The 56,783-nt window shown below is 72.1% G+C and carries 52 protein-coding genes and 1 riboswitch (2 of these 53 only partly in view); of the genes, 27 read left to right on the top strand and 25 right to left on the bottom strand.

The features are described 5' to 3' along the window. On the bottom strand, positions 1-13 hold the start of the coding sequence (locus tag DCW30_RS37500; RefSeq protein ID WP_237283479.1) for a hypothetical protein. Its footprint begins 215 nt before the window's first position; 13 of the gene's 228 nt are visible here — the first part of the coding sequence; the start codon lies at positions 11-13; its stop codon lies off the left edge, out of view. A 1,036-nt stretch (positions 14-1,049) separates the two neighbouring features. On the opposite strand from DCW30_RS37500, the gene DCW30_RS17735 reads away from it, so the two are divergent. After that, entirely contained in the window at positions 1,050-1,745 is a 696-nt protein-coding gene (locus tag DCW30_RS17735; protein WP_207230928.1) for a DUF2637 domain-containing protein, read from the top strand. Between the two features lie 807 nt (positions 1,746-2,552). Here the strand turns inward: DCW30_RS17735 and DCW30_RS17730 are convergent. Further along, positions 2,553-3,707: an alpha/beta hydrolase gene (locus DCW30_RS17730; protein WP_079250260.1), complete on the bottom strand. Its 1,155-nt coding sequence runs from the start codon at positions 3,705-3,707 to the stop codon at positions 2,553-2,555. Between the two features lie 178 nt (positions 3,708-3,885). Between DCW30_RS17730 and DCW30_RS17725 the strand changes: the two genes are divergently transcribed. Then, positions 3,886-4,365, top strand: a complete 480-nt coding sequence (locus tag DCW30_RS17725) for a diadenosine tetraphosphate hydrolase (RefSeq protein ID WP_076687748.1) — start codon at positions 3,886-3,888, stop codon at positions 4,363-4,365. Positions 4,366-4,386: 21 nt separating this feature from the next. Here DCW30_RS17725 and DCW30_RS17720 read toward each other — a convergent pair whose 3' ends face one another. Continuing rightward, positions 4,387-5,172: an SAM-dependent methyltransferase gene (locus tag DCW30_RS17720; protein ID WP_076687747.1), complete on the bottom strand. Its 786-nt coding sequence runs from the start codon at positions 5,170-5,172 to the stop codon at positions 4,387-4,389. A gap of 176 nt (positions 5,173-5,348) precedes the next feature. After that, a complete protein-coding gene (locus tag DCW30_RS17715; RefSeq protein ID WP_076687746.1) occupies positions 5,349-7,160 on the bottom strand; it encodes a flavin-containing monooxygenase in 1,812 nt (603 codons plus the stop codon). 177 nt (positions 7,161-7,337) lie between these two features. Between DCW30_RS17715 and DCW30_RS17710 the strand changes: the two genes are divergently transcribed. Together DCW30_RS17710 and DCW30_RS17705 are read left to right on the top strand one after the other, a co-directional pair. After that, positions 7,338-8,183, top strand: a complete 846-nt coding sequence (locus DCW30_RS17710; RefSeq protein ID WP_103557557.1) for an SDR family NAD(P)-dependent oxidoreductase — start codon at positions 7,338-7,340, stop codon at positions 8,181-8,183. 71 nt (positions 8,184-8,254) lie between these two features. Beyond that, entirely contained in the window at positions 8,255-9,319 is a 1,065-nt protein-coding gene (locus tag DCW30_RS17705) for an SMP-30/gluconolactonase/LRE family protein (protein WP_076687745.1), read from the top strand. Between the two features lie 3 nt (positions 9,320-9,322). Here the strand turns inward: DCW30_RS17705 and DCW30_RS17700 are convergent, their stop codons facing one another. Next, entirely contained in the window at positions 9,323-9,904 is a 582-nt protein-coding gene (locus tag DCW30_RS17700) for a helix-turn-helix domain-containing protein (protein ID WP_076689730.1), read from the bottom strand. Between the two features lie 251 nt (positions 9,905-10,155). Here DCW30_RS17700 and DCW30_RS37920 point away from each other — a divergent pair, with 251 nt between their 5' ends. After that, positions 10,156-11,484: a fibronectin type III domain-containing protein gene (locus DCW30_RS37920; RefSeq protein WP_076687744.1), complete on the top strand. Its 1,329-nt coding sequence runs from the start codon at positions 10,156-10,158 to the stop codon at positions 11,482-11,484. Between the two features lie 16 nt (positions 11,485-11,500). Here the strand turns inward: DCW30_RS37920 and DCW30_RS17690 are convergent, their stop codons facing one another. After that, a complete protein-coding gene (locus DCW30_RS17690) occupies positions 11,501-12,193 on the bottom strand; it encodes a TetR/AcrR family transcriptional regulator (RefSeq protein WP_076687743.1) in 693 nt (230 codons plus the stop codon). 153 nt (positions 12,194-12,346) lie between these two features. Here DCW30_RS17690 and abc-f point away from each other — a divergent pair, with 153 nt between their 5' ends. The 5 genes from abc-f to DCW30_RS17665 all read left to right on the top strand — a co-directional run bounded on the left by abc-f (position 12,347) and on the right by DCW30_RS17665 (position 19,804). Beyond that, complete coding sequence (gene abc-f / locus DCW30_RS17685; protein ID WP_198501668.1) at positions 12,347-13,939, top strand: ribosomal protection-like ABC-F family protein; 1,593 nt, start codon at positions 12,347-12,349, stop codon at positions 13,937-13,939. 35 nt (positions 13,940-13,974) lie between these two features. Beyond that, entirely contained in the window at positions 13,975-14,628 is a 654-nt protein-coding gene (locus DCW30_RS17680; RefSeq protein ID WP_076687741.1) for a CatB-related O-acetyltransferase, read from the top strand. Positions 14,629-14,767: 139 nt separating this feature from the next. Beyond that, a complete protein-coding gene (locus tag DCW30_RS17675; RefSeq protein ID WP_076687740.1) occupies positions 14,768-14,962 on the top strand; it encodes a hypothetical protein in 195 nt (64 codons plus the stop codon). A 128-nt stretch (positions 14,963-15,090) separates the two neighbouring features. Beyond that, a complete protein-coding gene (locus DCW30_RS17670; RefSeq protein WP_076687739.1) occupies positions 15,091-16,692 on the top strand; it encodes a hypothetical protein in 1,602 nt (533 codons plus the stop codon). Between the two features lie 277 nt (positions 16,693-16,969). Further along, positions 16,970-19,804, top strand: coding sequence for an AfsR/SARP family transcriptional regulator (locus DCW30_RS17665; protein ID WP_076687738.1), 2,835 nt, complete (start codon positions 16,970-16,972; stop codon positions 19,802-19,804). 27 nt (positions 19,805-19,831) lie between these two features. On the opposite strand, the gene rph is transcribed toward DCW30_RS17665, so the two are convergent. From rph to DCW30_RS17640, 5 genes are all read right to left on the bottom strand, one after another. Then, positions 19,832-22,453 (bottom strand): rifamycin-inactivating phosphotransferase, encoded by a 2,622-nt coding sequence (rph, locus tag DCW30_RS17660; protein WP_205576635.1) that lies wholly within the window; start codon positions 22,451-22,453, stop codon positions 19,832-19,834. 245 nt (positions 22,454-22,698) lie between these two features. Beyond that, the gene (locus DCW30_RS17655; RefSeq protein WP_237283478.1) at positions 22,699-23,319 is read right to left on the bottom strand and encodes a cysteine hydrolase family protein; all 621 of its coding nucleotides are present in this window, start codon (positions 23,317-23,319) and stop codon (positions 22,699-22,701) included. Positions 23,320-23,370: 51 nt separating this feature from the next. Beyond that, complete coding sequence (locus DCW30_RS17650; RefSeq protein WP_079250258.1) at positions 23,371-24,165, bottom strand: ABC transporter ATP-binding protein; 795 nt, start codon at positions 24,163-24,165, stop codon at positions 23,371-23,373. Then, positions 24,162-25,340 (bottom strand): FecCD family ABC transporter permease, encoded by a 1,179-nt coding sequence (locus tag DCW30_RS17645; RefSeq protein WP_079250257.1) that lies wholly within the window; start codon positions 25,338-25,340, stop codon positions 24,162-24,164. Before DCW30_RS17645 ends, DCW30_RS17650 begins: the two co-directional genes overlap by 4 nt. Continuing rightward, positions 25,337-26,368 (bottom strand): ABC transporter substrate-binding protein, encoded by a 1,032-nt coding sequence (locus DCW30_RS17640; RefSeq protein ID WP_162933604.1) that lies wholly within the window; start codon positions 26,366-26,368, stop codon positions 25,337-25,339. The genes DCW30_RS17645 and DCW30_RS17640 overlap by 4 nt, the downstream gene beginning before the upstream one ends. A gap of 221 nt (positions 26,369-26,589) precedes the next feature. Here DCW30_RS17640 and DCW30_RS17635 point away from each other — a divergent pair, with 221 nt between their 5' ends. The 3 genes from DCW30_RS17635 (at position 26,590) to DCW30_RS17625 (ending at position 29,342) form a co-directional block, all read left to right on the top strand. After that, positions 26,590-27,165: a GNAT family N-acetyltransferase gene (locus DCW30_RS17635; protein WP_076687737.1), complete on the top strand. Its 576-nt coding sequence runs from the start codon at positions 26,590-26,592 to the stop codon at positions 27,163-27,165. Between the two features lie 119 nt (positions 27,166-27,284). Next, positions 27,285-27,668 (top strand): hypothetical protein, encoded by a 384-nt coding sequence (locus DCW30_RS17630; protein ID WP_076687736.1) that lies wholly within the window; start codon positions 27,285-27,287, stop codon positions 27,666-27,668. Positions 27,669-28,442: 774 nt separating this feature from the next. After that, positions 28,443-28,597, top strand: a riboswitch (cyclic di-AMP (ydaO/yuaA leader). Positions 28,598-28,601: 4 nt separating this feature from the next. Further along, the gene (locus DCW30_RS17625; RefSeq protein WP_076687735.1) at positions 28,602-29,342 is read left to right on the top strand and encodes a LysM peptidoglycan-binding domain-containing protein; all 741 of its coding nucleotides are present in this window, start codon (positions 28,602-28,604) and stop codon (positions 29,340-29,342) included. 99 nt (positions 29,343-29,441) lie between these two features. Here DCW30_RS17625 and DCW30_RS17620 read toward each other — a convergent pair whose 3' ends face one another. Then, positions 29,442-30,635 (bottom strand): GDSL-type esterase/lipase family protein, encoded by a 1,194-nt coding sequence (locus DCW30_RS17620; protein ID WP_076687734.1) that lies wholly within the window; start codon positions 30,633-30,635, stop codon positions 29,442-29,444. Between the two features lie 107 nt (positions 30,636-30,742). Further along, positions 30,743-31,312, bottom strand: coding sequence for a TetR/AcrR family transcriptional regulator (locus tag DCW30_RS17615; protein WP_076687733.1), 570 nt, complete (start codon positions 31,310-31,312; stop codon positions 30,743-30,745). Positions 31,313-31,382: 70 nt separating this feature from the next. Here DCW30_RS17615 and DCW30_RS17610 point away from each other — a divergent pair, with 70 nt between their 5' ends. Beyond that, positions 31,383-31,874, top strand: coding sequence for an FBP domain-containing protein (locus tag DCW30_RS17610; protein WP_062768541.1), 492 nt, complete (start codon positions 31,383-31,385; stop codon positions 31,872-31,874). Positions 31,875-31,990: 116 nt separating this feature from the next. Here DCW30_RS17610 and DCW30_RS17605 read toward each other — a convergent pair whose 3' ends face one another. From DCW30_RS17605 to DCW30_RS17595, 3 genes are all read right to left on the bottom strand, one after another. Beyond that, on the bottom strand, positions 31,991-32,497 hold the full coding sequence (locus DCW30_RS17605; RefSeq protein ID WP_076687732.1) for a carboxymuconolactone decarboxylase family protein: 507 nt from the start codon (positions 32,495-32,497) through the stop codon (positions 31,991-31,993). A gap of 82 nt (positions 32,498-32,579) precedes the next feature. Further along, positions 32,580-33,395, bottom strand: coding sequence for an endonuclease/exonuclease/phosphatase family protein (locus tag DCW30_RS17600; RefSeq protein WP_079250439.1), 816 nt, complete (start codon positions 33,393-33,395; stop codon positions 32,580-32,582). Positions 33,396-33,612: 217 nt separating this feature from the next. Beyond that, on the bottom strand, positions 33,613-33,909 hold the full coding sequence (locus tag DCW30_RS17595; protein ID WP_062768552.1) for a zinc finger domain-containing protein: 297 nt from the start codon (positions 33,907-33,909) through the stop codon (positions 33,613-33,615). A gap of 460 nt (positions 33,910-34,369) precedes the next feature. Between DCW30_RS17595 and DCW30_RS17590 the strand changes: the two genes are divergently transcribed. From DCW30_RS17590 to DCW30_RS17580, 3 genes are all read left to right on the top strand, one after another. After that, positions 34,370-35,665 (top strand): phosphatase PAP2 family protein, encoded by a 1,296-nt coding sequence (locus tag DCW30_RS17590; RefSeq protein WP_076689718.1) that lies wholly within the window; start codon positions 34,370-34,372, stop codon positions 35,663-35,665. Positions 35,666-35,830: 165 nt separating this feature from the next. Continuing rightward, positions 35,831-36,181, top strand: coding sequence for an SH3 domain-containing protein (locus DCW30_RS17585; protein ID WP_076687730.1), 351 nt, complete (start codon positions 35,831-35,833; stop codon positions 36,179-36,181). Positions 36,182-36,516: 335 nt separating this feature from the next. Beyond that, positions 36,517-37,575 (top strand): vWA domain-containing protein, encoded by a 1,059-nt coding sequence (locus DCW30_RS17580; RefSeq protein ID WP_076687729.1) that lies wholly within the window; start codon positions 36,517-36,519, stop codon positions 37,573-37,575. Here DCW30_RS17580 and DCW30_RS17575 read toward each other — a convergent pair. Then, positions 37,565-37,756 (bottom strand): hypothetical protein, encoded by a 192-nt coding sequence (locus DCW30_RS17575; protein ID WP_373568983.1) that lies wholly within the window; start codon positions 37,754-37,756, stop codon positions 37,565-37,567. The two genes, DCW30_RS17580 and DCW30_RS17575, sit on opposite strands and share 11 nt — an antisense overlap. A gap of 34 nt (positions 37,757-37,790) precedes the next feature. On the opposite strand from DCW30_RS17575, the gene DCW30_RS17570 reads away from it, so the two are divergent. Continuing rightward, a complete protein-coding gene (locus tag DCW30_RS17570; RefSeq protein ID WP_076687728.1) occupies positions 37,791-38,624 on the top strand; it encodes an alpha/beta fold hydrolase in 834 nt (277 codons plus the stop codon). After that, the gene (locus DCW30_RS17565) at positions 38,593-39,459 is read left to right on the top strand and encodes an alpha/beta fold hydrolase (RefSeq protein ID WP_232626576.1); all 867 of its coding nucleotides are present in this window, start codon (positions 38,593-38,595) and stop codon (positions 39,457-39,459) included. Before DCW30_RS17570 ends, DCW30_RS17565 begins: the two co-directional genes overlap by 32 nt. Positions 39,460-39,593: 134 nt before the next feature. On the opposite strand, the gene DCW30_RS17560 is transcribed toward DCW30_RS17565, so the two are convergent. The 3 genes from DCW30_RS17560 to DCW30_RS17550 all read right to left on the bottom strand — a co-directional run bounded on the left by DCW30_RS17560 (position 39,594) and on the right by DCW30_RS17550 (position 41,683). Beyond that, positions 39,594-39,818, bottom strand: a complete 225-nt coding sequence (locus DCW30_RS17560; protein ID WP_237283476.1) for a hypothetical protein — start codon at positions 39,816-39,818, stop codon at positions 39,594-39,596. An 81-nt stretch (positions 39,819-39,899) separates the two neighbouring features. After that, positions 39,900-40,814 (bottom strand): serine hydrolase, encoded by a 915-nt coding sequence (locus DCW30_RS17555; protein ID WP_076687726.1) that lies wholly within the window; start codon positions 40,812-40,814, stop codon positions 39,900-39,902. Beyond that, the gene (locus DCW30_RS17550) at positions 40,811-41,683 is read right to left on the bottom strand and encodes a LysR family transcriptional regulator (protein WP_076687725.1); all 873 of its coding nucleotides are present in this window, start codon (positions 41,681-41,683) and stop codon (positions 40,811-40,813) included. The genes DCW30_RS17555 and DCW30_RS17550 overlap by 4 nt, the downstream gene beginning before the upstream one ends. Before the next feature lie 193 nt (positions 41,684-41,876). Here DCW30_RS17550 and bla point away from each other — a divergent pair, with 193 nt between their 5' ends. Next, a complete protein-coding gene (bla, locus tag DCW30_RS17545; protein ID WP_198501679.1) occupies positions 41,877-42,806 on the top strand; it encodes a class A beta-lactamase in 930 nt (309 codons plus the stop codon). Between the two features lie 98 nt (positions 42,807-42,904). On the opposite strand, the gene DCW30_RS17540 is transcribed toward bla, so the two are convergent. Next, positions 42,905-43,627: a FadR/GntR family transcriptional regulator gene (locus DCW30_RS17540; RefSeq protein WP_076687724.1), complete on the bottom strand. Its 723-nt coding sequence runs from the start codon at positions 43,625-43,627 to the stop codon at positions 42,905-42,907. Positions 43,628-43,823: 196 nt separating this feature from the next. On the opposite strand from DCW30_RS17540, the gene DCW30_RS17535 reads away from it, so the two are divergent. From DCW30_RS17535 to DCW30_RS17520, 4 genes are all read left to right on the top strand, one after another. Beyond that, complete coding sequence (locus tag DCW30_RS17535) at positions 43,824-45,077, top strand: SLC13 family permease (RefSeq protein WP_076687723.1); 1,254 nt, start codon at positions 43,824-43,826, stop codon at positions 45,075-45,077. 82 nt (positions 45,078-45,159) lie between these two features. Then, complete coding sequence (locus DCW30_RS17530; protein WP_103557555.1) at positions 45,160-46,644, top strand: acyl-CoA synthetase; 1,485 nt, start codon at positions 45,160-45,162, stop codon at positions 46,642-46,644. Between the two features lie 61 nt (positions 46,645-46,705). After that, on the top strand, positions 46,706-48,043 hold the full coding sequence (locus DCW30_RS17525; protein ID WP_241743533.1) for a carboxyl transferase domain-containing protein: 1,338 nt from the start codon (positions 46,706-46,708) through the stop codon (positions 48,041-48,043). Positions 48,044-48,126: 83 nt separating this feature from the next. Continuing rightward, positions 48,127-48,984, top strand: a complete 858-nt coding sequence (locus DCW30_RS17520) for a glycoside hydrolase family 16 protein (protein ID WP_076687721.1) — start codon at positions 48,127-48,129, stop codon at positions 48,982-48,984. A gap of 21 nt (positions 48,985-49,005) precedes the next feature. On the opposite strand, the gene DCW30_RS17515 is transcribed toward DCW30_RS17520, so the two are convergent. Further along, positions 49,006-49,782 carry a thioesterase II family protein gene (locus tag DCW30_RS17515; RefSeq protein WP_076687720.1) on the bottom strand — a complete coding sequence of 259 codons (777 nt, stop codon included), beginning with the start codon at positions 49,780-49,782 and terminating at the stop codon, positions 49,006-49,008. Further along, positions 49,779-50,774 carry an LLM class flavin-dependent oxidoreductase gene (locus tag DCW30_RS17510; RefSeq protein WP_062768598.1) on the bottom strand — a complete coding sequence of 332 codons (996 nt, stop codon included), beginning with the start codon at positions 50,772-50,774 and terminating at the stop codon, positions 49,779-49,781. Before DCW30_RS17510 ends, DCW30_RS17515 begins: the two co-directional genes overlap by 4 nt. 359 nt (positions 50,775-51,133) lie before the next feature. On the opposite strand from DCW30_RS17510, the gene DCW30_RS17505 reads away from it, so the two are divergent. From DCW30_RS17505 to DCW30_RS17495, 3 genes are all read left to right on the top strand, one after another. Next, the gene (locus DCW30_RS17505; protein WP_079250254.1) at positions 51,134-52,000 is read left to right on the top strand and encodes an AfsR/SARP family transcriptional regulator; all 867 of its coding nucleotides are present in this window, start codon (positions 51,134-51,136) and stop codon (positions 51,998-52,000) included. Between the two features lie 333 nt (positions 52,001-52,333). Next, the gene (locus DCW30_RS17500; protein WP_076687719.1) at positions 52,334-53,269 is read left to right on the top strand and encodes a helix-turn-helix domain-containing protein; all 936 of its coding nucleotides are present in this window, start codon (positions 52,334-52,336) and stop codon (positions 53,267-53,269) included. A gap of 1 nt (position 53,270) precedes the next feature. Then, positions 53,271-54,725, top strand: coding sequence for a flavin-containing monooxygenase (locus DCW30_RS17495; protein ID WP_076687718.1), 1,455 nt, complete (start codon positions 53,271-53,273; stop codon positions 54,723-54,725). Between the two features lie 85 nt (positions 54,726-54,810). Here DCW30_RS17495 and DCW30_RS17490 read toward each other — a convergent pair whose 3' ends face one another. Then, positions 54,811-56,388, bottom strand: coding sequence for a long-chain-fatty-acid--CoA ligase (locus DCW30_RS17490; RefSeq protein WP_076687717.1), 1,578 nt, complete (start codon positions 56,386-56,388; stop codon positions 54,811-54,813). Next, a protein-coding gene (locus tag DCW30_RS17485; RefSeq protein ID WP_076687716.1) for a type I polyketide synthase crosses the window boundary here: on the bottom strand, positions 56,385-56,783 show its 3' end. Its footprint extends 4,194 nt past the window's final position; only the last 399 of its 4,593 coding nucleotides appear in the window; its start codon lies off the right edge, out of view; the stop codon is at positions 56,385-56,387. Before DCW30_RS17485 ends, DCW30_RS17490 begins: the two co-directional genes overlap by 4 nt.

The raw sequence follows: 56,783 nt of genomic DNA, 5'->3' as shown, positions 1-56,783 counted from the left end.
AGCTGTGGGCCATGGACACCCGGCAGTCTCCTGCCGAGAACGACCAGCCGCCCGTGGCCAGTTCCTCGGGGCAGTGGGCGTCCAGAATGCGTGGACCGCCCTCATAGCCCTCATAGAACGGGGCCGGCGGCGGGGCGAGTCCGCCCCCAACGGTCCTGGAAGACGGTGGCCCGTTCGATCTCCGCAGCGGGGATCCCTTTCTCGATCCACGCGTCGCGGTGTCGCCGGATGTCCTGTCGACGAACACGAATTCCCTCCGTGTCGATGAACTCGTATCGATGCACCCTGGGCCCTGCGGTTCAAGCCGGCAGGCACGACCGGAACGGGTGATACGGCTGTTCCGCCATTGCCGCTCCCTCCTCTCCGGCGTAAAGCACGGCCGAGACGATCTCTCGCACACGCCCCAGGCTGATTCCGGTGTGCTGTGACGACAAGCCCGCCCATAAGACAACTCCGGCGCATCGGCTCAGCACAGCGGGCGAGCAGGGACCGCCCCGAGTCCGCCGTAGGAACCAATAATCATTAGACCGACAGACGCAATATGCGACCTGTCGGCCACCCATTTGCCACGCATCTTCCCTCACGCGGGTCCGTTGGACGGGATATGACCACAGCAAGGCCAACGTATGTTTCAGGGCACCTCTTGGCCGGCACGATGAGCGGTGCGACATCCGCGGTTCGCATGGGCACCTGGGTCTTCACCCCGGCCCCCGCCGACAATTCGAGCGCGACCTTGCAGGACGACTGCCGAAGAGTCGATCTGAGGTACTCCGCCGGGCCCTTGGCAGACCTTAATGACGAACTCGGTCTTATCGAGGCCCACTTCACCACTCTGGCACACACCCCGCCGGCGAGCGCTCCTCTGACGAACACCCCTCTGGCCGGCACCCCCAAAGGGTGCGGCGTCCACTCCCGCGACTCCCGGCCGCAGGTCGCCCATGTATGAGACGCGGGGCCGTCACAGCCGTCCTGGGCCCGCCCAGGGGCCGGCCAACGGACACCAGGCGGCGGCCGGCCACTCCCCTGCCTGGGAGCAACACCCGGGCCGGTTGGACCCGTTGGAGGTGCACTGGGACCCGGCGGAGGAACTCGCGCACCTGTTGCACGAGGCCATCAAGGACGAGCGGAACAACGCCTTTTCGGCTGCCCATGAACCCGAAGTACCCGTCGGCGAGGAATTCGACGAGGACCGGCTCGCCGGTCTCACCAAAATCACGAGTGAGCTGCCCCCGCTACGCCCCTCTCCGGCCCGCCGCCGTCGCCGCTCGCGTTCCCGCTCTCGTTCGCGCGCTCGAAAGCTCGGCGCGCTGCGCACCACCAGCTTCTTCCTCGCGGCGCTCGCCGCTGTCGTCGTGTCCATGGTGTGCGTCTTCGGCGGCATCGTCAGTTACGACCCGCTGCGCCATCTCGCCCAGTACCGCACCTCCGCCACCGCGGTCGGCTGGTGGCCCCTGCTGGTGTACGGCCCCTGGATGGTCGCTTCCCTGTCGATCCTCCGGGCCGCGCTCCACCGGCGCCGGGCGGTCCACTCCTGGGCGGTCGTGCTGCTGTTCTCCACCGTCTCCATGCTTCTGTGCGTCGCGCAGGCACCGCGTGCCCCGGTCGAGGCGGCAGCGGCCGCCCTCCCCGCCCTGGCCGCTCTCGCCTGCTTCCAGCAGCTCGTCCGGCAGATCACCCTCACCCGTCCACCACGTCAGAACAAGCCTCGCCACCGCACCCGGAGAACGCCCTCGAAGTCGGGATAGCCCCCGGCCGTGCTCCCGCCCGGGGACGGTCGCAGGCTCCGTCAGCATGGACAGGAGCGCCTTCGAACTGCACTGATGACCGATTGTCAGTGGCTGGTGACAGCATGCAGGCATGGGATTCTTTGATGATTTGGTACTGCCCGAGGAACCAGCCGAGCCGCATGACGTGGCGGTCCGGCTGGGCCCTCCGCACGAGGACGCCGCCCGTCACCGGCCACCGGTCGACTGGTTCGCCCCCGCCCCCGCCCTCGTGCCGCAGCTCGCCGTGGCCGGTGAGGGCCCTGCCGCGCGGGTGATGGTGGTCGGCTGGTCCGTGTGGCCGGGTTCGGTCACCCTGCATCTCGCGGTGCACAGGCCGGTCTGCCTGCTGGGCGAGCCGGGAGGACGGCGGTCCGGGCTGCACGTGGGTCTCTCGCTGGAGGACGGCCGGCGGGTGACCTCGCTCGACCCCCCGGAGAAGCGGGTGCTCGGGCCCGCCCGGACCGGGGCCGCCGGAAGAGCGACGGCAGGGCTGATCGCACTGGATCCCGGGTTGAGCGACGCCCGACACTCGCTGTTCAAGACCGACGTCGACCTGTGCTTGCCGGAGTTGCCGCCGCCCGGCGAGACGCGGCTGGTGGTGGAGGGCACACGGCGCGTGTTCTCGCCTACGCCTGTGCGGCGGCCGGACTCCGTGTCACCGATGCCCGCGCGGCGCTCGCTCCCGAAGTGCCACGCCGCCGGGTGGAGCTACCCGCGCGCCTTCGGCGCTGACGCACCACGTCTCCGACGCCGACAAGCCACGCCTCCGGAGCCGGCCGCCGTGGCTCAGGGCTCCTGCCGCCAACCGGTGCCGTCGGGGCAGGTGGTGGCCCCGGGAGCGAAGGCGTGGCGCAGGAAGTGTTCGAGCGCGGGCGTCCAGGTGGTGAAGTCGTGCCCGCCGGGCCCCGAGCAGTAGCGGTGGGGGACGTTCTGCTGCTTCAGGGTCGTGTGGAGGGCGTTGTTCCACGCGTAGGGGTCCTCGGCCCGGCCGGCGTAGAGCGCCATCTTCCCCTGGTAGGACCGGTAGGCGTCGGGGCGGCTCTCGGCGACCTGTACGGGGTTATACGACGGCCAGTCGGACCGCGGGCCGAAGACCAGCTCGGTGCGGCGCAGGGCGTCGGGGTTGCCCGGCAGCAGGTACTTCCCGTAGTCCCCGATGTCGCCGCCCGTGCCGTGCCGCCAGAAGCGGGCCCCGTAGAGGGTGGTGCCGTCGTCGACGATCTGCTGGTGATCGGGGCGCCTAATGTCGGTGCCTCCGGAGAAGGCGCCGACGGCGCTGAACACGTCGGGGTGCTGGGCGGCGTACTTCAGCGCGCCGTAGCCACCCATGGACATGCCGGCGACGGCTCGTTTCCCGGAGGTGGCGAAGTGCGTGTCGATCCAGGGCACCAGTTGTTCGACGTGGAACGTCTCCCAGAGAGGGGCGAAGTTGCCGTAGGTGGAGCCGTGCCAGTCCGCGTAGAAACCGACCTTGCCGCCCTCGGGCATCACGACGATGCCCGGGAAACCGGTTCGCTCGACGCTGCGGGTGATGTGGCCGCCGCCGCTGCTCCACTGTTCGTGGTCGGCGGCGCCGCCGTTGAGGAGGTAGAGCACCGGATACTCGGCCGACGGGTCGTATCCCGCGGGCAGGTGGACCCGTACGCGCACGGGTTTGCGCACCGGATCGATCTGGGGCGCACCAGCTCCGCGCGGGGTGAACAGCGCGCCCGTGGTGAACTCCGCCTCGCAGACGAGCCCGTCGGGCGACGGCCGCCAGTACCGCATGTCCAGGCCGTCGGAGTCACCGGACCCGATGTCGGGGCAGGTCACAGCGGCCGGGGCAGCCGTGGGCGGCTCCCCGGCAGCCGAGGCGACCGCGGGCGAGGCCGCGGTGAGCAGCAGGCCTCCGAGCAGGGCGGCCGCCGTTCGCCATGTCGTCCCCGACCTCCACCACCGCATGTCCCCACCCTTCGGTTCGATGTCTCGCAGGCCGGCGCCGGCAGGTCAGGGCCGCCGGAACCGCCCTTGCCCGGACGGCACTGCGAAGCTATCGCCGCCGTCGCGACAGGACATACAGCCGCGGGTGGAGATCGGCTACCGCGTTGGTTTACCCCGTGCGCCGCGTTAGGTTCCCGTCATGACGGATGACTGGCGTACCGACCGGGTAGGCAGCGCGCTGCGCGGCGAGAATCCCACCGTGATGCGCCGCTTGCGGGCGGGGTTCGCGGCGATCGGGGACGTCCAGTTCCTGCCGGGGTACTCGGTGCTGCTCGTGGACGATCCCGATGTGCAGCGTCTCTCGGAGCTGCCGAAGGCGAAGAGGCTGACGTTCCTGTCGGACATGGACGTGCTCGGCGAGGCCGTCGAGCGTGCCTGCCGGCGGTTCGACCCGGCCTTCCGCAGGGTGAACCTGGAGATCCTCGGCAACACCGACGGGTTCCTGCACGCCCATGTGTGGCCGCGCTTCGAGTGGGAGCCGCCGGACCTCGTGCGCCTGCCGGTGTGGCTCTACGGGCGCGAGCACTGGCACGACGAGCGCCACGCCCTGGCCACGCGGCACGATGCGCTGCGCGGCGCTATCGGCGAAGAACTGCACCGGCTGACCGCTGCCGCGTAGCCGGGGCGGCTCACCGACGGGTCAAGGGAGGCGTGCCACGCCGACGTAGAAACCGCTCGGTTCCTCGACGGGCGCCGGGGTGTCCTTGTACCACTGGGTCGCCGTGACCAGGCCGGGAGGCAGGAGTTCCAGGCCCTCGAAGAACGGCTCGACCTCGGCCCGCGTGCGCATGCGCAACGGGATCTCGCCCTCGCGGTAGGTCTTGGTCACCGACTTCACCAGGTGCGGGTGTTCGTCGGTGGTGCCGTGGGAGAACATGAGGTAGCTGCCGGACGGCAGGGCGTCGAGGAGGGTCCGTGTGAGGCCGTAGGGGTCTTCCTCGTCGGTGACGAAATGCATCAGCGCGATCATGGACAGGGCGATGGGCCGCGTGAAGTCCAGGAACGTACGCGCGTGGTCGAGGATGGCATCGGGCCTGCGGACGTCGGCCTCGATGTAGTCGGTGGCGCCTTCGGGGCTGCTGACCAGCAGCGCCTCGGCGTGCCGCAGCACGATGGGGTCGTTGTCGGCGTAGGCGACCCGCGCGGACGGCACGACGCCCTGCACGATCTGGTGCAGGTTCGGCTCGGTCGGGATGCCCGTGCCGATGTCGAGGAACTGGTCGACGCCGGCGCCTGCCAGCCACGCCGCCGCGCGGTGCATGAACGCCCGGTTGCGCAGGGCATTGAGCCGGGCCTCCGGCGGCAGCTTCTCGGCCACTTCCTGGTCGACCGGGTAGTTGTCCTTGCCGCCCAGCAGCCAGTCGTACACGCGTGCCGGGTGGGCCCTGCTCGTGTCGATGCGGCTTGCGGAAGACTGCGACGTCATGCGTGACTCCAGCGTGTGCGAGATCGCTGACCGTTTCACCGAGCCGGTGGCGGGCGCTGCAGGTGAGGCGGCAGGTGGTCCGGTGATTATGTCACCAGCCGTACGTCCGCGCCGGGTCGCCCGGCCGCGCGCGACCGCGGCACGGCCGGGACGGCCCGGGATCAGGCCACCGGCCCTCAGTCCGCGGTGACCGCCTTGGGCCGCAGTGCCTCCTCCATGCTCTCCGCCCGCCAGCGGCGCAGGAGTTCGTGGAAGGCGACGGCACTGTGCGGGTACGCCGTGGGGCCGTTCGGACGGCCCCGGCCCTCGCGATTGTAGTAGCCGGGGGTGCACTCGGCGTGGAACCAGGCGTGGTCCGGCACGCCCGCGCAGACCTCGATCCAGGCGTCCTCGGCCTCCGGAGTGGGTTCCACCAGGGCTCCCTCGGCCTCCGCGGCGGCGACCAGCGCCGCGGCGTGTACGGCCTGCTCGTCGAGGATGTGCGTGTAGTTCACGCTGCTGGCGTTCTGCAGCGCGCCCATGCGGATCAGGTTCGGGAAGCCGTTGCCGGTGAAGCCGTGCAGGGTGCGTGGGCCCCGGCGCGCCAGTTCGTCCAGGAGCCGTACGCCGTCGCGTCCGGTCACCGGCAACTGTCCCGAAGTGATGCCGGAGACGCCCACGGAGAACCCGGTGGCGAACACCAGGCAGTCGACCTCGTACTCCACCCCGCCCACGACGACGCCGCGTTCCGTCATGCGCTCGACGCCGTGGGTGTCGGCCGTGTCCACGAGGGTGACGTCAGGGCGGTTGAACACGGGCAGGTACTTGTCGGAGAACGTGGGGCGCTTGCACGCGTACCGGTACCAGGGCTTGAGGGCCTCCGCGGTGGCCCGGTCGGTGACCTCGGCGGCGACGCGGGTGCGGATGGTGTTCATCGTGGCGTGGTCGGCGGCCTCGTAGGCGGTCTCGAAGTCCGGCTCGCCGTCACGACGGAAGCTGGGCAGCAGCTTCTCCAACAGCGCGGCCGAGGCGGTCCAGCGGTCCGCGACGAGGTCCTGGTCGGCGGGCTCCCCCGAGCAGATGCGCAGGAAGTTCTCGCGGCGCTCGGCGGCCCAGCCCGGCCGGTCCGCGCCGACCTGCCGCGGCGTCATGCGCTGCTGGCCGCGCACGTCCACGGCGGAGGGGGTGCGCTGGAAGACGTACAGGTGTCCGGCGTCTTCGGCGAGCATTGGGATGACCTGCACCCCGGTGGCGCCGGTGCCGACGACGCCGACCCGCTTGCCCGCGAGGCCCGTCATGCCGCCCTCGGGGCTGCCGCCGGTGTAGGCGTAGTCCCAGCGGGAGGTGTGGAAGGTGTGGCCCCGGTAGTCCTCGATGCCGGGGATGCCGGGCAGTTTGGGCTCCGAGAGCGTGCCGGTGGCGGTGATGACGTAGGTGGCCAGGAACGCGTCGCCCCTGTCGGTGGCGACCAGCCACTGCTGGGCCGCCTCGTCCCAGGTCAGGGAGGTGACGGCGGTGGAGAACAGCGCGTGCTCGTACAGGGAGAACTGTTCGGCGATGCGCACCGCGTGCCGGCGGATCTCCTCGCCCGGGGAGTACTTCCACTCGGGCACGAAGCCGGTCTCGTCGAGGAGCGGCAGGTAGACGTGCGACTCGATGTCGCAGTGGACGCCCGGGTAGCGGTTCCAGTACCAGGTGCCACCGAAGTCGCCGCCCTTGTCGATGACGCGCACCTTCGCCACGCCCTGCTCGCGCAGCCGCGCGCCCGCCAGGATGCCGCCGAACCCGCCGCCGATGACGGCGACGTCCACCACGTCGCGCAGGGGCTCGCGCTCCGGCGCCTCACCGGCGTACGGGTCCGCGGCGAAGTAGCCGAACTCGGCCGCGGTGGGGCGGTACTGGCGCGGACCGTCGGGGCGTACGCGGCGTTCCCGCTCGGTCCGGTAGCGCTCGCGCAGGACCGCGGTCTCCTGCGGGGTGGGCGGGTTGTCGCACTGCGGCAGCGGCATGGTGCGAAGTCCTCTCGTGGGGGAGGTCATCCGACTCCGCGCAGGCGTTTCGGCGCCCCTCGCCGGGGCGTCCCGCGCGGTTCCAGGTACCGTAACCCACCAACCGGACAATGTTGTCCGGTTGGATGCGGCCGACGCCCCTGATTCGGCCCCGCACCCCGAGCGAGAGGCCCCCCGATGTCGAATTCCACCCCCAACTCCCCGCAGCGCGACCGGATTCCGGAATCAGAGCCCGCCCCGGGCGTCGGGGGCGGCGCCCCCGAGCCATGGACCGAGCGGGTCACGACCGGCCGCTTCGACGGCCAGACCGTCGTGGTCACGGGCGCCGCCTCCGGCATCGGCAAGGCCGTCGCCTCCCGCGTCGTGCGCGAAGGCGGCCGCGTGGTCGCCGTCGACGTCTCCGCCGACGGGCTCGCGGCCCTGACCGCCGAACTGGGAGCCGCGGTGGCCCCCGTCACCGCGGACGTCACCGAGTCCGCGGCCGCCGACGCGGTCATGGCCGCCGCGGGCGGCCGGGTGCACGCCCTGGCCAACGTCGCGGGTGTGATGGACGACGACGCCGCCGTGCACGAGGTCGACGACAGGACCTGGTCACGCGTCATGCGCGTCAACGTCGAAGGACCGATGCGGCTGATGCGCGCCGTGGCGCCCGGCATGCTCGCCGCCGGCGGCGGCCGGATCGTCAACATCGTCTCCGAGGCGGCCCTGCGCGGATCCGCGGCCGGTGCCGCCTACACGGCCTCCAAGCACGCACTGGTCGGTCTGACGGTGTCGTCCGCCTACCAGTACGCGGGTACGGGCGTGCAGGTCAACGCGGTCGCGCCGGGCGCGGTCGCCACCGGCATCCCCCGCCCCGCCGCCGCCCCTTACGGCTCGGCGCGCACCGCGAAGATGCGGGTGGCGATCCCCGGCCTCGCCAGGGCGGAGGAACTGGCCGCCTCGATCACCTTCCTGCTCAGCAGGGACGCGGTGAACATCAACGGCGCCGTCCTGCCCTCCGACGGCGGCTGGTCGGCCGCCTAGGCCGAGCCCCTGCCGCCGCTCACCAGCACGCCCTGCCCCGCCCGGACGACAGAAGAGGAGCCCCGAACCCGATGCCCACGGACCCGAGCCCCCTGCCCGCGGACCGCACACCCCGCCCCCGTCCCCGCGCCGCCCTGGCGGCCGTTGCCGCCGTCGGCCTGCTGGCCCTGACCGGCTGCGGCACCGAGACCGCCGCCCCCGCCACCCCGCGTGCCGCACCTGCGGGCGAGGGCAGGAGCATCCGGGCGACCCAGGTCGCGCACGTGACCGACCCGCACGAGGCCACCGGCCAGACCCTCCTTGAGGGGCCGCTCCTCGACGAGGACGGCGACCTGTACGTCGTGGACGTCACCGCGCCCGCAGGCAAGCCCAAGGTCATCTCCGTCGACCCGGCCACCGGCAGGCACAAGGGCGTCTACACCGACAACACCGGCGCCTACACCTCCGCGCAGCGCAGTCCGTACGACGGCCGCCTCTATCTGAGCGACTACCACGGGTCGGTCGTCAGCATCGAGCCCGACGGTTCGGACCGGCGCACCTTCTTCTCCGGTGAGGTCGACGGCTCCCCCATGAACCTCGACGACATCGCGTTCGACGACGAAGGCGACCTGTATGTCAGCGATCTGCACGGCATGAAGCCCGGCGAGGCCACCGGCCGCATCGTGCGCATCGACCGCGACGGCGCGAAGGCGACCGTCCTGGCCGACGGGCTCGCCCACCCCAACGGCGTCGTGTTCGATCCCGCGCTGCGCGGCCTGTGGATCAGCGAACTCGCCGAGAACACCATCTCCTACCTGCGGCTCGACGCCGGCAAAACCGCCGTGACCTCCCAGCACGAGGCCATCCACGTCAACGCCGGAGTGGCCCAGACGGACTCCATCGCCGTGGACGCCGACGGCAACCTCTACCAGGCGCTGCACGGCCGCCCGGCCATGGCCGTCTACAGCCCGGACGGGGAGCGCCTGGCCACCGTCGAGATACCCGCGAAGGCGGTCGAGGGCCTTGAGTCGGCGACCAACGTCGCCATCACGCCGGGCGGCACGAAGGCGTACATGACGGTCAGCGGACCCGCCGGTGGACACGTCTTCGCGTTCACCGCACCGGGCAGGGGAATCCGGCAGTCCAACGGCGGCTGACGGTCACTCCTCGACGGCCGTCTCGACCGGCCGCAGCGGCCCCACCTCGACGCCGAGCAGGCTCCAGGCCGCGAGCGCGCGCCGCTCGCGGACGGCGACGGTGGGGCCGGTGACGGCTCCGGAGACCATCGCGACGGCGAGCATGACGTCGCCGGTGGACAGGCGGTGGCCCGGCGGCAGGCACCCGGACAGGGCGCCGCTGACGCGCCCGGCCAGCGCGTGGGCGAGTGCGTCGTCGCCTCGTATCCGCAAGGTGTCGACGAACGCCGTCGAGCGGGTCAGATGCCAGGTGATCACGCCGAGGACGCTCGCGAGACTCGCGTCGGGCTCGGCGGCGGCCTCCTCGATCTGCCGGACGTTCTCGTCCAGGACGGCGGAGGCCAGCGCCACGCGGTCGGCGAAGTGCCGGTAGAGACTGCCCTGCCCCACTCCGGCCCGGCGGGCGACCGCCGAGAGCGGAGCCTCCAGGCCCTGTTCGGCGAAGACCTCGCGGGCGGCGGCGATGAGGGCGGCGCGGTTGCGGGCCGCGACCCGCCGCCCCTGGTTGGCCGGGCGCGGGCCCTCGGGCTCGGTGGGGTCGATCACGCCGCAAGGGTAGTACGCCCCCTCTGCGCCGGCCGCGGCGCGCGCCGCCTCCCCTCGCAGGGCCATGGACGGCTACAGTGCCTTGCCCCCCGCAGCGCAACAGCAGCACAGCACAACGCCTGAGCAGCACAACAGCACTGCCGTACCACCAGCACAGCGATACAACCGCACAGCAGCAGCACCTCCCCCCACGACTGCATCCCGTATCCCCGTACGCCCGTACGTGGTTCACCGGAAAGGGAACGCCAGCCGTGTCTCGACGCCGTCATCTCAGACCCGCAGCCGTCGCCTCCGCGGCGGCTGTCGTCCTCGCCCTCGGGCTCACCGGCACCGCCCATGCCGCCGCGCCCGCCACGACCCCCGGCTCCGCCGCCCGCGCAGACGACCCGGACCAGCCGGAGAACCCCCTGTACGACGCGCCCGAAGGCTTCCGCGTCGACTCCGGGCGCGAGGCGGTCGCTCTCTCCTGGAGCACCCTCTCCGCGGCCACCGCCTATGAGGTGCACCGCGCGGAGGCCGAGGGGACCGGACCTGACGAGGTCGGGCCTTTCGAACTGCTCGCCACCGTGCCCACCGGCTCCTACGCCGACGACTCCGCCGACCCCGACGTCGCGTACGCCTACAAGGTCCGCGCCCTGGACGGCGCCGGGCACGTCTCGCCCTACACCGAGTCCCTGCGGGGCACACGGGACACTGTCGCCCCCTTCGCGCCGCGGGACCTCACCCGCGCCCGGCAGGACGAGCGCGGGGTGACGCTGACGTGGCGCACCGGCGACTCGGACTCGGTGAAGTACATGCTGTACCGCGCCGAGTCCCCGAGCGCCCCACGCGTCAAGGTCGGTTCGACGACCTCGCTGACCTTCCGTGACACGAAGGGCGAGCCGGGTCTGACGTACTCGTACGAGGTGCGGGGTGTCGACGCCGTCGGGAACGAGTCCGAGGCGTCGAACTCCGTGACCGGCACCAGGACCGTCACCGCCGCAACGGCGCCCAAGGCCCCCTCTGTCGGCAGCGCCCGGCTGGTGGGCAAGCGGCTCACGCTGTCGTGGTCGCAGAGTCCGTACGTCCCGGTCTCCTCGTACACCGTCTACCGCTCCAAGACCTCCCCGGTCGACACATCCGACCCGGCCAACCGCCTGGCCACCACGGCGGGCAAGGAGTACACCGCCACCGTCGGCGAGGACGGCCGGGACTACTCCTACGCGGTCGTCGCCACGTCCCAGCACTCCGTCCGCTCGCCCGCCTCCGCGTCGGTCAGGCCGACGTACACGGAGCCCCGGCCGCCGGGCGCCACGTACGTCCACGACGTCGCACCGGGTGCGGGCAGCGTGCGGCTCGGCTGGTCCGCCGTCCCGTACGGCAGCGACGAGTCCCGTGTGACGGGCTACCGCGTGTACCGCTCCACGAGCCCTCACCTCACCAAGGAGAACACGCAGTTCACCGAGGTCACGAGCGGTACGGAGTACGTCGACCGGGGCCTGACCGGCGGCACCAAGTACTACTATGCCGTCGCCGCCCTCAATGAGGACGGACTGGAGTCCGCCCTCTCCCCGGAGGTGTCCGCCACGCCGACCTCCTGACAGACGGGGGGCTCGGTCAGCCGTCACCCTCCGCCGGCGGAGGCTCCGTGAAGGCTCCGGCGACCGCCGCGAGCGCGGCGGTCCTGGCCGCCCGGCCCGGCAGGTGCGGGTCGGGCGGCGTGTGCAGGAGCAGGAGCTGGTGGTACATGGGCGCGGTGGCGGCGATGAGCAGGCGGCGGGCGTCGGTGCCCGGCGGGAGTTCGCCGCGTCGCACGGCCCGGCTGACGGTGATCTCGCAGCGCGCGTACCGGTCGTCCCAGAGCCGGCGCTGGGCGTCGGCGGCCTTCTCGGAGCGGAACGAGGCGGCGATCAGGGCCGCGACGATCGGCGGCTCGGCGAGCAGGGCGTCCTGGATCTCCTGGTTCAGCAGCGTCAGATCGCTCTCCAGTGAGCCGGTGTCCGGCGGCTGCCAGTCGTCGGCGGTCGCCGCGTCGAGCACGTCGGCGAGGAGGCCGCCGACGTCTCCCCAGCGTCGGTACACCGTGGTGCGGTGCACGTCCGCGCGGGCGGCGACGGCGTCCATGGTGAGCCCGTCATAACCGTGTTCGCCGAGTTCCGCGAGGACCGCGTCGAGCACCTGCGTACGGATACGGGCCGTGCGGCCCCCGGGCCGGCGTCGCGTCGGCCCGGGGGGCGGTGCGGACGCCTGTTCGCGGGAGGGCGTCGGACGGGGGTCTTCCGGTCCCGGTCCGGGGGCTTCGGATGGCATCTCGGTAATCCGTTGCTCAGGGGACGGCGGTATGGCACCATCTTAATGCATCAGTTGTCGCACTAGTGGAGTGATCGATGTTCCTTCGAAGCGTTCGCCCGGCCCCGCGGCCCCTTTCCGCCGCCTCGTCCTCGAATGCTTTGGAGTCCGCGTATGCCCACTCAGATCACCGCGCTCGACGTCAGCAAGTCCTTCGACGGCAGGCTCGTCCTTGACTCCGTGACCTGCTCGCTCAGCGCGGGCGAGCGCACCGGGATCATCGGCGAGAACGGCTCGGGCAAGACGACCCTGCTGCGCCTGCTCGCCGGCCGTGAGCGGCCCGACCAGGGCGAGATCGTCGTCCATGCCGCCGGCGGCGTCGGCTATCTCGCTCAGGACGAGCGACTGCCCACGGCGGCGACCGTCCAGCAGATCGTCGACCGCGCGCTGAGCGATCTGCGCACCGTCGAGCGGCGCATGCGCCGCCTGGAGGCCGCGATGGCCGAGGGCGACGAGTCCGGCATGACGGAGTACGGCGAACTGCTCACGGTCTTCGAGCTGCGCGGCGGCTATGACGCCGACGCCCGGGTGGAGCGCGCCCTGCACGGCCTCGGGCTGGGACTGGTGGACCGCCACCGCACCGTCGGCACACTCTCCGGCGGAGAACAGGTCCGGCTCCGCCTCGCGGCCGTCCTGGCGGCCGCACCGGAGGTGCTGCTGCTCGACGAACCCACCAACCACCTCGACGACGCCGCCCTGAACTGGCTGGAGGAACACCTGCGCGCCCGGCGGGGCACCACAGTGGCGGTCTCCCACGACCGCGTCTTCCTCGAACGGGTCGCCACCACCCTGCTGGAGGTCGACGCCGACCGTCGCCACGTCGTCCGGTACGGCAACGGCTACGCCGGCTACCTCGCCGAGAAGGCCGCCGCCCGGCAGCGCTGGGCCCAGGCGTACGACCAGTGGCGGACCGACGTCGACCGGCTCCGCGAGGCCGCCGCGACCACCGCCCGCCAGGTGGCCCCCGGCCGGGCGATGAAGGACGGCAACAAGATGGCGTACGACCGCGCGGGCGGGCGGGTGCAGCAGTCGCTGGCCAGCCGCGTGCGCAACGCCGAGGAACGGCTGCGCCGCATGCTCGCCGACCCGGTCCCGCCGCCGCCGGAGCCGCTGCGCTTCACCCCCGTCCTGCGCTCGGGCCGTCTCCAGGGCGTCGTGCTCGACGCCACGGACGTCGCGGTCACCGACCGGCTCGACCGTACGAGCCTCACCGTGAAGGCGGGCCAACGCCTGCTGATCACGGGGCCGAACGGAGCGGGCAAGAGCACCCTGCTCGGCGTGCTGGCCGGGCGCGTCACACCCGACAGCGGCGGCGTCGTCCGCCACGGCAGGATCGGCCACCTCCCCCAGGAGCCGCGCCCCGGGGAGCCGCACGAGAGTGTCCTCGCCGCCTTCGGCCGTGGCCGGGCGGGCGACGCGGAGGAGCACGCGGAACAGCTCCTCGCGCTCGGCCTGTTCGACCGCGACCAGTTCGCGGTGCCGGTCGGCAGGCTGTCCACGGGTCAGCTGCAACGGCTCGCCCTGGCGCGGCTGCTCGGCGAGCCGACCGACGTCCTGCTGCTCGACGAACCCACCAACCACCTCTCCCCCGCCCTCGTCGAGGAGCTGGAGACGGCGCTCGCCGGATACCACGGCGCCCTCGTCATCGTCAGCCACGACCGCCGACTGCGCCGCCGCTGGCAGGGCACCCACCTGGCCCTCTCCTGAGTTCGCGACGCCCCCTGGAAAGGCAACGACCCGTCATGCCCGCTGTTCCCGCCGACCCCACCGTGCTCCACCCCATGCCCGAGCAGCCGCGCGTGGTGCTGCTCAAACCACTGGTCACCTCGCCGCTGATCGAGGTCGGGGAGTTCTCGTACTACGACGACCCGGACGACGCGACCGCGTTCGAGACGCGCAACGTGCTGTACCACTACGGGCCGGAGAGGCTGCTCATCGGCAAGTTCTGTGCGCTGGGCACAGGCGTGCGCTTCCTCATGAACGGCGCCAACCACCGCATGGACGGCCCCTCGACCTTCCCCTTCCCCACCATGGGCGGCTCGTGGTCCGAACACTTCGACCTGCTCACCGGGCTGCCCGGCCGAGGGGACACCGTCGTCGGCAACGACGTGTGGTTCGGCCACGGAGCGACCGTCATGCCCGGTGTGCGGATCGGCCACGGCGCGATCATCGGCGCCGGCTCGGTGGTCACCGGCGACGTACCGGATTACGGCGTCGTCGGCGGCAATCCGGCCCGCCTCATCCGCACCCGGTACGAGCCCGACGACGTCGCCCGGCTGCTGGCGGTGGCCTGGTGGGACTGGCCCGCCGAGCACATCACCGAGCACGTACGGACGATCATGTCGGGCGGCGTCGCCGACTTGGAGGCCGCCGCGCCCGACGCCGCGCACGAGTGACGCATCGCAGCCCGGAGGGCCAACGGAGCGCCGTACGGGCGGCGTTGACAGCACGCGTATGGTGAAAGGGAAACGCATCAGCGCTCGTCCCGCGCCATGAGCCGGGCGAGCCGGACGGGGGAAGAAAGGTGCGTGCCCGATGACGGTCGGGCTCCTCTCCACGATCGCCGCCGTGTTCTACGGGAGCACGGTCTCGATCCTCGCTCTCACCGCGACCTTCGCCCGGCGCGGCACGCTGCGCCGGGAAGCCCGCAGCACCCTCGCCGTCCTGGTGCCGGGAAGGGCGGTGGAGCCGCAGCCTGCGGACGGCGCGGCGGCGGGACCGGGCAGTTGACTCCGTGACCAGCCATTCGCTCCCCGGGACGCGGCGTGGCCCGCGTTCATTGCGCGATCCGCGACCGCCGGTGGCAGATGATGACGCCAGCGGATCCGGGCCCTCGGTGACGCGGGAAGGGGCAGTTCATGGCAGAGGCACATGCGGCGGGCGAGCAGGTGGCGGCGCGGGTGTGGACGGTCCGTCTGGATGCCGCGGGGCGCGGTCTCACGGCGGTGAAGGTCGACTGCAGCCGCGCGGCCTGCACCCCGCAGCGCCTGGACTCGGCCGCTCAGGGGCGGACCTTCGCCGCCGCGCATCTGAGGGCGCACCTGCGGGCCGCCGGTGGCCCACGGAGGGAGGCGGCGTGCGCCTGCCGTGCCGCCGGCTGCCAGGGCCACGCCGAGAGCGGGGGCCGGGGCTCCGCGGGACCGGTCTGGCGGTGCGGCGGCGCGGTCGTGCTGGCCGTGCTCACCGACCCCATGGGGCGCTGGTGGCGGGCCTGGGAGTGCTGCGCGCGCTGCGCGGCGGTCCACCCCGCCGCCCGTGTGGTGGCCACCGCCCCCGAGGCGGCCCCGGTCGGCGCGGTGGACGAGACCCCCGTGCCTGCCGGTGTCCCGGGGGTCGGGGCCGGTGCTCCCCTCTTCTCCGCGCCCTCGCCGGCTGCCGCCTCCGGCGGTGCTCCGGCCGGCGGCGACCGGCTGCCCGCGCCGCGCGCCGCCGCGGCCGGGCCCCGCACGCCGAAGCGGTCGGGGAAGATCGCGCAACGCCATGTGCCCCACGACCTCCGGCCGACGGTCCTGCGCGACGAGCTCATCGAGCTCGGCGACGCCTTCCGGGCCTACCAGAGTGCCGCCGAACCCGATCTGGCCGGACTCGCGGAGCTGCACGAACGCAAGGCGCGCGCCTTCACCACGTGGGCCGACGTGACGGGTGACGGGAGCCTGCGCGCCGAGGCGCGGCGTGCCGAACAGGCCGCGGCGACCGCCCTCGCCCAGCACGCGCAGCGCACCGGCGAGGGCGCTTCGGGCGTCACACGGCTCCTGACCGGACCCAACCAGTGGGAACACGCGCGTGCCGTCCTCGCCCACGCCCGGGACCACGCGCCGGTGCCCGGCCCGGAGGCGCGCCTGGTGGTGCTGATGCTGACCCTGCGTTCCGCGTGCGGCGGCAGCGGCAACGTCACCGGCCTCGATGTGAAGGGCTGGCCCCTGACCGATCCGGAACAGGTCCTCCAGAGCCTCGTCGACGCGGGCTGGCTGCGGCTGCCGGGGACCGTGAGCGATCTGCTGGCCTCCGGTTCCGACAACCCCACCCGGGTCGGCGTGGACTCGCTCCTCGCCCCCGACGGCGTCAGCGGAGTGCTCGGCCTGGGCAAGACGACGCGGGCCAAGCTGTCCGGGTGGGCCCAGAAGACCTTGGGCGAACGGACGTTGCGCAAGAAGAAGCTGCCCGCCGCCGGGCGGCTGCTCGCGCTCGCCTGTGCCGCCCACAGCAGCGCCGACGGCCGGCTCGGCGCCGTCGGCCGGGGCCTCGGTCTCGATGCCCTGGCCGCGCTGTGCGCCGTCGACACGAGTGAGATCGGCGCGCTGGTGGAGCAGTTGACGGCCGCCGAGTGGTTCTCGGACGTCTCACTGACCGACACCCACCTCATGGGCGGCTTGAGTGAGCGGGTCCTCCCCCTCGGCTGCCCCGTCCCGGCCGGGACCGGGACCGAAGCAGCGAGCGGGACCGGTTCGGGCGGCGCCTGACGCGCCATGTCGGCGGTGCCGGCACGCCGGCTCTCCACCACCCCCGTGGGTGAAGAGCCGACGCGCCGACGGGGAGGCATGGAGCGTGCGAGGCATCAACGGTCACCCGCGATGGCCACGCACCCTCCGTTGGTACGTCCTTGGGACCAAACTGCCATATGTGTCTCGCAGCCACCTTGCTATTTTCTTGCAAGGACAGAGTCAGCGGGCCGCGGCCGTGGGCACGGGTCGCTGAGCGTTCACCGAGCGGCGGGGCAGCAGAGCACGAAGGAGCCGCATGAGTATCCGGTTCGCGCTCCTGGGCGATGTGGTCATCCGCTCCGGCGGATCGGACGTCGTCCCCGGTTCCCCACGCCAGCGCTGCGTGCTCGCACTGCTGATGACCGAGGTCAACCGGCCGCTGTCCCTGGACACCCTGATCGACCGGGTCTGGGGCACGGCGCCCCCGCCGCGCGCCTCCGCCACGCTCTACAGCTACATCTCCCGGCTGCGGGCCCTGCGGGCGACCCTGCCGCACCAGGAGGAATGGGACCTCGTGCGCTCGTCCGCCGGGTACACGCTCCGGGCCGACGAGAGCCTCGTAGACCTGGCACGGTTCCGTTCGCTGGCCGATCAGGCGCGTGGCGCGAGTGCGGAGGAGGCGAAGGGGCGGTACGAGGAGGCGCTCGCCCTATGGCGGGGCAGGCCGTTCGCGGGGCTCACCTCCGACTGGCTGGACGCCTACCGGGGTTCCTTGGAGGCCGAGCACCTGCGGGTGCGGCTCGAACACCACGAGCTGCTGCTCGACGAGGGACGCCACGCCGATCTCGTGCCCGCGCTGACGGCGCTCGCCTCCGAGCATCCCCTGGACGAGCGCGTCGCCCACCAGCACATCCTGGCCCTGTACCGCAGCGGTCGGCACGCCGCCGCCCTCACCGCCTACGAGGAACTGCGCGGGCAGCTCGCCGAGGCGTTGGGTGTCGACCCCGGCCCCCGGCTCCAGGAACTGCACCAGCGGATGCTGGTCTCGTCCGGCGATCTGCTGCTCGCCCCCGCCGCACCACCCGCCCCGGCGCCGTCCACGGCCACCCGGCAGCCCACCCGCATCCCGCGTCAACTGCCCGCGCGCCCCACGGGTTTCATCGGCCGCGACGACACGCTGGCCCTGCTCGACCGGCACACCGAAGCGAGCCCCGGCCACGACGCGCCGGCCGTCTCCGTCATCGGCGGCATGGGCGGGGTCGGCAAGACGTGGCTCGCCCTTCAGTGGGCCCACACACACCTCGACGCGTTCCCCGACGGCCAGCTCTACGCCCAACTGCACGGTTTCAGCCCGGGCACACCACCCACCGCGCCCGGTGACGTGCTGCACGCGTTCCTCGTGGCCCTGGGCGCCGTCGACCGGGAGATCCCGCCGGACACCGAGGGGCGCGCCGCCCTCTACCGCACCCTCATGGCCGAGCGCCGGATGCTCGTCCTGCTCGACAACGCCAGGGACAGCGACCAGGTCCTGCCGCTGCTGCCCGCGACGCCGGGCTGCCTGACCCTGGTCACCAGCAGGAACCGGCTGAGCACCCTGAAGGTGCGGTGGGGCGCCGGTTCGGTGGACCTGGCGGTGCTGCCCGCCGCGGAGTCGGCCCGGCTCTTCGCGCGGCGCGTCGGCAGCGCCCGTACCGAGACCGAACCCGCGCTGCGCGACATCGTCCGCTCCTGCGCCGGGCTGCCGCTCGCCCTGGACATCGCCGCCGCGCACGCGGTCGGCCTTCCCGCGCCCGCGCTGCACCAGCTCGCCCGGGAGCTGCGGGACCCGCGCACGCGCCTCGACGCCCTGGACGCCGGTGAGGTCTCCACCAACCTGCGCATACTGTTCGCCTCGTCCCACCAGGCACTGGAGCCGGAAGCGGCACGGGCCTTCCGCCTGCTCGGGCTGGCGCCGCACCTGGACCTCGGCCTCCTGGCGCTCGCCCGTCTCCTCGACCTCTCACCGACCCGGACACGCCGGGTCCTGCGCGTCCTGGAGGAAGCCTGCCTGGTGCGCCGACACCGCCCCGGGCGCTACCACATGCACGACCTGGTCAGGCTGTACGCCGAGGAGCAGGCGGCGGAACTGCCCGCCGGGTCCCGCGACGAAACGGTGCGCCGCCTGGCCGACTTCTACGTCAGCAATGCCCACGCGGCACACCAGGCCCTCGACCCCCACCGCACCGCCGACGACCCCCTCCCCGCGCACCGGCCGAAGGCCGAGCCGCCGGCCTTCGACGACGCCGAGAGCGCCCTGGCCTGGTTCGAGGCGGAGTACCCGTGCCTGCGGGAGATCACGGCGTACGCGCGGCGCCGGCGGTGGCACGCCGAGGTGTGCCGGCTGACGTGGTCGCTGCACACGTTCCGCTGGCGGCGCGGGCTGTTCACCGAGAGCATCGAGGCCTGGTCCGCGGCGCTGGACGCGGCGGCGGCGCTGGACGACCCGCGCCTGGCGGCCCACACCCGCCTGCGGCTCGCGGTCGCGCTGGCCCAGGCCGGGCGGTACGAGGACGCGCTGCCGCATCTGGAGCAGGCTCTGTCGCGTTTCGCCGCCCAGGGCGATCTCGCCGGGCTCACCCGCACCCACCACGCGCTCGCCGAGGTGCACGTCCGCAGGGACGCCCACGAGAGCTCCCTCCCCCACTTCGCGGAAGCGCTCGACGGCTACCGGCGCCTCGGCGACCAGGTCGGCGAGGCCAACACCCTCAACGGCACGGGGTGGGCGCTGGCCCGCCTGGGGCGTTACACGAGCGGCGAGGAGCACTGCCTGAAGGCGCTGCCGCTGCTCAAGCACCACCGGGACGGGGAGGGCCAGGCGGCCACCTGGGACACCCTGGCCCACATCATGTGGCGCACCGGCAGGACCGAACGGGCCCTGCACGCCTACGAGCAGGCGCTCAGGCACTTCCAGGCCATCGGCAATGCCAACCGCGAGGCCGACACGTGGGCGAAGCTCGGGGACGTCCGCGCCGAGCGCGACGACCGGCACGGCGCCCGCAAGGCGTGGACGAACGCGCGCGACCTCTACCGCGACCAGCGGCGGACGGCCGAGGAGCAGCACATGACGGCCCGGCTGGCGTCCCCGGCCCGTCCCGCCGACCCCTCGCGCTGAATCCGCCGCTCCGCGGCAGGAACCGCGTCACGACAGGATCTCGACGTACCCGTCCGATCCGTGCACCCGGATGCGCTGCCCGTCCTGGATGCGGCGAGTGGCCTGGTCGACGCCCACCACGGCCGGCAGACCGTACTCCCTGGCGATCACCGCGCCATGGGTCATCAGGCCGCCCACCTCCGTCACCAGGCCCTTGACCGCCACGAACAGGGGTGACCAGCTGGGGTCCGTGAAGGCCGTGACCAGGATGTCGCCCGGCTCCAGGTCGGCCTCCGCCATGTCGTGGATGACGCGGGCGCGTCCCTCGACGGTTCCCGCGGAGACCGCGAGCCCGACCAGCGCGCCGTCCGGCACGCCCTCGCGCCGGTACGACCCCGAGAGGGCCTCCCCGTCGGAGGTGAGCACCCGGGGCGGGGTCAGCGCCTCGTACGTGCGAAAGGCCTCCTTGCGCTCCTGGATGAGCCGTCCGTCCGCCCGCCGCGAGCGGACGACCTCGTGGAGTTCGGGGAAGGTGAGGTAGTAGATGTCCTCCCTCTCGGCGAGCACACCGGCGTGCACGAGGCGCTCGGCCTCGGCCAGCAGGGCCTGCTTGTAGACGAAGGAGCGGCAGACGATGTTGTACTTCGGGTACTCGCGGTACCCGATGAAGGTGCGGACCCGCTCGATCATCCACTGGGTCTCGTCGGCCTTGCGCTCGCCGTCCGGCAGGTCCCGCAGGCGCGACAGCACCTCCTGTTCCTTCTTCGCGGCTTCCTGCCGCCCCTGCTCGAAGCGGCGCGCGGCGGCGCCGGGACCGAAGTTCCTGATGTTGTCGAGGATCACGGGCACGAGCGCGGTGGGGCGCTCGCTCCAGCGCGGCCTGGTGATGTCGATCTCGCCGACGCAGCGCATGCCGTACTGGTCGAGGTAGGCCTCGATGGCGTCACGCGCCACGGTCCCGCCGGGGAGCTTGGTCAGTTCGTCGAGGTAGTCCTCGTCCTGGACGCCTTGCAGGAAGGCGACGACCTCCGGATGCGGGCGGATCGCGTCGGCGACGTCGAGCAGGGCGAGGCCCATCTCCGAGGTGATGTTGTCGGGGGCGGACAGGGTGAGGGTGTCGGCCGCGTTCTTCTCCCCCAGCCACTCGAGGAGGTGGTCGTTGAGCCACCACGTGGCCTCCATCCCCGCCATGATCGCCTGCATGTTCAGCGGGTCGCGGAGGACCCGCTTGTGCTCGTCGAAGGCCTCCAGGAGGTAGTCGAACAGCGCGGGTCCGGTCTTCGTGCCGATGTCGCGCCGCAGGGCGGCGAGGGACGCCCGGCTGCGCTCGATCAGGCCGGTGACGATGGCGGGGTCGTTCGCGATGGGGGCGGGCGGGACGCTGCCGGCGGGGGCGTCGGCGGCCGGTGTCCCGCTCGGGTCCGGGGCCGGGAGCGACGGGACGAAGTCACCGCGGTCGAGGACGGTCTCCAGGGCGTCCCTGATCAGCGGATCGCCCTTCTCCATGACGTCCAGGAGGGCGGCGCGGTCGGCGGGGACGGCGAGACGCGGGGTGATGTCGACGAACAGTCTGCCGCCCGCCGCGTGCATCGGCACCATGGCCGTCGATTGCCACACGGAGAGTCCCAGCGGCTTCATGGCGTCGGTCATCATCTGCTGGTGGCCGACGGAGACGTAGACGTGGTTCTCCTCGTCGTCGGCCTCGGGGACGGGGAACAGCGTCGTGATGGGCCGGCTCTGCACGATCTGGAAGCCGGTGCCGTCCTCGGCCAGGCACCATTCGATGTCCTGCGGGCTGCCGAAGTGCGCCTCGATGCGTCGCCCGAGCCGCACCAGCTCCACGACCTGTGCGTCCGTCAGCGCCGGCTGCTCCTGCCGCCCCGCGTCGAGGGTCACCTCCCGCGTGCCGCCCGCGGGCAGCGCGTACAAGGCACGCTGTTTGGCGGCGATCGTCCGGGAGACGATCTCGCCGCCCCGCACCGTGAAGACGTCCGGGTTCACCAGGCCGGAGACCAGCGCCTCGCCGAGGCCGAACCCGGCGTCCACGGTGGCGGCCTTCCGGTCACCCGTGACGGGGTCGGCCGTGAACAGGATGCCCGCGGCATGCGGGACGACCATCCGCTGCACGACCACGGCCATGCCGACCGTGCGGTGGTCGATGCCGTTGCGCTGACGGTAGGTCACCGCCCGCTCGGTGAAGAGGGACGCCCAGCACCGGCTGACGTGCCGCAGGATCGCCGCCCGCCCGATGACGTTCAGGTACGTGTCCTGCTGGCCGGCGAAGGAGGCCGTCGGCAGGTCCTCCGCCGTCGCGCTGGAACGGACGGCGTAGGCGGCCTCGTCACCGGCCCGTGTGAGCGCACCGGTGATCGCCGCCGCGAGGTCGTCCGGCACCGAGGTCTCCTCGACGGTCCGGCGGATGTCCGCGCTGAGGGTGCGGATCGCGTCCCGGTCGTCCGGGTCCAGCCGCGACAGCCGCTCCAGTTGCTCGTCGACCGACGGCGCGTCCGCCATGACCCGCCGGAAGGCCTCCGTGGTCACACAGAATCCGGCCGGCACCCGGACGCCTTCCACGCGCGACAGCTCGCCCAGGTGCGCGCCCTTGCCGCCGACCACCGCGATCTGCGTGTCGTCCGTCTCCCCGAGACCCACCACGTACTGCTCGCTCACTGCCACGCTCCCGACGCGTCCGTGCTCCATCGTGCTTGAACTGCCCTGGCCGGTCACATGACCGGCGCTTCCAGCCGGGTCGGCAACACTCACGTCGTGCCCTCATCTCCGCAGGTAGTGGCCTCGGCCGAGGATTCTGCGCCATGCCGGGGGCCTTGCCGCAAGCCCCCCGGTGCGCTATAAGTTGAGTACGGCAAGGAGAGCGAGCGATCTCCTTGCCTTTGTTGTTTCCGCCGCCCGCTCGGTCAGCTCGTCGACGGCGGCGCGGTGGCCGCCCGGTGCCGTCGGGCATGCGGCAGGGTCCTGACCCAGTCGTCCACGGTGACGACGTCCGCCCACTGCGGGAACAGCCGCTGCACGAGGACCCGGTGCACCTCTGGATCAGGGTCCAGGCAGGCGTCGGAGAGGACGGTCAGCCCGAAGTCCCGGTCGTTCGCCCCGCACAGGGTGGAGAGCACCACGGCGCTGGTGGCGATTCCGGTGAGTACGAGGCTTTCGACACCGCGGGCCCGCAGCACCACGTCGAGATCACTGCCGGAGAACGCGCTCGCCCGCCGCTTGGTGACCACCACCTCGCCCGGCAGGGGCGCGACCTCGGGGTGGATCTCGGTGCCCGGGACGCCCTCCACGTAGAGACCGGCCCGTGCGATCGCGGCGAGCGGCTTGTTGCGCGTGCCGACTTCGGGGAAGCCCGGCCGCAGCGCGATGACCACGTAGATCACGGGGATGCCGGCCGACCGGGCCCCGTCGATCGCCGCGCGCAGGCGCGGCAGGTATCCGGAGCCGTCGTCGACGACGTCCACGATGGCCCGCTGGACGTCCATCACGAGTAGGGCGCTGTTCACGTCGTCAATGGCGCTGCTCATGTCATCCGGAGCAACGACGCCGCCCCGGCGCCGTAACGGGTCGGACTCCTGTCAGCGCAGCGGCGAGACGAGGAAATGGTCACGGGCATCCGGCCGCCCCGCGACGACCCGTCCGTCGACCCGGAACACCTCCCGCGCCAGGCGCTCGGACAGCACCTGGTCGGGCCGCCCCGCGGCCGCCACCCTGCCGTCGCGGAGCACGATGACGTGCCGGGCGTACTGCAGGGCGAGGTCCAGGGAGTGCAGCGCTGCGATGACCGTGTGGTCGCCGCTGGTCGCGAGGTCGAGTACGTCGAATTGGTGGGCGAGGTCCAGGTGGTTCGTCGGCTCGTCCAGCACGAGGATCTCGGGGTCGGCGACCAGCGCACGGGCCAGCAGCACCCGTTGGCGTTCGCCGCCCGACAGGGTGTGCACCATGCGTTCGGCCAGCGGCAGGGCCCCGGCGCGGTGCAGCGCGCGGTCGACGGTGGCTCGGGTCTCCCGGCCCGCGTCCTGCGCCCACCGCCGGCGCCTGGTCGCGGTGAGGCCCAGTTCCACCAGTTCGGCAGCGGTGAGTTCCGGCGCGAGGTCGGCCTCCTGGGGGAGCACGCCGATACGGCGGGCGCGTTCACGCGGCCGCATCCGCAGGACGTCGTCGTCGCCGATGAGCACCTGTCCGGTGCGGCGGGCCGCGGCGCCGGTGAAGGAGCCGAGCAGTGTGGACTTTCCGCTGCCGTTGGGGCCCACGAGCGCGGTGAGCCCTCCGGCGGGGATGTCGGCGTCGATCCCGTGCAGCACCGGGGCCCGGCCCAGCTGGACGGTGAGGCCGCGGATGGTCATGGCGGTCACAGCGCTGATGCCGGTCATCGGGCCCTCCCCGCACGGCGCACCACGAGGACGAACGCCGGCACGCCGATCACGGCCGTCAAGATGCCCACCGGAAGCTCGGTGGGAGAGAGCAGCATGCGGGCCCCGGTGTCGGCGAGCAGCATCAACAGGGCGCCGAGGAGCAGCGCGACGGGCAGGATTCTGCGGTGCAGCCCGCCCACCAGCATGCGGGCGAGGTTGGGAACGACGAGTCCGACGAAGCCGATGGTGCCGGAGATCGCGACCACGGTGCCCGTGAGCACGGCGGCCACCATGAAGACCCCGACGCGGGTACGGCCCGGGTGGATGCCGAGCGCCGCCGCCGTGGTGTCGCCGAGCGCGAGCAGGTCGAGGCGGCGTACGAGGAACGGCAGCGTCGCGAGCGTGGCGGCGACGGGCACGGTGGCGATGCGCAGGAGTTCCCAGTTCGCGCCGGACAGGCTGCCGAGCAGCCAGTACATGACCTGCTGGGTGGCCTCGCCGTCGCCGGTGCGCAGGATGAGGAAGGAGGTGATGCCGGAGAGCAGATGGCCGACCGCGATGCCCACCATCACGAGCCGGGAGGCGGAGAGGCCGGCCAGGGAGGTCGCGCACAGGAACACCACCGTGCCGGCCGCGGCGGCGCCGGTGAAGGCGCCGAGGGGCAGCGTCAGGCCCGCCGCGGCGCCGATGCCGAGCGTGGTGATGACGGTGACGGCGCCGAGCGACGCTCCCGAGGACAGCCCCAGGGTGAACGGATCGGCGATCGGATTGCCCACCAGTACCTGTACGAGCACTCCCGCCACCGCGAGGCCCGCGCCCACCAGAAGGGCTTCGAGGACGCGCGGCACGCGCAGCTGCCAGATGATGAAGTCGTCCCCGGTGGTGGCCGCGCCGTCGATTCCGCGTCCGACGGCCGAGAGGACCTGGTCCGGGGGGATGACGACGGCGCCGACACCGACCGCGAGCACCGCCGTCACCGCGATGACGGCCAGCAGCGCGATGACCACCACGGCGGTCGGCACGTTTCCGAGCAGGCCCGAGGCGCGGCGCCGGGTCTCCGGCCGGGCGGCGGGTGGTGCGGGCGGGTCGGCGTCGGGGAGTTCGGCGGGGTGCTCCAGCAGGAGCGGCGGCGTCGCGTCGGACGCGCGCGCACCTGCTCCGCGTAGGTCCGCCCGTCGGTCCTGCCCGGTCATGAGGCGTCCTCGACGGCCTCGGCCACGGTGCGCACCGCTCGGACGCCGAGCACGCTCGGCGACAGAAGGATGCTCTGCGGAATGGCGACCACGCGGCCGTCCTTGACCGCGTCCGTGTCCGCGAGCAGCGGGCTGGACTTGATCGCGTCGATGAGTTGGCGGCCGGACTGCCGGGAGAACCCGGTCACGGCGAGGATGACCTTCGGGTTGCTCCTGGTCGCCTCCTCGGCCGACAGCGTGGCGAAGTCGCCGAGCGTCGAGGCGGCGACGTTCCGTCCGCCGGCCAGTGTGATGACGCCGTTCGCGTGGCTGGACCCTCCGCTGGTGTTGATGCCCGTTCCGCCGGCCGGCGCCGCTGACAGGCTCAGCACCGGAACGGCGTCCGCCCCTTTCCGCGCCGACGCCGTCAGCGCCGTGACCTCCCGCTTCATGTCGACGATGAGCGCCTTGCCCTTGGCCTGTACGCGGAAGACCTCGGCGAGGCGGGTGATGTAGCGGTAGGTGGCGTCGATGTTCGTGGACAGGCCCTCGGCCGTGTCACAGGCGACCATCGCCGCGATGCCGTTCTCCTTGAGCTGCTTCTCCGTCGGGGTGCCGTCGAAGGCGCCGAGCTCGTACCGGGAGATGCCGGTCACCAGATCGGGCCTGGCCGCGATCACCGACTCCTTGTTGGCCACCTTGTCGCTCAGCACGGGCAGGGCGTCGAGCTTCTTCCGCATCGCGCCGGAGAAGTCGTCCTTGAACTCGGGCGCGGCCGTCCCCACGATCCGGTCCCCGAGGCCGAGCGCGATCAGGAACGCCGCGGCTCCCGCGTCCAGGGTGACCACGCGCTTCGGGGCTTCGGTGAGATCGGCCGTGGCGGGACAGGTCGCCGAGGCGCCGTCTCCCGTGGAACCGCCGCCCGCCTCCCCCGGCCGGTCCGAGGCGGATGCGGAGGACGTCGATGAGGAGGAGGCGCAACCGGAAAGCCCGCCGAGGAGGACGAGGATGGCTGCGGCGAGCACGGCGACAGCGGGTCGGGGACGCACCGTTTCACGTACCTTTCGGGGTGGGGAGGGACGGATGGGTGGAGCCGGCGGTGGCTACGCGGAAGTGCCCGGCAATGCAGTAGTCGCCCCGGATGCGCGTCGAGTTCCGAGCAGTTCGGGGTTCGGGTCCCACCGATCACGAACCGGGCGGCCAACCGTCCGGCCTCCCGTCCGAGGAAGACCATGCGGTCCGCCCGACCTGCTTCAGGCATGATCGGCTCGTGGACACCTACCTGGAGACCGAGCGCCTGGCCCTGCGCCACTTCACGGCCGATGACGCGGAGCTGCTGATCGAGCTGGACAGCGATCCGGCGGTGATGCGCTACCTGAGCGGCGGTGATCCGACCGCGCCGGAGGTCGTCCGCGAGCGCCAACTGCCGACCATCCTCGCCGGCTACGAGAAGTGGAGCGGCGACCTCGGGCTGTTCGCCGCGCACGAGAAGGACGGCGGCGCGTTCATCGGCTGGTTCCTCCTGCGCCCCGAGCCGGACGGCCCGCTGGACGAGGTCGAACTGGGCTACCGCCTGCGGCGGCCGGTCTGGGGCAAGGGTTATGCCACCGAGGGCTCACGGGCCTTGCTCGGCAAGGCGTTCACACGGCTCGGCGTGCGCGTGGTCTGGGCCGAGACGATGTCGGTGAACCGCGGTTCGCGCAACGTCATGGAGAAGCTCGACATGCGGCTCGCGGCCACCATCCCCACTCCCCCTGACATGGCAGCGATCGAGGGCTCCGAGCTCGGAGGCGTACGGTACGAGATCACCAGGGAGCAGTGGCACGCGGCAGGCGCGCACAACTGACCGCTGTTCACCGGCAGTTCACTCCGCACGGCGGCCTCGTCTCATCCGGAACCCGACGCTTGACCTTTCAACATCTCCGCCGATAACGTCGGTCCGCCGTCTCAGGAATGGAGTGTTCCATGCGTTTGAGAGCCATCACCCTCGCCGCGATACCCGCGGCCTTCCTCGGTGTCATGGCGTCCGCGCCCAGCGCATCGGCGTGGTCTGCCGGCAACTGCGCCACAGGCACGTTCTGCGTCTGGCCCGAGTACTGGTATGGCGACACCGACATGCCTCCGTCGGTGGCGACCGAGGGCGAGTGGTCCGGAAGCGCTCGCGGACACATCTTTTACAACAACACCTCCCGCGACATGACGATGACGTACTCCTTGGCCAAGGACGAGGGGCAGGGCGCCTCGTACACGGCATGCGTCAGCAGGGGCCAGGGCACCTACTTCACCATGCCGATGACCGTCACGGACCTTTCGTGGCGCGTGGACGACGGCACCCCCTGCCGCTGGTGAAATGAAACGTGACGGCCCGTCGACCGAGTCGACGGGCCGTTTTGCATTTCCACCGACCAGCTCATGACCGAGGAATTCCCTCCCGTGAAAGCGGGGCCAGGCCGGTCAGCGGCACCGGAGAACCGATTGACGCCCTGTCGGAATTCAAGACGGCCCTACGCGGTGACGCACGACGGCCTCAACTGGGCGCGCACGCCGCGAAGTTCGCTCGGTCGGCATTCCGCCCCCGGAAGCCGGAGCCAAAGGCTGGAGGTCGGGACAGCCGACGAACGCCGCCCCCGCTGCCACCACCCCACGACTCCAGCGGTAGCCCCGACGGCCCCGAGCCGCGTGCCCGGTGCCCACGGAGAGCACCTCCAGGCACCTCTCGGCCGACATTTATGTCGCTATGCCCTATTTGCTTGGATAAGCGCCTGGTGCGATACGTCCCGTTTCAAAGTCCAATGACCACATTCGCATCCATCACGCCGAATGAGAACTGCTGCCCCTTTATGACACCTTCGCTCTCACCCAGGGCCTCGCCCGCTCAGGCACCCCGTTCCGTGAAATGGGTCACGCCGGTAAACGCGCCGTCCCGCCCCCCGGAGCGCACTTTCCGTTACAGGCAAAGAAAGTTGGGTTTATCGATCAAGAAGGGGCCTGGTTTCTGATCATCAGAAACGGACCTCGGGCTTTCTCCGAGTGAATTCGAGACTTGTTCCGTCCGGCGTTTCTCGCCTAACGTCACCGTCAATCCGGACGGAACGCCGAATCCTGCCGCTGTCCGGAAACCTTCCCATCCACTCACTCACTCACGGCAGGAGCGGGGGACCCAGGTAAGCCGCCGGTCCGGATTCCGGAACGGCTCGGGGTGAAGTCGCATGCCCAGTGCGGCCGGACATCTCCCGTCCGAACCCGACAGCTCACCTCGCAGGCGACGGAGAGGATTTCGTCATGCCCGCAAAGGGAAAGCACCGCCGCGCCAAGTTCAGCCCGCTCCACCGGAGCATCGCCTTCGCAGGGACGGGCGGGGCCGTGCTCGTGCTTCCGGTGCTCGGTGCGACCGCCGCCGCCGCGGCGCCGGCCGGCACGGTCGCCAAGCCCGCCGCGGCCCCGACGACGTATGTCGTCACCGCGGGTGACTCGCTCGCCAAGATCGCGCAGGAGCACTCCGTGAGCGGCGGCTGGGAGAGCCTGTACGAGAACAACCGGGACGTCCTCGGTGACAACCCCGGGCTGATCCGCCCAGGCCTGAAGCTCACCCTCGGCACGGCGGACACGGCCGAGCCCAGGCAGGCCGCCGAGCGCGCGGACCGCTCCGAGCGCGACAGCGCGTCCGCCCAGCCCGCCGCCGCCCCGGCGAAGAAGGCGTACGCCGACAATCTCGACGGCTGGATCAGGGAGTCGCTCGACATCATGGCCCAGCACGGCATTCCCGGCACCTACGAGGGCATCCACCGCAACGTGATGCGTGAGTCCTCCGGCAACCCGCTGGCCATCAACAACTGGGACGTCAACGCCGCCGCCGGCACCCCCTCCAAGGGTCTGCTGCAGGTCATCGCGCCCACGTTCACCGCCTACCACGTGCCCGGCACGTCGCTGGACAGCTACGACCCGGTCGCCAACATCACCGCCGCCTGCAACTACGCGGCCGACCGGTACGGCTCCATCGACAACGTGAACGGCCCGTACTGATCCCCACCCCCCGTATCGCACCCCCGCTGAGCCCCGGCACGCCACGCGTCCGGGGCTCAGCCCTTGATAGCCGTACGTGCAACCGCTGTTGATTGCGCGTCATCCCTCCTTGGCGGTGGCGAAGGAGCCGCCCTCACCGAACACCAGCCGTGCGAAGTTCTCCCCGATGCGGCGGTGCCCCGCGGGGTCGGGGTGGACCTCGTCGGGCAACGGGAATTCGGCGTAGTCGCTCTCGCCGTAGAGGTCCCTGCCGTCGAGGTAGTGCAGGTGCGGGTCGTCGGCCGCCCGCTGTGCGACGATCCGGGCGAGTTCGTCGCGGATGACGTTGAGCGTCAGGCGCCCGGCGGCCCGTGCGTTCGGGTCACCCGTGGCCTTGAACCGCAGGACGCCGCCGTCGAAGTCGGGCATGAGGGGGCCGGGGGTGTCCTCCTGGACCGGGCAGAGAAGGGGGGACACGACGAGCAGGGGCGCCGTCGGGTGTCCTTCGCGGATGGTGTCGAGGAAGCCGTGGACAGCGGGGCCGAACGCGCGCAGCCGCATGACGTCGGCGTTCACGACGTTGATGCCGATCTTGACGCTGATCAGGTCCGCCGGGGTGTCCCGCATCGCGCGGGCGGTGAACGGGTCGAGCAGCGCGCTGCCGCTGAACCCGAGGTTGATCAGCTCCACGTCGCCCCGGGCCGCCGCCAGGGCGGGCCAGATGGCGGTGGGGTGGGCGGCGTTCGAGCCGTGGCTGATGGAACTGCCGTGGTGCAGCCACACCCTGCGGCCCCTGTCCGGCGCGGGCTCGACCGGGGCGTCGGTGCGCAGGTCGATCAGCTCGGTGATCTCCGTGTGCGGGAGCCAGATCTCGATGCTCTTGTCGCCTGTCGGCAGTCCGGCGAACCGGGCGGTGCCGGGCGGCCCCTCACGCAGCTCGGCGGACTGGGTGACCATGTCGGTGATCGTACGGAGGTTGCCGCCGGTCACCGTGGCCTGCGCGGCGAGGCGGCCGTCGACCAGCAGGTCGTAGACGCCGTCCGCCGGGGGCGGGAACCCGCTGTAGGTCCGCTTGGTGGGCAAGGTGTCCAGTTCGATGGTCGTGGCCCGGGTGCGGAACGCCAGACGTACACCGGAGGGCTGCGCCTCGGCCACGGCGAGCTGGTCGTCGGGGATCTGGCGCCGCGCCCGGGCGGGCAGACGGTGCGGGAGCAGGCCGTGTGCGGTCGGCTCCACGTCGAGGAAGCCTCGTAGGAGGTCCGGGGTGACGGGGGTGGTGACAGGTGTGGTGTTCCAGCCGTGCTCAGTACTCATCGCCTTGCTTTTTTCGCCTGATCTGTAACGATTTGACCGCCGAACCTCGCCTCGCCCGCCTGCGCCGCGCCAGCTCGCCTCGGCCTGGCACCGGGATGGCCCGCCCGTCACGGCGCGGCCCGGTGGCGCAGGAGCGCGTCGAGGGAGTCGAGGACCCACCTCCACGATTCCTGCGAGTCGACGGCGGTGTGACGGAAGCTCCCGGCCATCTCCAGGCTGACGTAGCCGTGGAACATGGCGCCCAGCATCCGGACCGCGTGCGTCTGGTCCGGCTCCGCCAGGTCGTAGCCGCGCAGGATCGCCCGCGTCATCTGGGAGTGCCGCACCCCGGCGCTGGCGGCGGCCGTCTCCGGGTCGAGTCGGAGGCGGGCCGCGTCATAGCGGCCCGGATGCTCCCGCGCGTAGTCGCGGTAGGCGTTCGCGAAGGCGGCCAGCGCATCCTTGCCGGCGCGTCCGGCCACCGCGTCCGCCACCCGGTCCGCCAGCTCCTCCAGGGCGAACAGGGCGATCCTGGTCCTGAGATCCTGGGAGTTCTTCAGGTGCGAGTACAGACTCGCGACCTTGACCTCGAACCGCCGGGCGAGCGCCGAGACGGTGACCTGGTCGAAACCGACCTCGTCGGCCAGTTCCGCCCCGGCCCGGGTCAGGCGTTCCGGGGTAAGCCCTGCTCTAGCCATAACCTTCGCCCCATCCACGACAAGCATTAATCGTTTGCCTAACGGTTTTAGGAAACTTAGCCTACCGCTCATGAGACCGTTGACCGAGCAAGAGATCCGTGCCGCTTTCGTGAACTGCACCAAGGGCGAGGCGAAGCGCCTGTCCGTCCCCCGCGACCTGGCCGAGCGCCCCTGGGACGACCTGGACTTTCTCGGCTGGCGGGACCCCCAGTCCCCCGGCCGCGCCTACCTCGCCACAGAGCTGGACGGCCGCCCGCTGGCGCTCGCCATGCGCTGTCCCAGCTCCGGGGTCTCGCAGATGCGGCGCAGCATGTGCTCTCTGTGCATGACCAGTCACACCGGCGGTGTGTCGCTGATGGTCGCCGCGAAGGCGGGCAAGGCCGGGCAGCAGGGCAATTCCGTGGGCGCCTACATCTGCAGCGACCTCGCCTGCTCGCTATACGTGCGGGGCAAGAAGGACGCGGGGATCGGCGGGCGGTTCCACGAGTCGCTCACCTTGGAGGAGCAGAACGCGCGGACGGTGGCGAACCTGTCGGCGTTCATCGCCTCGGTCACCGCGTGAGGCGGCGCCGCCTGTGACGGAGGCCCCCGTCACGCGCTCCGAGCGCGCCGAGGGCCTCCATCACCCCGGGTCAGAACCCCGTCAGAACTTGCCGGGGCCCGCCTGGTCCCGCCTGCCTAGTTCCACGGGTCCTTGAAGGACCGGCCGGGCACGGGCTTGGCGATGAGCGCGACGGCGATGAAGAAGTTGACCTGGCCGATCGCGAACATCAGCGTGGCGAGCGCCTTGGCGTCGTAGTGCTCGGCCGCCTGGGCGTACAGCTCGTCGGAGACCCGCTCGCCCTCCGACGGCGCCTGGAGCACCGCCTCCACCAGGGCCAGCGCGGCACGCTCCGGAGCGGTGAAGTAGGGCGAGGTCTGCCAGGAAGCCACCGAGGTGATCCGCTCCTCCGACTCCCCGGCCTTGCGGAGGAATCCCGTGTGCAGGACGGTCAGGTAGGTGCTGCCGACGATCTGGCCCGCGCGGAGCTGCACCAGGCTGATCGTGGGCCACGGCACCGAGCCGTTGCCCACCACCTTGAACAACGCCGCCGACACGTCCGCCAGTTCCGGCACGAGCTGCGCCGGGTCCTCGGTCATGCGCGGAACCATCGGGATCTCTGCCGTGATCGTACGAGTAGTCATGCTCAACAACCCCTCATCGCTTCAGCGTTACTGTCACTGCGATGACGGATCTCGGCGGAACGGTGTGACAGGTCGGTGAGAATTATTTCTCGCCCGATCCCGGCGTCACGTCGACGTCGGTGTGCAGCATGTGGTGGTCCGAGTACGAGGAGGGCTGCACGCGGTGTTCGAGCGGGGTGATGCCCCGCAGGAAGACGTAGTCGAACTTGCTCTGCCAGTCGGTGGTCGGCTCGCAAGTGGCCGCGGGCGGGCGGCACTCGGGGTCCGTGTCCGTGGCGAGCTTCCACATCGGGGTGAGTTCGGGCGCGTCCGGCACGGCGTTGAAGTCACCCAGGACCACCGCGCGGCTGTGCCGCTCGACCTGTGCGGCGAGTATGCCGGCCTGGGCCGCGCGGACCGCCTCCTGGCGGCGCTGGGCCAGGTGCGTGTTGAAGACGCGGACCTGTTGGCCCCCCACCTCCGTGGTGACCGCCATGTACCCGCGGTCCTCTGACCCTCCGTCGGGATACTCCACCGCGACGCGGTCGGTCATCGGGGCCGCCGAGAGGATCGCCTGACCGAACGCTCCCGGGTTCCACGGCGCTCCCCCGCAGCGGCCCCAGTTCCGCAGCACGGTCCCGTACTCGACGTGGTAGACCAGCCCGTAGAAGCTCTCCAGGTAGTCGCGGATCCGCCGCACGTCGCGTACGCACGCCTCCTGGAGGCCGATGACCTGCGGCGCGTACGTGGCGATCTCCGCCGCCCTGTCCGCGTCGCTGTCGTCGCAGGGGTTGCAGATGTTCCACGTCATGACCCGGTTCGGCACGACATCGTCGGCGGCGTCGACGGGCAGATCCCTGATGAAGAGGGAACCGCTCGGCGCACTGGGACCGACGATCATGGCGCAGACCGCGGTCATGGCGACCGCGAACCACCCTGTGCCCCTGCCGAGCACCAGCGCCCCCCTCCGTCAGGATCCGCGTCGGGACCCACGCCGCGATCCACATCGCGATCCACATCCGTGTCGCCAGATTATGCGACGGGCATCGTCAGCAACACAGGCTTCTTGATCCACGGACAGAGCGACCCTGTCCGTACGGACAGGGAGAGGGGCGGGGAAGGGACAGAGTCGGAGTTCAGGCGGTGAGGGCGGGGACCAGGCCGGTGGCGCGTCGGCCCTGCCGGTACAGCTCCCTGCGCGCGGTGTGCACGGTGCGCCGGGCGAAGCACAGCGACCCCGCGGGAGCGTGGCACGTCGTGCAGGCGACGGAGTAGACGCCGTGCCGGAACCTGGCGTGCATCGCGTGGGCCGCGTCGTGGGCGGCGTCCGCGGCCCGTATGGAGCCGAGGACGGCGGGCCCGCCGTCGCGCTTGACCGCGGGACCGAGGCCCCCGCGGTCGAGGAGACCGGACGGCCTGGAGGTGATTCTCATGAGGGGCCTCTCCTTGTTCAGGCATGTCGGAGGACGCGTGTCCACGCCGCCCTCACGGTCGTTCACGTCGGATCACCGGCTCGTGCCGGCCCTCGTACTCCCAGGGTCTTGTACCCAACGGTCACGGACATGATCAGCTCAGCGACGACGAATATGGCGCGAGCCGTGCGCGAGCGCTTCCGCGCGTAGGGCGAGTCGGCCGCCGCCGACGCGGGACGCGGCCGGCACGAGTGCGGCTCCCGGGGGCCGCCGGACGCGGCTCCGATGGCATGATCGGGCTGGCGGCGAGTGCCCTCACCGCCTCCCCTCGACCCGGAAGCCGACCCACCCGCCACAACGGCTAGCCTTTGCGCAAACCATAACCAACAAATCGGTCAAACAATTGATATCCACAGAATCGCGGGTGTTTTCGCGAATAAGCCGCAGTGTCGCGTCCGTCGAGTGGCGCCGTCCGCGGGTGATCCTCTGGACCACGGCGAGTGTGGTGGCCCTCGGGTTCCTCGTCGCCCTGGAGTTCGTCTCGCGTCGTCACGCGGGCCAGCCGGGACCGATCACCCTCCAGGCGCGCGAGGTGATCTTCCCTCCCAAGCCGGGCCCGCTGTACGGCGGCATGGCGTTGATGATGGTGGTGCTCACCTGGCGGCAGCGGTTCATCGCGGCCGGTGCGGCCATCGGCATCGACGTCGTCTTCGTGCTGGCGCGGTGGGCGCTCGACGTCGAGACACCCGAGGGCCAGTTCTTCGGCAACGGCGCCCTGTGGGTGATCCTGGGTGTCGCGGTGATCGCGGTCACGCGCCGCACCGGGGCGGAACGCGTCCTGCTCCTGAAGGGCGTCGGCCTCGGCCTGCTTCTCGTGGCGGGCCGCAAGACGGGGGACGTCTGGCTGCTGATCACGTCGAAGACCCGCCCCACCGTGCTCGACCCGTACGTGGCGATGGCCGACCACGCGCTCGGCAACCCGTCGTGGGCGGCGGGCCGGCTCCTGGAGGCGAGCGGCCCGGTCAGCACGGTCCTCGACCTGGTCTACGCACAGCTCGCGGTGGCCGCGATCGTCGTCGCGCTTTACCAACTGCGCAACGTGGCCGCCGAGCGCCGCTTCCCGAGCCATCACCTGGTGCGCACCTTCCTGGTGATCGGCCTGCTCGGCCCCGCGTTCTACATGCTCTTCCCCGTGGTCGGGCCGATCTTCGCCTACGGGCCCGGCACCTCCGGGACCGGCGGCGTGGAGTGGGCGGTGGCCGACCTGTGGCCGCACACGCTGCCGCTGGTCACCGCGCCCGCCCCGGTGCCGTACGACGGGATCACGCCGCGCAACTGCATGCCCAGTCTCCACACGGCGTGGGCCACCGCGATCTTCATCCACTCCCGCAAGGGCCCGCGCATCCTCCGGTACGCGGGGACGTTCTGGCTGACGGCGACACTCGCCGCGACCCTGGGCTTCGGCTACCACTACGGCGTGGACCTCCTCGCCGGTGTGGTCTTCGCCCTCACGATCGAGGCGGGCCTGCGCGCGCTCGACCGCGGCTGGGACCGCTCGGCGACCCTGTTGGTCGCCTACGGCTCGGCGGTCTTCACGGCGCTCCTGCTGTCGTACCGCTACCTGTCGATGGAGATGGCCGAGCACCCGTGGGCGTTCGGACCGCTGATCCTGCTGGCGACGGCCTCCGTCGTCTACGGCTACGTACGGACCACCAGGCAGTGGGACCCGAAGGCCGCACCGACCCCGCCAGGGGGGCCGCAGCCGGCGCTGGTGTGACCCCGGTCCGGCCGGGCGCGTCCCTGGCCAACCGGGCGGGCGGGAGCCGCTGTTGCGCGTTCCGGGCGGGTGGCAGGTACACGTAAGATCGGCTCGCGCCTCCGGGCGCGAGCACACGTGCGCCAGAAGAGCACACGTGTACCAGAAGTGGAGCAAGGAGCAACCTTGAAGAAGCGTCTCATCCTTCCCGCGGTCGTCGCGGCTCTGTCGCTGACCGGTTTGGCGCCGGCGGCCTCCGCCGCGTCCACCCCGCAGAGCGGCACGGTGGCCACCGCCGCCACGGCGGCGTGCAAGAGCCTGAAGTCGCTCAGCACGCTCAACATCCGCAAGTCGGCCACCACCTCGTCCACCATCCTCGGCACCTGGCCGAAGGGCGCCAAGGGGTGTGACATCTCGGGCAAGATCGGCGGCACGTACAAGAACGTGTGCGGGATCGACAAGTACAACGGCTGGCGCAAGATCAACTACCGGGGCACCGTGGGCTACGTGCCCAACGTCTGCGTCGTCTACGTCTAGTGGTCTAGGTCTGGTCGTCCAGGTCGGGTCGTCTGCGTCCGATCGCCCACGTCCAGTGGCGGCCGCCGCCCGCCGACGGCCCTGGGGCCCGCTCGCTCCACGGGCGGTCGGCGGGCGGTGTCACCCGCGGCGGCGTGCGCTCCGCACCGTGCCGAGGCCGACCGGTCGGGATGGTCGCGGTGGTCGCGTGGTGACGGTGGCCGCCTGATTCGGTGTTCGCCCGGTCGGTGGTCCCCTGGCTCGGTGGTCGCGGTGGTTGCCTGTCGAGCCGCGTTGTCAGTGCCTCCCCATAGAGTGAACTCATCACTCGGCGGTACCGAAGGGGGAGCACAGACGTGTCCGCAAACAGGATTCAGCACAAGGTCAACCACGTCGCGCTGGTAGTCGACTGTTCGGGTTCCATGCGTCCGCACGAGAACCAACTGGTGCGTGTGGTGGACGAGTTCGTGGCCGGACTGAAGTCCGAGTCGGACAGCCTCGGCCACGAGACCCGGATCAGCCTCTACTCCTTCGACCACAAGGTGGAGAACCTGGTCTGGGACATGGACGTGAAGCACCTGCCGTCCATGCGGGGCCTCTACCGGGTCAACAACGGCGCCACCGCCCTCATCGAGGCCTCCTTGAAGTCCCTGGACGACCTCGGCCACATCTGGGAGGAGTACGGCGAGCACAGCTTCCTCCAGATCGTGGTGACCGACGGCGAGGAGAACGCCTCCGGGGGCGACCGGCGCCACGACGGCGACATGGCCATCCTCGGCCCCTGGCTCGACAAGATCACGGCGAAGATGGGCGGGCTCCCGGGCCACTGGACCTCCGCGATCCTCGTCCCGAACTCCCTGGCCAAGCGCACCGCGCAGAACTACGGCTTCCCGGCGGGGAACATCGCCATCTGGGACGCCGACTCCCACCAGGGCGTGGAGGAAGCGATCGGCACCGTGCGGGCCGCCGCCACCAGCTTCCTGCGGGGACGTGAGCAGGGAGTGCGCGGCACCAAGAACCTGTTCGCGGTGGGCCAGGACATATCGGTGGACGAGGTGCGGGCCAACCTCGAACCGATCCCGGCCGACAAGTACCGGCTGCTGAAGGTCGACCAGGAGATGGAGATCCGCCCCTTCGTCGACTCCCACCCGGGAGTGACCTATGAACGCGGCTCCTGCTACTACCAGTTGGGCGCGCGGGCGCAGGTCCAGCCGAACAAGGAAGTCATCGTGGTCGAGAAGGACACCGACCGCGCCTACACGGGTGACGCGGCCCGCAGCCTCCTGTTCGGCACGGGCATCCAGGGCACCGTCTCGGTGAAGGCGGGCAACAACCCCAAGCTGGAGGTCTACGTGCAGAGCCGTTCGGTGAACAGGAAGCTCAAGCCGAAGACGCGGCTGCTCATCATGCTCTGAGTCCCGCGACGGTCGTCGGCGTCGCGCCGGTGAAGGCCGTGACGTCCCGATGGAGATGCGACGGGCCGCGGTAGCCACCGTCCGCCTCGACACGAGCCGCGCCTTCGCCCTCGACCAGGCGGTGCACCGCCTGGTCGGAGCGGACCAGCTCGGCGGCGCCGCTCAGGGAACATTCGTTCAAGCCATCGCAGCACACCTGGGGTGACAGTGAGGTCATGACTTCTTCCGGCGCCTCCCCTCACGATGACCTCCACGTACGCCAGGACGGCCCCGCCGAGGCCCCCGCGCTCCTTCTCCTCCATGGGTCCGCCGCGACGAGCCGCTCATGGGACGCGATGGTCCCACTGCTGACGTCCCATCGCGTGATACGGATCGACCTCCCGGGGCACGGTCGCTCCGCCGGACCTGCCGACGGTGACTACTCGCTCCCCGCGCTGGGCCGCAGGCTCGCCACCGCACTGGACCGGGTCGGCGTCCGGCACGCCGTCGTCGTCGGCCACTCCAGCGGCGGTTACGCCGCCACCGCTCTCGCCGAGCAACGCCCCGACCTCGTGCGCGCGCTCGTGCTCATCAACACCGGCCCCCGCATGAACGCCTTCATCGCGCCGCCGGAGCAGGCCGCCTTCGACCCCGCGCAGTGGCCGCCGAGCGACGAACTGGTCCGCCGGTTCGCGAGCACGGGCTTCCGTGCCGGCTTCCAGGTTCCGCAGGTGCTCGTCGACGAGCTGCGCCAGATGTCCCTCCAGGCGGTCGCATCGGCGATGCGGGCGTCCACCGCGTACCTGACCGAGCGCGCGCTGCCGGACCGACTGAGGGCTCTCGGCAAGCCTGTGCAGGTCATCTTCGGTGACCAGGACGGCAGGTGGCGGCCCTCGTCGGCAGCGGACTACGGCGTCGTCCCGGACGCGGAGATCCAGATGCTGTCCGGGGCCGGACACACACCCATCCTGGAGGAACCGGCCCGGACGGCCGCGCTCCTCCTCGCCTTCACCCGGTACGTTCCCTGCGGTGACCTTGATGGAGACGCACGGATTCGCCGTGATGAGTGACGGGGCGCGGCTGCGGTGGGCGGCGCTGGGGGACACGGCCCGGCGGCCGGCTGTCGTCCTGCTGCACGGGGGTCCGGGACTGCCCGACTACCTGGGCGACGTCGCCCCCATGGTGGCCGACCTCGCTCCCGTGTACCGCTACGACCAGCGCGGTACGGGCCGGTCGCCGTGGCTGGGGCGCCACACCTTCGCCCGGCATGCGGACGATCTCTCCGAACTGCTCGACGTGTGGGGCGTGCCCGAGGCGGTGCTGATCGGGCACTCCTACGGGACCGATCTCGCGAGCCGGTTCTGCCTGCGGCACCCCGGCCGGGTGGCGGCGACGCTGTTGATGTGCGGGCCCTTCGTCGGTGACTGGCGTACCGGGCAGCGGGCCGAGCACGCTCGCCGTATGTCGGCCGCGCGGCAGGAGCGGCTGCGCGAGCTGGCGGAGTCTCCGGACCGCAGCGAGGAAGAGGAGGTCGAGCTGCTGACGCTGTCCTGGTTCACCGACCATGCCGACCCCGGGCGCGGATGGCGCTGGGCCGCGCGGGAGGCCCGGCGGCGTCGGCCCGTCAACTGGGGCATGAACGCCGAGCTCGGCGGGGCCAGGCGCGCCGACCCGCTCGACGCGCACCTCACCGAGCTGCGCGCCCGCCTTCCGGCACGGACGGAGATCCTGGGCGGTGCCCGCGATCCCCGTCCCGTCTCGGCGCTCGAATCGCTCGCGCGGCGGCTCGGTGTCCCGATGTCCCGCATCGAAGACGCGGGACACGAGCCCTGGTTGGAGCAGCCCGACGCCGTACGCGCGTGCCTTCGGCGCTTCGTGCGGGGCGCTCTGGGTGGTCGGCCGTGACACAGGGCGCGGGGCGCGCGGCAGCACGGGGGCGTGAGCCGTTCGGCGCAGTGCGCCGGTCGCCGTCGGGAGCCCCGAGTCGGTCCGCCTCCGAGACGGTCCCCGGAGGCGGGCCCGAAGCCGTCTTTTGACGGTTAACGCGGCCCCGGACGCGGTTCCCCATGCGTCCCTGGTCGCAAAATCTCGTCGAGCACGATGCGGATCGACTGGAACGCGCGCGCTTCGATGCTCGCGTTCAGGGCCTCGGCCGCCCGGCCGTCGCTCTGGAGGGTTTCCGAGTGGGCGAAGATACGGTCCGCCTCGCTCGACGCCCAGTCACGGGCTCCACGGATGCGGATCAACAGTTCGTCGGCGTCCACGGGGTGCGTCATGCCGGACGTATACCCCGAGGAGCCGCCCGCATCATCCGGTGTCCGTCTTCCTCCCCCGGATCGGGCGTCTCATGTGCCTTCGTTGCCCCGCAGTTCCTCCACCGCCGCGCGGGCCGCCGTGCCGATCACGGCGTCGGCGCGCGGGAGCTTGTTGTCGGCGCGGGCGGCCTGGGTGAAGACCACGGCGGTGTAGACGCCGCCGTCGGGCAGTTCCACCACACCCGCCTCGTGGCGCATCGTGCCGAAGGTGCCGGTCTTGCCCGAGACCGTCACGTCGTCGTACGGGAACCCGGAGGCCAGCCGGTGCGACCAGGCCTGCTGCCCCATCGTCTCGCGCATGAAGGCGCAGCTCTCGGCGGAGGCCGCGCCGTCGGTCCAGATGGCCCGCAGCAGCCTGGCCATGTCGGAGGGCGTCGACGACGCCTTGGACAGGGGGTTGTAGACCACGGCGGGCACCGTGGCGTCGTTGTCGGCGAGGCGTCGCATCGCGGCGCTGAGCGACTCCGCGCCGGTCTCCGCGACCATCCGCTCGAACGTCGTGGCCGCGCCGCCGAGGATGTGGGTGTCCGGCAGGCCGAGGTCCCGGCAGAGCTCTTCGACCGCCGCCGGGCCGACATGGCGCAGCACCGCGTCCGCCGACGTGTTGTCGGAGACGCTCATCATGAGGACGACCAGGTCGCGCAGGGAGACGGTGATCGGGTCCCGCAGGATCGAGATGCCGGTCCGGCCGGGCATCCGTTCGTCGGGGCCGAGGGTGACCGGCTGCCGGGGGTCCAGGGCGCCGGCGTCCGCCAGCCGGCAGAAGGCGGCCATCAGCGGGACCTTGTAGACCGAGCCGACCGGCACCGGTTCGTCGGGGTCCACGGTCACGCGGGCCTCCGGCCGGTGCAGTTCCGCCACGTGCAGCCAGCCGCGCACGCCGGCGTCGGCGAACATGCCGCGGATGGCCCGCTGGGCGTCGCTCTCCCGCCTCGCCGCGCTCACCGTGCCGCCTGACTCGCCAGGGCGTCCACCAGGAGGCGCGCGGTGAGCGCCGTGCCCTCGGAGTCCGGGCGGCGGGCGTCCCACACCACCCGTAGGCGCAGCGGCAGCGGCGGGTCGGTGGCCGGGGTGCGCTCGACGCCTTCGGCCGAGAGCCCGGCGTCGGCCGTCACCAGGGTGGCCTGGCCCGCCGCCACCAGGGCGAGTCCGGCGCGTTCGTCGGGGACCACGACCGTCTCCACCCGGCGTCCGCGGCTGGCGAGGGTGTCGACGAACAGGTCGTACGCCGCCGGGGCCTCCTCGCGCGGCCGCACCGCGACGGGCAGCCGCCCGCCGCCCCCGGCCGCCTCGGTCCGCTCCGTCGCGGGGCTCAGACGCCAGGTCGGCAGGAGCACCACCCCGCCGGAGGCGAGCCCCGGCAGCACCGCGGGGTGCCGGATCACGGCGAGGTCGAGCCGCCCGGCGGCGGTCTCGGACAGCAGCGTGGCGGTCGGGGCCGTCGACACGGCGAGCCTGGTGCGCTCCCCCGCGCGGCCCGGTGCGGCGGCCACGGCGGCGGCGACCCGGGCCGGCACCTCCGGCGCGAGTCCGAGGCGGAGCCTGCGGCCCTCGGCCCGCTCCCGCGCACCGGCCTCCTTCATCTCCGTCAGCGCGGCGAGGGCCCGGCGGGCGTGCGGCAGCAGCAACGCTCCCTCGTCGGTGAGGGTGACACCCCGGCTGCGTTCGAAGAGGCGGACTCCCAGCAGTGTTTCGAGCCGGCGCAGGCCCTGCGACAGGGGCGGCTGGGTGATGCCCACACGCTGCGCGGCGGCGCCGAAGTGTTCCTCGTCCGCCAGCGCGACGAAGATTTCCAGATGGCGTTCGGTGAGCACGGCGCTTTCCTGACGTGCGCGGATACGGATATCGAATCGGTCAGACGCCGAGAGTGTATTCGACATGGCGGTGGGCTGCGGCCTTCACTGTGACGGCCGCGCCAACGCGTTGCCGGGCCGCCGGCCGACAGCGCTCCTGTGCTGCCGAGCAGCGCGTCCGTGACACCGACACCACCAGCGAAAGAGGACAACCGTGCGTCTCACCACCGCCACCGAAGCCCTGCCCTCACGCCGCAAGCTACTGGCCCTCGGCGCCGGCACGGCCCTGGCCACCCTGGTGCCCGCCGTGGGCACCGAGGCGTACGCCGCCTCGCGCGGTGGGACGCTCACCGGGCAACTGCGTGCGCTGGAGCAGGAGTACGCCGCCCGCCTCGGTGTCTTCGCCCTCGACACCGCGTCGGGTGCGACGGTGTCCCACCGCGCCGGCGAGCGCTTCCCGATGTGCTCGGTGTTCAAGGGCCTCGCCGCGGGAGCCGTCCTGCGGGACGTGGACCGGCACGGTGAGTTCCTCGGGCGGCGCATCCGCTACACGGCGGAGTTCGTCGAGGCGGCGGGCTACCGCCCCGTGACCGGGAAGCCGGAGAACATCGCCAACGGCCTGACCGGCGCCGAACTGTGCGCGGCGGCCGTCAGCGAGAGCGACAACGGCGCCGGGAACCTGCTGCTGCGCGAGCTGGGCGGCCCCACCGCCATCACCCGGTTCTGCCGGAGCCTCGGGGACGACACCACGCGCCTGGACCGCTGGGAGCCGGAGCTGAACACCGCCGAGCCGTGGCGGACCGAGGACACCACCAGCCCGCGGGCGATCGGCATGACGTACGGCCGTCTCCTCCTGGGCCGCGCGCTCGCGGCGCGGGACCGGGAGCGGCTGTGGGACTGGCTGGTGGCGAACACGACCAACACCGAGCGCTTCCGCAAGGGCCTGCCCGCGGACTGGATCCTCGCGGACAAGACGGGCGGCGGCTCGCAGTACGGTGTCGCCAACGACGTGGGCGTCGTCCAGCCGCCCGGGCGCTCCCCGCTGGTGCTCGCGATCCTGTCGACGAAGCTCGACCCGCAGGGCCCCACGGAGAACCCCCTGGTCGCCAGGGCCGCCGCGCTCGTGGCCGCCGCCCTCACCTGAGCCGATGCCGCGGAAGCGGGGCGCGATCGTGTGCGCCCCGCCCTCCGTGCCCCGCCCCCGTATCCCGCCCTGCGTCCTGCTCCGCGCCCACTCCGCCTCTACTCCGCTGCCTGCTCCACGTCCTGCTCCGGCTCCCAGTCCAGGAGCCGGACCTTCGCGACGGTCCGGACATGGCGCCGCATGGCCGCCGCCGCGGCCTTGCCCCGCCCCTCCTCGATGGCGTCGAGAATCCTCTGGTGCTGCGCCAGGGACCGGCCGGGACGGCGCGGCTGGCGCAGGGACTCGCGTCTGCTCTCGGCGATGTCGTCGGCGATGGAGCGCATGAAGTCGGCGAGCAGTGCGCTGTGGGCCGCGGCGGTCACGGCGGCGTGGAAGCGACGGTCGCCCTCGGCGCCGTGCCCGCCTTGCGCGATCTCCTCGGCCATGTGCGCGAGCGCTTCCCGGAGTGCGGCCAGGTCCTCGTCGGTGCGCCGCTCCGCCGCGAGTTCGGCGAGCTTGGTCTCCATCGCCTCGCGTGCCTCAAGGACGTCCGGCAGTCTGCGCCTGCGTTCGACGAGCCGCTCCACGGGTTCGGCGTCCAGGCCGTCGCCGACGAGATACGTGCCGCCGCCCTGCCGTACTTCGACGAGTCCCTGCACTTCGAGGACGACGATGGCCTGCTTCACCGAGGCGCGGGACACACCGAGGCGCCGCGCGAGTTCCCGCTCCGGCAGGAGGCGGTCGCCCGCCTTCAGGCCGCTCTCCGCGGCGTAGCCGCGCAGCCGGTCGAGCACCTGCTCGTAGAGCCGCGTACGCCCCACGGGACGCAGTGCGTCGGACATCTCCAGCCCCCTGTTCCGGAAGGCCTCCGCCCCCGTCGCTCCGGCAGCCTAGCAGCGCCCGGCGGTCCAGTGGCTGAACCAATTTCCGCCTACCCCTTGACGGCCGAAACCGTTCCCCCCGACTCTGAGTGCCGTCAACAGGCCCATTGGTCCAGCCACTTGACCACTCAGGGACGGCCCCAGGACGGGAGCCCACATGTCCGCGGAACTCATCTCCATCCTCGTACTGGTGGTGGTCTTCGTGATCGCCACCACTCGCTCGATCAACATGGGCGCGCTCGCCTTCGCCGCCGCGTTCGCGGTGGGTGAGCTGGCCGCCGACCTGGACGCGGACGGCATCTTCGCGGGCTTCCCCGGCGATCTGTTCGTCGTGCTGGTCGGTGTCACCTATCTGTTCTCCATCGCCCGCTCCAACGGCACGACGGACTGGCTGGTGCACGCGTCCATACGGCTGGTCGGCGGGCGCATCGCGCTGATTCCCTGGGTGATGTTCGTGATCGCCGGCGCGCTGACGGCGATCGGCGCGGTCAGCCCGGCCGCGGTGGCGATCGTCGCACCGATCGCCCTGAGCTTCGCCGCACGTCACGGCATCAGCCCGCTCCTCATGGGCGCCATGGTGGTGCACGGGGCTCAGGGCGGTGGCTTCTCGCCGATCAGCATCTACGGCTCCATCGTGAACGGCATCGTGGAGCGCGAGGACCTGCCGGGCGACGAGGTCGCCCTCTTCCTCGCCTCGCTGATCGCCAACGTGCTGATCGCCGGTGCGGTGTTCGTCCTCTTCGGCGGGCTCAGGCTCGGCCGGGGGCGGGCGGTGGCGGGGGACGCCGGCTCCCCCGCCGAGGAGGAGACGCGGCTCACCGCGCCCCGCGTCGCCACCCTCGTCTCGCTCATCGCGCTCGTCGTCGCCGTGCTCGCCTTCGACCTGGACGCGGGGCTCACCGCCGTCACCCTCGCCGTGCTGCTCAGCGCGGTCTGGCCGGACACCAGCCGCAAGGCGGTGGGCGAGATCGCGTGGCCCACGGTGCTGCTCATCTGCGGTGTCCTGACCTATGTCGGCGTGCTGGAGGAGATGGGCACCATCAAGTGGGCCGGTGAGGGCGTCGGCGGCATCGGTGTCCCGCTGCTCGCGGCCCTGCTGCTGTGTTACATCGGCGCCCTCGTCTCCGCGTTCGCCTCGTCCGTCGGCATCATGGGCGCGCTGATCCCGCTGGCCGTGCCGTTCCTCGCCCAGGGGGAGATCGGGGCGGTCGGGATGATCGCGGCGCTCGCGGTGTCGGCGACGGTGGTGGACGTCAGCCCCTTCTCCACGAACGGCGCCCTCGTCCTCGCGGCGGCGCCGGACGTCGACCGGGAGCGCTTCTTCAGGCAACTGATGGTGTACGGAGGTGTCGTGGTCGCCGTGGTGCCCGCCGCGGCGTGGCTGGTGCTCGTGGTCCCGGGGTGGGGGTGAGGGTGGGTTCCGGCAACACGTCCTCCTCCCCGCCCTGCCCCTCACCCCCTCGCCGTCCCGCACCACCGAACGGAGTCGACGCATGAGTGACCATCCGCAGATGTTCCCCGCCCTGGCCGACGGCGGTCCCCGGCCCGCCCTGCGCTTCGGGGAGCGGTCGCTGACGTACGGGCGGCTCTCCGCGGCGGCCACCCCCCTCGCCGCGTCCCTGGCCCCGGCGCGACGCGTCGCCGTATGGGCGACGCCCACCCTGGAGACGGCGGTCGGCGTGGTGGCCGCCCTGCTCGCGGGGGCGCCCGCCGTACCGCTCAATCCCCGGCTCGGTGAGCGGGAGCTGACGCACATCGTGGCGGACAGCGCGCCCTCGCTGATCCTGGCCGCGCCGGGCGACGAGCTGCCCGCCGCGCTGGCGCACGTGCCCCGCACGGACATCGACGTCAGCACCCATGTCGGCGCCAGCACTGACGGCCCGGCGCCGGCCCCGCCGCCCTTCGCCGAACCGGACCCCGAACACCCCGCCCTGATCGTCTACACCTCCGGCACCACCGGCCCGCCCAAGGGCGCCGTCCTGCCGCGTCGGGCCCTGACCAGCACGCTGGACGCGCTGGCCGACGCCTGGCAGTGGCGGGCGGACGACGTCCTGGTGCACGCGCTGCCACTCTTCCATGTGCACGGGCTGATCCTCGGCGTCCTCGGCCCGCTGCGGCGCGGCGGTTCGGTGCGCCATCTGGGCAGGTTCAGCACCGAGGGCGTGGCGCGGGAGCTGAACGCCGGGGCCACGATGCTGTTCGGGGTGCCGACCATGTACCACCGCGTCGCGGAGGCCCTCGCGTCGGGGCCCGGTGACGCCGCACTCGCCGAGGCGCTGTCCGGGGCCCGTCTGCTCGTGTCGGGGTCGGCCGCGCTCGCCGCCCGCGACCACGAGCGGATCGCGGCGGTGACCGGCCGGACCGTCATCGAGCGGTACGGGATGTCGGAGACGCTGATGAACACCAGTGTCCGGGCCGACGGACAGGCGCGTGCCGGAACCGTCGGCGTGCCGCTGCGCGGTGTCGAGCTGCGGCTGGTGGACGAGGCGGGGGCGCCGGTCGGAGCGGGGCCTGACGCCGTGGGCGAGATCCAGGTGCGCGGCCCGAACCTGTTCACCGAGTACCTCAACCGGCCCGATGCCACCGCCGAGGCGTTCACCGGGGACGGCTGGTTCCGTACCGGGGACATGGCCGTGCGCGAACCGGACGGTTATGTGCGGATCGTCGGACGCAAGGCGACCGACCTCATCAAGAGCGGCGGTTACAAGATCGGCGCGGGTGAGATCGAGAACGCCCTCATGGAGCACGCGGGCGTACGGGACGCGGCCGTCACCGGTGAGCCGGACGACGACCTCGGGGAGCGGATCGTGGCGTGGGTCGTGCCGGCGGGCCCCGAGCGCGCACCGGCCCTGGAGGAGCTGGCCGACCATGTGGCGGCCCAACTCGCCCCGCACAAACGGCCGCGAGCCGTGCGCTACCTGTCCGAGCTGCCGCGCAACGACCTGGGCAAGATCATGAAGCGAGCTCTCGGTGCGTGAGGGATTCGGGGAGGAGAACAGGGAGCGCCCCGGGGCCCCGGCGCGCAGGAGTGCCCGCGCGGTGCTGGCGGCCGTCGCCGAGACGTACACGGAGCTGCCCTGGCCGGAGCAGGAGGACGGCGAGCCGGACGACGGCCCGCTGGGCTGGCGCGGTTACGGCGCCGCCAGGCGGAGCGCGGCCGAGCGGACCGGCGAGTCGGAGTCCGTCGTCTGCGCCGTCGCCGACATCGGCGGCGTCCCCGTGGTCGCGCTCTGCTTCGAGTTCGGCTTTCTCGGCGGTTCGATCGGCAGGCGCACCGGGGACCTGATCGAGGCGGCGCACCGCCACGCCCGGGCCGTGCGGCTGCCCGTGGTCACCTTCGTCGCCACGGGCGGCAGCCGGATGCAGGAGGGGCTGCTCGCCCTGTCGCAGCTCCAGCGGGTGGCACGGCAGAGCGCGCTCACCCGGGCCGCGGGCCTGCCCCAACTGGCCGTGCTGCGCGATCCGACGACGGGCGGCGGGTGGGCGACGCTCGGCGCCGGGGCCGACATGGTGGTGGCGCTGCCCGGCGCCCAGGTGGCCTTCGCCGGCTCACGGGTACGGCCGTCCGACGCGGACCCGGCCGCCTACACGGCCGAGGCGCAGTTCGCGGCCGGTCACGTCGACGCCGTCGTGCCCGCGCGGGAGCTGCCGGCGGCGCTCGCGCTGCGGCTGCGGCTCCTGACGTCCCCGCGTGCCACCGCCCCCGTCCCTCCCCCGGACGCCCTCGGCACGACGGACCTGCCCCGCACCGGCTGGGACGCGGTGACCCGGGCCCGCGCGCCCGGCCGGCCGCGCGCGGACGCCTACCTCGACGCCTACTTCACCGTACGCGCGGAGATTTCCGGGGACCGCTGCGGCGGCCGTGACCCCGGGATGAGCTGCGGCTTCGGTCTGCACGACGGCCATACGGTGGCGTTCGCGGCGCAGCGCGGCACCGCGACCCGGCCGGCCGGGTACCGCACAGCGGCCCGGCTGATCCGGCTCGCCGACCGGCTGGGTTTCCCCGTGCTGACGCTGGTCGACACCCCCGGCGCCGCCAATGACGCGGAGGCCGAGCGGGCGGGGGCGGGCGCGGCGATCGCCGATCTGTTCGCGGCCGTGGCCTCGGCGCGGGTTCCGCTGACCACGCTCGTCATCGGTGAGGGCGGTTCGGGCGGGGCGCTCGCGCTCGCCGCGCCCGGCAACACCTGGGCCACGCCGGACAGTTACTTCTCGGTGATCGCCCCGGAACTGGCCGCCGCGATCCTCAAGCGCCCGCCGTCCGCGGCACGCGCCACGGCGGACGAGCTGGGGGTACGGCCGCAGGACCTGGTCGACCTCGGTGTGCTGCGGGGTGTGGTGGCGGCCCGGGGCCGAGGGCCCGCACCGGAGGGATGACGGCCACCGCGCCCCGCCAGACCTCCGCCACCCGGCGTTTTGTAAGGTTCGTGCCCTACATACGATCTTTCAGGAGCAGCGCGATGCACCGACGTACCCGGCTGGCTCTCTTGCTCGCGCTGGGGGTGCTGCTGAGCGGCTGCGGCTCCGCCCCGGTGGCCGAGGACGCTTCCCCGTCACAGGAGGAGCCGTTCTGGCGGGCCGAGTTCGCCGGGGCGGCGGCCACCCGCCCGTCGGAGAAGTCCTGGAACACCGAGACCGGCAACAAGGACGCCGAGGGGTGGGGCAACCACGAGCTCCAGTACTACACGGACGACGCGGCCAACTCCGCGCTCGACGGCTCGGGGCACCTCGTGATCGCGGCACGGCCGGCCCCCGCCGGGTCGGACCTGCCGTGCTACACGCGAACGCGCTGCCCCTGGACCTCGGCCCGCCTGACGACGGAGGGAAAGGTCGCGCTCACCCGTGGCCGCGTGGAGGTCCGGGCGAAGCTGCCCACCGGCACGGGGCTGCTGCCGGCGATCTGGATGCTGGGGGATAACGGCGTCGAGTGGCCGGGGCAGGGTGAGATCGACATCTGCGAGGTGGTCGGCGGTGAACCGCGGACGGTGTACGGCACCGCACACGGGCCGACCTACTACAACGAGAAGGGGATCGGCGACTCCGCCACCCTGCCCGCCGACGCGTCACGCGCCTTCCACACCTACGCCGTCGACAAGCAGCCGCACCGCATCACCTGGTCCGTCGACGGCGAGCCGTACTTCACCCTGACCCCCTCGAAGCTGCCCGCGAAGCGCGACTGGGTCTTCGAGCAGGACATGCACCTGCTGCTCAACGTCGCGGTCGGGGGCGACTGGCCCGGCCCTCCCGACGCCTCCACGCCGTCTCCCGCGCGGATGACGATCGACTACGTGCGCTTCTACGGCGAGGGCCGGGCGTAACCGGGCCTCGCACCCGTGTCCTCACACCCGCGCCCGCAGTTTCCGCACCTGGCGCTCCAGGCTGTGCTGGAGCGCCGCCGCGTGGTCGAAGAGGTGGAAGTGGCCGGCGTTGAACTCGGTCGTGCCGAGGAAGTCCGTGGTGTGCTCCGCCCAGACGGACAGGGCGTCGGGCGGGACGATCGGGTCGCTCGTGCCGCCGTAGGCCGCCACCGGGCAGGGCGCGGGTTCGCCGTCCTCCTGGAGGCTGCCCGCGGCCAGGAAGTCGGCGCGGATCGCGGGCATGATGGAGGCCAGCGTGGCGGGGTCGAGCGCCGTGCCCTCGGTGAGCAGCCCGAGCTGGGCGACGCGGTCGAGGAGCTGGTCGTCCGACATGGTGGCGACCTGGGCCAGTTCGGCGGCCCAGCCAAGGCCCGGCGCCCAGGAGGAGACGGCCAGGAGTGCGGGCGCGGGCAGGCCGTTCCACGCGGCGGCCACGGCCAGCCGGTAGGCGAGCATGCCCCCGAAGCTGTGGCCGAACAGGACGTAGGGACGGCCGTCGAGCTCGGCCTCGAACGCCTCCTGGAGTGCGTCGAGGAGCGGTTCCACGTCGGTGAACGGCTGCTCGTCGAAACGCTCCTGCCGTCCCGGCAGTTGCAGGGTGCGCACCTCCATGGTGGAGGGGAGCGTGGCGCCCCAGGCCTGGTAGGCCGGGGCGGTGCCGCCCGCGTGCGGGAACAGGAACACCTGGTGGCCGGCGTTCGGGTCGGCTCCGGACGTGGTGAACCAACGGGCCCTTCGGGTGCTTCCTGTGGTCGTCATGTGCTCTCCTGATCGGTCTGGCGGGCCTTGGACATGAGGACGTCCGCGATCTCCCGCAGGTGTGTCTCCGGTCGCAGCGATCCGATGCGGAGCACGATGTGGCGGGCGCCCGCCCGCACGTAGTCGGCGAGGCGCTGCGCGCAGCGCTCGCTGGGGCCCCAGGCGTAGGCCTGGATCGCCGACATCTGCTCCAGGGTGCGGCCGTAGCAGTGCTCCAGGTAGTCGTCCAGCTCGACCCTGGCCCGCTGTTCGTCCCGGCCGACCGTGACCGTCAGGTACAGGGCGGGGACCACCGCGTCGGCCCGGCGTCCCGCGCGGCGGCAGAGGTGTTCCAGCCGTGCCCGGGCACGGGCGTAGGCCTCCGCCGAGGCGAGGAAGGGCAGCCAGCCGTCGTAGCGGCAGGCCGCCCTTTCGAGGACGCGGGCGGTGTCGTCGGCGACGAGCCAGAGCGGGGGGCCGTCGGGCGCCGCGGGGCAGATGAGCCGGTCGAGGCCCTCCGCGCGCCAGTGCCTGCCGGCGAAGCGGTTCGGTGCGCCGGGCCGGGTGCTGCACCAGGCGGTCCGCCACAGCGAGGTGATCTCGTCGAGCCGGTCGGCCCGCTCGGTCAGCCCGGCCCCGACGGCGGCCAGTTCCTCGGTGGTCTCCGGTGAGGGGAACCCCGAGCCCACGCCGAGGACGAGCCGGCCGGAGCTGACGTGGTCCAGGCTGCTGGCCATGTTGGCGGCCACGAGCGGATGCCGCAGCGCGGGCGTCAGGGTCGCGGTGCCCAGGTGCACCCGGCGGGTCACCGCGCCCACGGCGGACAGCACCACCAGGGGGTCGAGTCGGGGGCGTGCGGTGAGCGAGTCACCCGTCCACAGCGAGTCGAAGCCGAGTTCCTCGGCCCGTCGTGCGAAGTCCAGCAGCGGGGACACGCTGTACTCGCCGAGGATCGCCTGCTCCCTGGTCGGCAGCAGGACTCCCACACGCAGTGGCTGACGGGCAGCCCCCATCGCACACCTCTTTCTCGCATCGTCGCGGTCAGCGGTCCCTGCGACCCAAGCAGCCGCACCTGACAGATGCCTGATCGTGCGACGAGGTCGGCCATTACCTGGCACGTAATTGACTCCGTGCCACCGCCGCGTCGGAACAAGCCATGCCTGTGGGCCGATGACTCGCGTACAACGATGAAAAACACGCAATTGGTGTCCGACATGCCCCCGTCCATCCCGACATCAACCGCGTGAAATCAGCTTTGCGCCAAGGAACTCGCACTGGCGTGGAAACGACGACTCCCGCATTCCGGCACTTGCGGTCACGAAGGGCGCCGGGGTCAATTGAATGAACCGTGCACGACAGGAGGAGAAAAGTGATGGCTTATTCGCAGTCGGATGACGCGGGCCGCAATAACGGCATACCGCCACTCTCCGGGTCCGAGTCGGGGGACGCCCACGGAACCGGTCAGGTCTTCGCCTTCCTCGGACCGCTCGAAGTCCGCGCGGGCGCCCGTACGCACGGGGTCAGCGGCAACCGGCAGCGCACCCTGCTGGCGGCGCTGCTCGTGAGCCCCGGCCGGCAGCTCTCCGCCGAGCAGCTGTACACCGAACTGTGGGGGGAGAACCCGCCGCCCACCTTCGAGAACTCGCTCCAGGCCCACGTCTACCGCCTGCGCAGAACCCTGCAGCAGACGGCGGGCCCGGACGGCGCCGCGCCCCAACTGCTCACCCGCTCCTCGGGGTACGTCCTTGAGCTGGGCGGCGCGCAGACCGACGCGGTGGCCTTCCGCCGGCTGACCGGCCAGGCCCGTGCCTGCACGCGGGAGAACCCCGCCGAGGCGCACCGGCTGCTCGGCGAGGCGCTGGCGCTCTGGCGCGGCGAGCCCTTCCAGGACGTCGTCCAGGGGCCGATGGCGCAGAGCGTGGCACTGGCGCTGGCGGAGGAGCAGCTGTGCGCCGTCGAGGACAGGCTCTGGCTGGAGATGCAGCTGATGGACCCGATGCACAGCATCAGCGAGCTGAAGCGCATGCGCACCATTCACCCCTGGCGGGAGCGGCTGACCGAGATGCTGATGCTGGCCCTGTACCGGACGGGTCGGCAGGCCGAGGCGATGGAGACGTACGACAGCACGCGGCGCAGGCTGGCGAGCGAGCTGGGCGTGGAGCCCTCGCTGAAGCTGCGGGAGCGGCTGCGGGAGATCCTCAACCAGGCCCCCTCGCTGGACGTGGCCGTGCCCGCGTAGACGGCGCGGGAGCCACACCGCGAGGAGGCTGCGGCAGTACGCCCGAACCCCCCGGGGGCGTACCGCCGCAGCCTTCTCGTTCGTCCGGCGGCCGGGCGTCAGCCGCGCGTCAGCGCACTCCGACAGAATATCCCGTGAGCAAAATCCGCCGTGGGCTTCGGTAAGAAGAATGAGGACGGTTCGCGGGAATTACTTCCCGGCGCTCCCCTTTTTCTTCACGCGGAAGTTCCGCATTTGCTGTGCCCTTTCCAGTGGCAACTGCATCATCGTGCAATCGCCCGGAAAAGGAAGGCGTTATTGCGGTTATGTGTTCGAGGACGAACACTCGGCCGTATGACCTCACAGCTTGTGCACCGGGAGAGTTCGAGCGTCGGATCGCTGCTGCGGGAATGGCGGAACCGGCGCGGTGTCAGCCAGTTGGAACTGGCCTCGCGCGCCGGCTGCTCCGCCCGGCACCTCAGCTTCGTCGAGACCGGTCGCGCCCGCCCCAGCATGGACGTCCTGCTCCGCTTCGCCGCCGACCTCGACCTGCCGCTGCGGGACCGCAACGTCCTGCTGGTCGCCGCGGGGTTCGCCCCGTACTTCCCGGAGTCGAGCATGGACGGCCCCGCCCCCGGTGTCGTCCGGCGGCGATTACGCCGCCTGGTCGCCGCCCACGAACCGCACCCGGTGCTGGTCTTCGACTCCGGGTACCGCATCGTGGAGGCGAACGGCACGTTCGGCGCCCTGGTGGGCGGGGTCTCCCCCGAACTGCTGCGCCCGCCGGTCAACTTCCTGCGGCTGCTCCTGCACCCCCGGGGTCTCGCGCCCCTGATGCCCGATCAGGGGGCGTGGCGAGAACACCTCATCGGCCGGCTGCGGCGGCACATGACCAGGACGGGGTCCGCGCCGCTGAAGGCGCTGTTCGAGGAGGTGAGCGGCTACCCCGTGCCGCCCGCCGAGCGGCACGGCGACCGTGGCTCCGGCGCGGCGGACGGCGTCTTCGACTTCCCCTACGAGCTGCCGCTGCGCCTGGTGCGGGACGGCCGGACGCTGTCCTTCATCTCGACGGTCATGACCTTCAACGCCTTCGCCGACGTCGCCGTCTCCGAACTGGCGGTCGCGACGCTGCTGCCCGCCGACGCCGCCACCTCCGCCGGCCTGCGGTCCCTTCGGACGCGCCCACGCGGCCGCTCGGGCGCGGGCGGACGGCCCATCAGCGGCCTCTCAGCCGCCGATCAGGACCGCTGGCCAGGGTGGTCGCAGGAAGAGGCACTACGAAGGGGATGATATGGACGAGGACTTCGAGGTCGTCATCATCGGCGCCGGGATGTCGGGCCTCGGCATGGCCGCCCGCCTCAAGGAGGCCGGACGGCACGCGTTCACGGTCCTGGAGAAGGCCGGTTCGATCGGCGGGACGTGGCGCGACAACACCTACCCGGGCGCCGCCTGCGACGTGCAGTCCCACCTGTACTGGTACTCCTTCGGCGAGCAGCCCGACTGGAGCCGCACCTACGCCGGGCAGCCGGAGATCCTGCACAACCTGGAACGGTTCGCCGCGCACCACGAACTCGCGGAGCACATCCGCCTCGGCGTGGAGGTCACCCGGGCCACCTGGTCCGACGACGACGGCAGCTGGCTGCTCAGCACCTCGCGCGGTGAGCGGCTGCGGGCCCGCGTCCTGATCACGGCGTGGGGGCAGCTCAGCCGTCCGGCGTGGGCCCGTGTCGAGGGCGTGGACAGCTTCGCCGGGACCCAGGTGCACACCGCGCGCTGGCCCGACGACCTCGACGTGACGGGCAAGCGGGTCGCCTGTATCGGCAGCGCGGCCAGCGCCGTGCAGCTGGTGCCCGCCATCGCGGAGGCCACCGGACGCCTCACGGTGTTCCAGCGCTCGCCCAACTACCTGCTCCCGCGGCAGGACCGGGCCCTCGCGGACGACGAGCGCGCCGCGCTGCTCGCCGAGCCGGAACGCTACGCCTCGCTGCGCGAGGAGCTGTACCGCGAGCGCGACGGCTGGGCGGCCGGTCTGCGCGACGACGGCAATCCGGTGCGGGAGCAGTTCCAGCAGGTGGCGGGGGAGCATCTGGGCGCGCAGATCTCCGACGGCGAGCTGCGCGACCGGCTCACCCCGGACTACGCGTTCGGCTGCAAGCGGGTGCTGATCAGCGACGACTACTACCCCGCGCTGTCCCGCGACAACGTCGACCTGGTGACGGAGTCCATCGTCAGGATCGAGCCGGAGGGCGTCCGCACCGCCGACGGCCGCCTGCACGAAGCCGATGTGATCGTGCACGCCACCGGCTTCGAGTCGCTGAACCGCACCGGCGGGGTGGAGATCGTCGGCCGCGACCTGCTGACGCTGCGCGAGGCGTGGAAGGAGGGGCCCGAGGCCTACCTCGGCGTCTCGGTCAGCGGCTTCCCCAACATGTTCATGCTGTACGGCCCCAACACCAACCTCGGCCACCACTCGATCCTGTTCATGGTGGAGAGCCAGATCGACTACGTGCTCCAGGCGCTCGGCGCCCTCGACGCCGGCCGGGGCCGCACCCTCGACGTCGACCCCGAGGTGCAGCGGCGCTACAACGAGGAACTGCGGCGCGACCTCGCGGGCACGGCCTTCGCCGCGGGCTGTGGCAGCTGGTACACCACGGGTGAGGGCCGGGTGGTCAACAACTGGTCCTCCAGCATCGAGGCCTACCGGGAGCGCACCGCGGTCTTCTCGCCGCGGGACTACGTGGGGTGAGTCCCCGTGCTCCGGTCCGCACACGGCGGTGGCCCGCCCCCCTCGGTGAGGGGGCGGGCCACCGCCGTGTGCCGGGTGGGGCCGGTCAGCTCCGCGCGGCGGCGAGTTCGTCGCGCACCGCCCGGCGCAGGACCTTGCCGCTGGGGTTACGGGGCAGCGCGTCGGCGAAGTCGTACGAGGTGGGCATCTTGAAGTCCGCGAGGCGGCCGCGCAGGAACAGCAGCAGGTCCCGGGCCCCGGCCCGCTGTCCGGGCTCCAGGACGACGCGCGCGTGCACGGACTCGCCCCACCGCTCGTGCGGCAGGCCCACCACGGCCGCGCCCGCGACGGCGGGGTGCCGGGCGAGGGCGTCCTCGATCTCTGCGGGGTAGACGTTCTCCCCCGCCACGATGATCATGTCGTTGACGCGGTCGCGGACGTGGACGTAGCCGTCCGCGTCCAGGAAGCCGGCGTCGCCCATGTGCACCCAGCCGTCGACCACGGTGCGCTCCGTGGCCTCGGGCAGCCGCCAGTAGCCGAGCATCCGGGCGGGTGTGCGCACACAGATCTCCCCGACCTGGCCGGTCGGCAGTTCGTTGCCCTCGGGGTCCTCGATGCGGACCTCGATGCCCGGGTACGGGCGGCCCGCCGCGCGCAGCAGCGGGCTGCCGGGCACGTGGTCGGCGGGCGGCAGGCAGACGGCGAAGTTGCCGGTCTCGCTGCTGCCGTAGATCTGGAGGAAGTCGCAGTCCAGGACGTCGATGGCCCGGCTGAGCAGTTCCTCGCCGATCGGGGAGCCGCCGTAGACCACCTTGCGCAGGGTGCCGAGCGCGCCTCTGGCGGCGGCAGGTTCGGCGAGCATCAGCTCCAGCATGGCGGGGGCCACGATGGCGGTGGTGACCTGCTCCTCCTCGATCACGCGGACCGCGTCGGAGCTGATGAAGGCGGGCAGGGAGACCACCGTGGCACCGGCGTTGAACGCCTGCATGCCGTAGGAGAGGCCGCCGATGTGGAAGCCGGGCAGGCCGATCAGGCTGCGGTCGCCCTCCTTCCAGTCCAGCCAGTCCAGGCCGTGGCTGTCCATCGCCTCGGCGACGTTGAAGAAGCTGCGGTGGGGAAGGACGACGCCCTTGGGCAGGCCGCTGGTGCCGCTGGTGTAGATCTGCACGACGGGGCTGTTCTCGCCGTCCGCCTCCTCGCCGGGCGCCCACGGTTCCGCGTCGGCGGGGACCGCGCGCTTGCGGGCGGCCAGGGAGTCGGCTCCGGTGGCGTCGGCGTCCAGGCGCAGCAGGGTCCGCAGCGTGGGCAGGCCCTCGCGCACCTCGGCGGCCACCGGCAGGTGTTCCTCGTCCACCAGGAGGACCTCGGTGGTGGAGTCGCGCAGGATGTGGTCCACCTCCTGCGCGGTCAGCCGCCAGTTGACGGGGACGAGGACCGCACCCGTCCGGGCGCAGGCAAAGGCCAGCTCCCAGTACTCGACGGCCTCCTTGCCGAGGTAGCCGACGCGGGAGCCCGGCACGACACCGGCTTCGCGCAGCACCTGGGCCGTGCGCCCGCTCTCCCGGTCCAGCTCCTGGTAGGTGAGCGTCCGTCCGGAGCAGACGACGGCCGGCTGGTCGGGCCGGAGCGCGGCCTGCCGGTCGATCACTTCCCGGAGGGTCCGCGTGCGTACTGACGTGGTCATCGGTGTGCTCCCGTCTCTGCCTCGTGCGCCGCCGGCGCGTCGGCGCCGGACAGCAGTTCTTCGATGTAGGTGCTGAGCAGGTCGACGCTGGGCCGGTCGAAGGTGACGGAGGCCGGCAGCGTGACCCGGAAGGCGGCTTCGAGCGTGTTGCGGATCTCGACCGCGTTGAGCGAGTCCATGCCGAGGTCGGCGAGTTCGGCGTCGGGTTCGACGTCGTCGGCCGACTCGAAGCGCAGGACGTCCGCGAGGCGGGCCCGTACGATCGCGTTGATCCCGGCCGAGCGTGCGGCTCCGGGGGTGTCGGCCAGTGCGCCGACGTCGCCGCCGGCGTCCGCCGCGGACGGTGGGACCAGCTCCGCGAAGAGCGCGCTGGGCGCCCTGCGGGCCACGAAGCG

This window comes from Streptomyces alfalfae, from assembly GCF_004127445.1.
Lineage (GTDB): Bacteria > Actinomycetota > Actinomycetes > Streptomycetales > Streptomycetaceae > Streptomyces > Streptomyces alfalfae.
Note: the sequence above shows the minus strand (reverse complement) of the source record. Positions and strands in the feature narration are given on the sequence as shown.

Coding starts and splice junctions, on each gene's coding strand:
- DCW30_RS17730 (WP_079250260.1), bottom strand. CDS start 3,707: ATGCGGTGGTGGAGGTCGGGGACGACATGGCGAACGGCGGCCGCCCTG.
- DCW30_RS17725 (WP_076687748.1), top strand. CDS start 3,886: ATGACGGATGACTGGCGTACCGACCGGGTAGGCAGCGCGCTGCGCGGC.
- DCW30_RS17720 (WP_076687747.1), bottom strand. CDS start 5,172: ATGACGTCGCAGTCTTCCGCAAGCCGCATCGACACGAGCAGGGCCCAC.
- DCW30_RS17715 (WP_076687746.1), bottom strand. CDS start 7,160: ATGCCGCTGCCGCAGTGCGACAACCCGCCCACCCCGCAGGAGACCGCG.
- DCW30_RS17710 (WP_103557557.1), top strand. CDS start 7,338: ATGTCGAATTCCACCCCCAACTCCCCGCAGCGCGACCGGATTCCGGAA.
- DCW30_RS17705 (WP_076687745.1), top strand. CDS start 8,255: ATGCCCACGGACCCGAGCCCCCTGCCCGCGGACCGCACACCCCGCCCC.
- DCW30_RS17690 (WP_076687743.1), bottom strand. CDS start 12,193: ATGCCATCCGAAGCCCCCGGACCGGGACCGGAAGACCCCCGTCCGACG.
- abc-f (WP_198501668.1), top strand. CDS start 12,347: ATGCCCACTCAGATCACCGCGCTCGACGTCAGCAAGTCCTTCGACGGC.
- DCW30_RS17680 (WP_076687741.1), top strand. CDS start 13,975: ATGCCCGCTGTTCCCGCCGACCCCACCGTGCTCCACCCCATGCCCGAG.
- DCW30_RS17675 (WP_076687740.1), top strand. CDS start 14,768: ATGACGGTCGGGCTCCTCTCCACGATCGCCGCCGTGTTCTACGGGAGC.
- DCW30_RS17670 (WP_076687739.1), top strand. CDS start 15,091: ATGGCAGAGGCACATGCGGCGGGCGAGCAGGTGGCGGCGCGGGTGTGG.
- DCW30_RS17665 (WP_076687738.1), top strand. CDS start 16,970: ATGAGTATCCGGTTCGCGCTCCTGGGCGATGTGGTCATCCGCTCCGGC.
- DCW30_RS17655 (WP_237283478.1), bottom strand. CDS start 23,319: ATGAGCAGCGCCATTGACGACGTGAACAGCGCCCTACTCGTGATGGAC.
- DCW30_RS17650 (WP_079250258.1), bottom strand. CDS start 24,165: ATGACCGGCATCAGCGCTGTGACCGCCATGACCATCCGCGGCCTCACC.
- DCW30_RS17645 (WP_079250257.1), bottom strand. CDS start 25,340: ATGACCGGGCAGGACCGACGGGCGGACCTACGCGGAGCAGGTGCGCGC.
- DCW30_RS17630 (WP_076687736.1), top strand. CDS start 27,285: ATGCGTTTGAGAGCCATCACCCTCGCCGCGATACCCGCGGCCTTCCTC.
- DCW30_RS17625 (WP_076687735.1), top strand. CDS start 28,602: ATGCCCGCAAAGGGAAAGCACCGCCGCGCCAAGTTCAGCCCGCTCCAC.
- DCW30_RS17620 (WP_076687734.1), bottom strand. CDS start 30,635: ATGAGTACTGAGCACGGCTGGAACACCACACCTGTCACCACCCCCGTC.
- DCW30_RS17615 (WP_076687733.1), bottom strand. CDS start 31,312: ATGGCTAGAGCAGGGCTTACCCCGGAACGCCTGACCCGGGCCGGGGCG.
- DCW30_RS17610 (WP_062768541.1), top strand. CDS start 31,383: ATGAGACCGTTGACCGAGCAAGAGATCCGTGCCGCTTTCGTGAACTGC.
- DCW30_RS17605 (WP_076687732.1), bottom strand. CDS start 32,497: ATGACTACTCGTACGATCACGGCAGAGATCCCGATGGTTCCGCGCATG.
- DCW30_RS17600 (WP_079250439.1), bottom strand. CDS start 33,395: ATGACCGCGGTCTGCGCCATGATCGTCGGTCCCAGTGCGCCGAGCGGT.
- DCW30_RS17595 (WP_062768552.1), bottom strand. CDS start 33,909: ATGAGAATCACCTCCAGGCCGTCCGGTCTCCTCGACCGCGGGGGCCTC.
- DCW30_RS17570 (WP_076687728.1), top strand. CDS start 37,791: ATGACTTCTTCCGGCGCCTCCCCTCACGATGACCTCCACGTACGCCAG.
- DCW30_RS17565 (WP_232626576.1), top strand. CDS start 38,593: ATGGAGACGCACGGATTCGCCGTGATGAGTGACGGGGCGCGGCTGCGG.
- DCW30_RS17540 (WP_076687724.1), bottom strand. CDS start 43,627: ATGTCCGACGCACTGCGTCCCGTGGGGCGTACGCGGCTCTACGAGCAG.
- DCW30_RS17535 (WP_076687723.1), top strand. CDS start 43,824: ATGTCCGCGGAACTCATCTCCATCCTCGTACTGGTGGTGGTCTTCGTG.
- DCW30_RS17530 (WP_103557555.1), top strand. CDS start 45,160: ATGAGTGACCATCCGCAGATGTTCCCCGCCCTGGCCGACGGCGGTCCC.
- DCW30_RS17520 (WP_076687721.1), top strand. CDS start 48,127: ATGCACCGACGTACCCGGCTGGCTCTCTTGCTCGCGCTGGGGGTGCTG.
- DCW30_RS17515 (WP_076687720.1), bottom strand. CDS start 49,782: ATGACGACCACAGGAAGCACCCGAAGGGCCCGTTGGTTCACCACGTCC.
- DCW30_RS17510 (WP_062768598.1), bottom strand. CDS start 50,774: ATGGGGGCTGCCCGTCAGCCACTGCGTGTGGGAGTCCTGCTGCCGACC.
- DCW30_RS17505 (WP_079250254.1), top strand. CDS start 51,134: ATGGCTTATTCGCAGTCGGATGACGCGGGCCGCAATAACGGCATACCG.
- DCW30_RS17500 (WP_076687719.1), top strand. CDS start 52,334: ATGACCTCACAGCTTGTGCACCGGGAGAGTTCGAGCGTCGGATCGCTG.
- DCW30_RS17495 (WP_076687718.1), top strand. CDS start 53,271: ATGGACGAGGACTTCGAGGTCGTCATCATCGGCGCCGGGATGTCGGGC.
- DCW30_RS17490 (WP_076687717.1), bottom strand. CDS start 56,388: ATGACCACGTCAGTACGCACGCGGACCCTCCGGGAAGTGATCGACCGG.